The sequence below is a fragment of the Finegoldia magna genome, assembly GCF_002243175.1.
Lineage (GTDB): Bacteria > Bacillota > Clostridia > Tissierellales > Peptoniphilaceae > Finegoldia > Finegoldia magna_J.
The window spans coordinates 115,343-173,013 of record NZ_NDYF01000013.1 but is presented as its reverse complement, the minus strand read 5'-3'; the positions used below and the strand labels follow the sequence as shown (position 1 = coordinate 173,013).

The 57,671-nt window shown below is 33.5% G+C and carries 58 protein-coding genes and 2 pseudogenes (2 of these 60 running past the window's edge); 54 read left to right on the top strand and 6 right to left on the bottom strand.

Going from position 1 to position 57,671, the window contains the following annotated elements; genetic code table 11:
• The 15 genes from B9N53_RS05985 to B9N53_RS05915 all read left to right on the top strand — a co-directional run.
• On the top strand, nucleotides 1-782 hold the 3' portion of the coding sequence (locus B9N53_RS05985) for a 1-phosphofructokinase family hexose kinase (RefSeq protein WP_094204126.1). It extends 133 nt beyond the left edge of the window; 782 of the gene's 915 nt are visible here — the last part of the coding sequence; the start codon falls outside the window, past its left edge; it ends in the stop codon at nucleotides 780-782.
• Nucleotides 783-1,329: 547 nt separating this feature from the next.
• Nucleotides 1,330-2,325 carry an ABC transporter ATP-binding protein gene (locus tag B9N53_RS05980; RefSeq protein ID WP_094204125.1) on the top strand — a complete coding sequence of 332 codons (996 nt, stop codon included), beginning with the start codon at nucleotides 1,330-1,332 and terminating at the stop codon, nucleotides 2,323-2,325.
• A gap of 9 nt (nucleotides 2,326-2,334) precedes the next feature.
• Nucleotides 2,335-3,273, top strand: coding sequence for an ATP-binding cassette domain-containing protein (locus tag B9N53_RS05975; RefSeq protein WP_094204124.1), 939 nt, complete (start codon nucleotides 2,335-2,337; stop codon nucleotides 3,271-3,273).
• 1 nt (nucleotide 3,274) lies between these two features.
• Nucleotides 3,275-4,243 carry an ABC transporter permease gene (locus B9N53_RS05970; RefSeq protein ID WP_094204123.1) on the top strand — a complete coding sequence of 323 codons (969 nt, stop codon included), beginning with the start codon at nucleotides 3,275-3,277 and terminating at the stop codon, nucleotides 4,241-4,243.
• A 9-nt stretch (nucleotides 4,244-4,252) separates the two neighbouring features.
• Nucleotides 4,253-5,173, top strand: a complete 921-nt coding sequence (locus B9N53_RS05965) for an ABC transporter permease (protein WP_094204122.1) — start codon at nucleotides 4,253-4,255, stop codon at nucleotides 5,171-5,173.
• 11 nt (nucleotides 5,174-5,184) lie between these two features.
• Nucleotides 5,185-7,038 (top strand): oligopeptide ABC transporter substrate-binding protein, encoded by a 1,854-nt coding sequence (locus B9N53_RS05960; RefSeq protein ID WP_242432421.1) that lies wholly within the window; start codon nucleotides 5,185-5,187, stop codon nucleotides 7,036-7,038.
• 136 nt (nucleotides 7,039-7,174) lie between these two features.
• Entirely contained in the window at nucleotides 7,175-8,131 is a 957-nt protein-coding gene (locus B9N53_RS05955) for an SH3 domain-containing protein (protein ID WP_094204120.1), read from the top strand.
• 42 nt (nucleotides 8,132-8,173) lie between these two features.
• Entirely contained in the window at nucleotides 8,174-9,217 is a 1,044-nt protein-coding gene (locus B9N53_RS05950; protein WP_094204119.1) for a DNA polymerase IV, read from the top strand.
• A gap of 68 nt (nucleotides 9,218-9,285) precedes the next feature.
• Nucleotides 9,286-9,600: a PadR family transcriptional regulator gene (locus B9N53_RS05945; protein ID WP_002835632.1), complete on the top strand. Its 315-nt coding sequence runs from the start codon at nucleotides 9,286-9,288 to the stop codon at nucleotides 9,598-9,600.
• Nucleotides 9,601-10,635 carry a DUF4097 family beta strand repeat-containing protein gene (locus B9N53_RS05940; RefSeq protein WP_094204118.1) on the top strand — a complete coding sequence of 345 codons (1,035 nt, stop codon included), beginning with the start codon at nucleotides 9,601-9,603 and terminating at the stop codon, nucleotides 10,633-10,635.
• Nucleotides 10,636-10,765: 130 nt separating this feature from the next.
• Complete coding sequence (locus B9N53_RS05935; RefSeq protein ID WP_094204117.1) at nucleotides 10,766-11,887, top strand: THUMP domain-containing class I SAM-dependent RNA methyltransferase; 1,122 nt, start codon at nucleotides 10,766-10,768, stop codon at nucleotides 11,885-11,887.
• 12 nt (nucleotides 11,888-11,899) lie between these two features.
• The gene (locus B9N53_RS05930; protein WP_094204116.1) at nucleotides 11,900-13,006 is read left to right on the top strand and encodes a PP2C family protein-serine/threonine phosphatase; all 1,107 of its coding nucleotides are present in this window, start codon (nucleotides 11,900-11,902) and stop codon (nucleotides 13,004-13,006) included.
• A gap of 8 nt (nucleotides 13,007-13,014) precedes the next feature.
• Nucleotides 13,015-14,292, top strand: coding sequence for a glucose-6-phosphate isomerase (locus B9N53_RS05925; protein WP_094204115.1), 1,278 nt, complete (start codon nucleotides 13,015-13,017; stop codon nucleotides 14,290-14,292).
• Between the two features lies 1 nt (nucleotide 14,293).
• The gene (locus B9N53_RS05920) at nucleotides 14,294-14,803 is read left to right on the top strand and encodes a hypothetical protein (RefSeq protein ID WP_094204114.1); all 510 of its coding nucleotides are present in this window, start codon (nucleotides 14,294-14,296) and stop codon (nucleotides 14,801-14,803) included.
• A 16-nt stretch (nucleotides 14,804-14,819) separates the two neighbouring features.
• Nucleotides 14,820-16,271 carry a helicase HerA-like domain-containing protein gene (locus B9N53_RS05915; RefSeq protein ID WP_094204113.1) on the top strand — a complete coding sequence of 484 codons (1,452 nt, stop codon included), beginning with the start codon at nucleotides 14,820-14,822 and terminating at the stop codon, nucleotides 16,269-16,271.
• A 45-nt stretch (nucleotides 16,272-16,316) separates the two neighbouring features.
• Here B9N53_RS05915 and B9N53_RS05910 read toward each other — a convergent pair whose 3' ends face one another.
• Nucleotides 16,317-17,021: a class I SAM-dependent methyltransferase gene (locus tag B9N53_RS05910; RefSeq protein WP_094204112.1), complete on the bottom strand. Its 705-nt coding sequence runs from the start codon at nucleotides 17,019-17,021 to the stop codon at nucleotides 16,317-16,319.
• Between the two features lie 113 nt (nucleotides 17,022-17,134).
• Between B9N53_RS05910 and B9N53_RS05905 the strand changes: the two genes are divergently transcribed.
• The 30 genes from B9N53_RS05905 to B9N53_RS09345 all read left to right on the top strand — a co-directional run bounded on the left by B9N53_RS05905 (nucleotide 17,135) and on the right by B9N53_RS09345 (nucleotide 44,249).
• On the top strand, nucleotides 17,135-18,115 hold the full coding sequence (locus B9N53_RS05905; RefSeq protein ID WP_094204111.1) for a C39 family peptidase: 981 nt from the start codon (nucleotides 17,135-17,137) through the stop codon (nucleotides 18,113-18,115).
• Nucleotides 18,116-18,820 (top strand): TrmH family RNA methyltransferase, encoded by a 705-nt coding sequence (locus B9N53_RS05900; RefSeq protein WP_094204110.1) that lies wholly within the window; start codon nucleotides 18,116-18,118, stop codon nucleotides 18,818-18,820. It abuts the gene before it with no gap.
• Nucleotides 18,820-19,515, top strand: a complete 696-nt coding sequence (locus B9N53_RS05895; protein ID WP_094204109.1) for an HAD family hydrolase — start codon at nucleotides 18,820-18,822, stop codon at nucleotides 19,513-19,515. Before B9N53_RS05900 ends, B9N53_RS05895 begins: the two co-directional genes overlap by 1 nt.
• On the top strand, nucleotides 19,487-20,107 hold the full coding sequence (locus tag B9N53_RS05890) for an epoxyqueuosine reductase QueH (protein WP_094204108.1): 621 nt from the start codon (nucleotides 19,487-19,489) through the stop codon (nucleotides 20,105-20,107). Before B9N53_RS05895 ends, B9N53_RS05890 begins: the two co-directional genes overlap by 29 nt.
• A 121-nt stretch (nucleotides 20,108-20,228) precedes the next feature.
• Entirely contained in the window at nucleotides 20,229-20,981 is a 753-nt protein-coding gene (gene fdhD, locus B9N53_RS05885) for a formate dehydrogenase accessory sulfurtransferase FdhD (protein WP_094204107.1), read from the top strand.
• Nucleotides 20,982-20,983: 2 nt separating this feature from the next.
• Nucleotides 20,984-21,619, top strand: a complete 636-nt coding sequence (locus B9N53_RS05880) for a formate/nitrite transporter family protein (RefSeq protein ID WP_094204106.1) — start codon at nucleotides 20,984-20,986, stop codon at nucleotides 21,617-21,619.
• Nucleotides 21,620-21,629: 10 nt separating this feature from the next.
• Nucleotides 21,630-22,811 (top strand): molybdopterin molybdotransferase MoeA, encoded by a 1,182-nt coding sequence (locus B9N53_RS05875; RefSeq protein WP_094204105.1) that lies wholly within the window; start codon nucleotides 21,630-21,632, stop codon nucleotides 22,809-22,811.
• Nucleotides 22,808-23,815, top strand: coding sequence for a molybdopterin-guanine dinucleotide biosynthesis protein B (gene mobB, locus B9N53_RS05870; protein ID WP_094204104.1), 1,008 nt, complete (start codon nucleotides 22,808-22,810; stop codon nucleotides 23,813-23,815). Before B9N53_RS05875 ends, mobB begins: the two co-directional genes overlap by 4 nt.
• 9 nt (nucleotides 23,816-23,824) lie before the next feature.
• The gene (locus B9N53_RS05865; RefSeq protein WP_094204103.1) at nucleotides 23,825-24,280 is read left to right on the top strand and encodes an 8-oxo-dGTP diphosphatase; all 456 of its coding nucleotides are present in this window, start codon (nucleotides 23,825-23,827) and stop codon (nucleotides 24,278-24,280) included.
• A complete protein-coding gene (locus B9N53_RS05860) occupies nucleotides 24,280-25,188 on the top strand; it encodes a DMT family transporter (protein ID WP_094204102.1) in 909 nt (302 codons plus the stop codon). The genes B9N53_RS05865 and B9N53_RS05860 overlap by 1 nt, the downstream gene beginning before the upstream one ends.
• On the top strand, nucleotides 25,181-25,921 hold the full coding sequence (locus B9N53_RS05855) for an NAD-dependent protein deacylase (protein ID WP_094204101.1): 741 nt from the start codon (nucleotides 25,181-25,183) through the stop codon (nucleotides 25,919-25,921). Before B9N53_RS05860 ends, B9N53_RS05855 begins: the two co-directional genes overlap by 8 nt.
• Nucleotides 25,911-26,309, top strand: a complete 399-nt coding sequence (locus B9N53_RS05850) for a hypothetical protein (RefSeq protein WP_094204100.1) — start codon at nucleotides 25,911-25,913, stop codon at nucleotides 26,307-26,309. The genes B9N53_RS05855 and B9N53_RS05850 overlap by 11 nt, the downstream gene beginning before the upstream one ends.
• A 219-nt stretch (nucleotides 26,310-26,528) precedes the next feature.
• Nucleotides 26,529-27,683, top strand: a complete 1,155-nt coding sequence (locus B9N53_RS05845) for a TlpA family protein disulfide reductase (protein ID WP_094204099.1) — start codon at nucleotides 26,529-26,531, stop codon at nucleotides 27,681-27,683.
• A gap of 14 nt (nucleotides 27,684-27,697) precedes the next feature.
• On the top strand, nucleotides 27,698-27,850 hold the full coding sequence (locus B9N53_RS09260) for a CD1871A family CXXC motif-containing protein (protein ID WP_094204098.1): 153 nt from the start codon (nucleotides 27,698-27,700) through the stop codon (nucleotides 27,848-27,850).
• The gene (locus B9N53_RS05835) at nucleotides 27,843-28,739 is read left to right on the top strand and encodes a 4Fe-4S binding protein (protein ID WP_094204248.1); all 897 of its coding nucleotides are present in this window, start codon (nucleotides 27,843-27,845) and stop codon (nucleotides 28,737-28,739) included. The genes B9N53_RS09260 and B9N53_RS05835 overlap by 8 nt, the downstream gene beginning before the upstream one ends.
• Before the next feature lie 101 nt (nucleotides 28,740-28,840).
• Nucleotides 28,841-29,611, top strand: a complete 771-nt coding sequence (locus B9N53_RS05830) for a rhodanese-like domain-containing protein (protein WP_094204097.1) — start codon at nucleotides 28,841-28,843, stop codon at nucleotides 29,609-29,611.
• Between the two features lie 54 nt (nucleotides 29,612-29,665).
• The gene (locus tag B9N53_RS05825) at nucleotides 29,666-31,147 is read left to right on the top strand and encodes a TIGR04282 family arsenosugar biosynthesis glycosyltransferase (protein WP_094204096.1); all 1,482 of its coding nucleotides are present in this window, start codon (nucleotides 29,666-29,668) and stop codon (nucleotides 31,145-31,147) included.
• Nucleotides 31,119-31,781, top strand: a complete 663-nt coding sequence (locus B9N53_RS05820; protein WP_094204095.1) for a TIGR04283 family arsenosugar biosynthesis glycosyltransferase — start codon at nucleotides 31,119-31,121, stop codon at nucleotides 31,779-31,781. Before B9N53_RS05825 ends, B9N53_RS05820 begins: the two co-directional genes overlap by 29 nt.
• On the top strand, nucleotides 31,756-32,703 hold the full coding sequence (locus B9N53_RS05815; RefSeq protein ID WP_094204094.1) for a (Fe-S)-binding protein: 948 nt from the start codon (nucleotides 31,756-31,758) through the stop codon (nucleotides 32,701-32,703). The genes B9N53_RS05820 and B9N53_RS05815 overlap by 26 nt, the downstream gene beginning before the upstream one ends.
• The gene (gene arsS / locus B9N53_RS05810) at nucleotides 32,700-33,620 is read left to right on the top strand and encodes an arsenosugar biosynthesis radical SAM (seleno)protein ArsS (RefSeq protein WP_094204093.1); all 921 of its coding nucleotides are present in this window, start codon (nucleotides 32,700-32,702) and stop codon (nucleotides 33,618-33,620) included. Before B9N53_RS05815 ends, arsS begins: the two co-directional genes overlap by 4 nt.
• The gene (locus B9N53_RS05805) at nucleotides 33,613-34,053 is read left to right on the top strand and encodes a C-GCAxxG-C-C family protein (protein ID WP_094204092.1); all 441 of its coding nucleotides are present in this window, start codon (nucleotides 33,613-33,615) and stop codon (nucleotides 34,051-34,053) included. The genes arsS and B9N53_RS05805 overlap by 8 nt, the downstream gene beginning before the upstream one ends.
• Before the next feature lie 295 nt (nucleotides 34,054-34,348).
• Nucleotides 34,349-35,893: an NAD(P)/FAD-dependent oxidoreductase gene (locus B9N53_RS05800; RefSeq protein WP_094204091.1), complete on the top strand. Its 1,545-nt coding sequence runs from the start codon at nucleotides 34,349-34,351 to the stop codon at nucleotides 35,891-35,893.
• A gap of 71 nt (nucleotides 35,894-35,964) precedes the next feature.
• Complete coding sequence (locus B9N53_RS05795) at nucleotides 35,965-36,918, top strand: 1-phosphofructokinase family hexose kinase (RefSeq protein WP_094204090.1); 954 nt, start codon at nucleotides 35,965-35,967, stop codon at nucleotides 36,916-36,918.
• Between the two features lie 188 nt (nucleotides 36,919-37,106).
• Nucleotides 37,107-38,558 carry an IMP dehydrogenase gene (guaB, locus tag B9N53_RS05790; RefSeq protein WP_094204089.1) on the top strand — a complete coding sequence of 484 codons (1,452 nt, stop codon included), beginning with the start codon at nucleotides 37,107-37,109 and terminating at the stop codon, nucleotides 38,556-38,558.
• A 9-nt stretch (nucleotides 38,559-38,567) separates the two neighbouring features.
• On the top strand, nucleotides 38,568-39,041 hold the full coding sequence (purE, locus tag B9N53_RS05785) for a 5-(carboxyamino)imidazole ribonucleotide mutase (protein ID WP_094204088.1): 474 nt from the start codon (nucleotides 38,568-38,570) through the stop codon (nucleotides 39,039-39,041).
• The gene (purM, locus tag B9N53_RS05780; protein WP_094204087.1) at nucleotides 39,041-40,066 is read left to right on the top strand and encodes a phosphoribosylformylglycinamidine cyclo-ligase; all 1,026 of its coding nucleotides are present in this window, start codon (nucleotides 39,041-39,043) and stop codon (nucleotides 40,064-40,066) included. The genes purE and purM overlap by 1 nt, the downstream gene beginning before the upstream one ends.
• 244 nt (nucleotides 40,067-40,310) lie before the next feature.
• The gene (locus B9N53_RS05775; RefSeq protein WP_094204086.1) at nucleotides 40,311-41,906 is read left to right on the top strand and encodes an ABC-F family ATP-binding cassette domain-containing protein; all 1,596 of its coding nucleotides are present in this window, start codon (nucleotides 40,311-40,313) and stop codon (nucleotides 41,904-41,906) included.
• An 8-nt stretch (nucleotides 41,907-41,914) separates the two neighbouring features.
• Nucleotides 41,915-43,447 (top strand): glutamine-hydrolyzing GMP synthase, encoded by a 1,533-nt coding sequence (guaA, locus tag B9N53_RS05770; protein ID WP_094204085.1) that lies wholly within the window; start codon nucleotides 41,915-41,917, stop codon nucleotides 43,445-43,447.
• Nucleotides 43,448-43,724: 277 nt separating this feature from the next.
• Entirely contained in the window at nucleotides 43,725-43,958 is a 234-nt protein-coding gene (locus B9N53_RS09350) for a helix-turn-helix domain-containing protein (RefSeq protein WP_242432419.1), read from the top strand.
• 18 nt (nucleotides 43,959-43,976) lie between these two features.
• A complete protein-coding gene (locus B9N53_RS09345) occupies nucleotides 43,977-44,249 on the top strand; it encodes a hypothetical protein (protein ID WP_242432418.1) in 273 nt (90 codons plus the stop codon).
• Between the two features lie 398 nt (nucleotides 44,250-44,647).
• Here the strand turns inward: B9N53_RS09345 and B9N53_RS05760 are convergent.
• Nucleotides 44,648-44,979 (bottom strand): annotated as a pseudogene (locus B9N53_RS05760) (transposase).
• 19 nt (nucleotides 44,980-44,998) lie between these two features.
• Between B9N53_RS05760 and B9N53_RS05755 the strand changes: the two are divergent.
• The 5 genes and pseudogenes from B9N53_RS05755 to fusA form a co-directional block, all read left to right on the top strand.
• Nucleotides 44,999-45,379, top strand: a pseudogene (locus B9N53_RS05755) (MobA/MobL family protein); the annotation flags it as partial.
• Between the two features lie 138 nt (nucleotides 45,380-45,517).
• Entirely contained in the window at nucleotides 45,518-46,090 is a 573-nt protein-coding gene (locus tag B9N53_RS05750) for a uracil-DNA glycosylase family protein (protein WP_094204084.1), read from the top strand.
• Nucleotides 46,091-46,156: 66 nt separating this feature from the next.
• Nucleotides 46,157-46,444 (top strand): AraC family ligand binding domain-containing protein, encoded by a 288-nt coding sequence (locus B9N53_RS05745; protein ID WP_094204083.1) that lies wholly within the window; start codon nucleotides 46,157-46,159, stop codon nucleotides 46,442-46,444.
• 378 nt (nucleotides 46,445-46,822) lie between these two features.
• Complete coding sequence (locus B9N53_RS05740; protein ID WP_094204082.1) at nucleotides 46,823-47,014, top strand: hypothetical protein; 192 nt, start codon at nucleotides 46,823-46,825, stop codon at nucleotides 47,012-47,014.
• Nucleotides 47,015-47,392: 378 nt separating this feature from the next.
• Complete coding sequence (gene fusA / locus B9N53_RS05735) at nucleotides 47,393-49,450, top strand: elongation factor G (RefSeq protein WP_094204081.1); 2,058 nt, start codon at nucleotides 47,393-47,395, stop codon at nucleotides 49,448-49,450.
• Between the two features lie 719 nt (nucleotides 49,451-50,169).
• Here fusA and B9N53_RS05730 read toward each other — a convergent pair.
• Nucleotides 50,170-50,835: a Crp/Fnr family transcriptional regulator gene (locus tag B9N53_RS05730; RefSeq protein WP_094204080.1), complete on the bottom strand. Its 666-nt coding sequence runs from the start codon at nucleotides 50,833-50,835 to the stop codon at nucleotides 50,170-50,172.
• Between the two features lie 108 nt (nucleotides 50,836-50,943).
• Between B9N53_RS05730 and cysK the strand changes: the two genes are divergently transcribed.
• From cysK to B9N53_RS05710, 4 genes are all read left to right on the top strand, one after another.
• Nucleotides 50,944-51,840: a cysteine synthase A gene (gene cysK, locus B9N53_RS05725; protein ID WP_094204079.1), complete on the top strand. Its 897-nt coding sequence runs from the start codon at nucleotides 50,944-50,946 to the stop codon at nucleotides 51,838-51,840.
• Nucleotides 51,827-52,351: a serine O-acetyltransferase EpsC gene (epsC, locus tag B9N53_RS05720; protein ID WP_094204078.1), complete on the top strand. Its 525-nt coding sequence runs from the start codon at nucleotides 51,827-51,829 to the stop codon at nucleotides 52,349-52,351. The genes cysK and epsC overlap by 14 nt, the downstream gene beginning before the upstream one ends.
• Nucleotides 52,352-52,444: 93 nt before the next feature.
• A complete protein-coding gene (locus B9N53_RS05715; RefSeq protein ID WP_094204077.1) occupies nucleotides 52,445-53,446 on the top strand; it encodes a hypothetical protein in 1,002 nt (333 codons plus the stop codon).
• A 141-nt stretch (nucleotides 53,447-53,587) separates the two neighbouring features.
• A complete protein-coding gene (locus tag B9N53_RS05710) occupies nucleotides 53,588-54,679 on the top strand; it encodes a glycerol dehydrogenase (RefSeq protein WP_094204076.1) in 1,092 nt (363 codons plus the stop codon).
• A 66-nt stretch (nucleotides 54,680-54,745) separates the two neighbouring features.
• Here B9N53_RS05710 and B9N53_RS05705 read toward each other — a convergent pair whose 3' ends face one another.
• The 3 genes from B9N53_RS05705 to B9N53_RS05695 all read right to left on the bottom strand — a co-directional run.
• The gene (locus tag B9N53_RS05705; RefSeq protein ID WP_094204075.1) at nucleotides 54,746-56,320 is read right to left on the bottom strand and encodes an antibiotic ABC transporter permease; all 1,575 of its coding nucleotides are present in this window, start codon (nucleotides 56,318-56,320) and stop codon (nucleotides 54,746-54,748) included.
• Complete coding sequence (locus tag B9N53_RS05700; RefSeq protein WP_094204074.1) at nucleotides 56,307-57,047, bottom strand: ABC transporter ATP-binding protein; 741 nt, start codon at nucleotides 57,045-57,047, stop codon at nucleotides 56,307-56,309. The genes B9N53_RS05705 and B9N53_RS05700 overlap by 14 nt, the downstream gene beginning before the upstream one ends.
• Nucleotides 57,048-57,338: 291 nt before the next feature.
• On the bottom strand, nucleotides 57,339-57,671 hold the 3' portion of the coding sequence (locus tag B9N53_RS05695) for a DUF3783 domain-containing protein (protein WP_094204073.1). The gene runs 207 nt beyond the window's last position; 333 of the gene's 540 nt are visible here — the last part of the coding sequence; the start codon falls outside the window, past its right edge — the gene reads right to left on this strand; it ends in the stop codon at nucleotides 57,339-57,341.

The window sequence follows — 57,671 nt, the reverse complement described above, 5'->3', positions numbered from 1 at the left end:
TTTTAAAACAACTTGGACTTCCAACGGTTGCAACTGGATTTGCAGGAGGTTTTACGGGAGACTTTGTAGAAGATTGGCTAAGAAGAGAAGATATCAAATCTGAGTTCATAAGAATTGATGATAATACTAGAATTAATATCAAAATCACAGGCTCTTCGAAAACCGTAATCGAATCAAAAGGACCTAGCATTTCTCATCAAGAACTACAGGAATTGTTATACTATCTATCAAGAGTTAAAGAAGGAGATACTGTGTTTTTGTCCACAGCTTTTCCGAAAAATATAACAGAAACTGTAATCGAAAGAATGATTGCAATCTGTAAAGCTAACAAAGCGGAGTTCGTCCTCGATATAGATGAGTATTATTTGGAGAGATTTGCTAACGAAGGATCACTTCTTCAAAACATCAGCGTCAAATGCTTGGAGCATATGTTTAAAACAAAAATAGATTCAGAATCAGATTTGCTTAAATGGAAAAACGAAATATCTGGTTTGAATTCTAAATTTGTGATAGTTCCTTTTGTAGATAATAAAGTATATTTGTTCCAAAAGAATTCAATCTATGCTTTTGACATAGAACAGATGCTAAACCAAAAAAGAGATTTTGTTATTGACTCAATAATCGCGGGATTTATCGCGACATTTATCAGAACTTCAGATTATGAAAAGTCTTTTGAAATGGCAAATGCCTGTGCACTAGCTTCGTTGAAGACCAAGGATTTGCCGAAAAAATTCCAAATAGATGATTGCTTAGAAGATGTTAATATAATAAAAATAGACTAAAATAAAAAAACAAGGTGTTGAATTTAATTCATACCTTGTTTTTTTATGTTGTAATAAATTAAGAAATGGAGATTTAATTGAAAATGAAAAAGTTTTCAATATTTATATATATTTTACCATCTCGATATAACGAATGCAAGTTTTTTGTTACATTTTTTAAAATTTAATAAATTTGTAAATAGGCTCATGATTATCATTACTTTATCATAATAAAGGAAATAAGTCAAGTGATTTTTATGCAAAAACACAATTTGTTTTATTATCGGAACAAATTTAAAAAATGAATAAAAATAATTTGGTTTTATTTTCATAATAAGCGTAAAACGGCGTAGAATCAACAAGATAGCGAAATCACAAATTTTATTTTTGTGAGCAAAAAGTGTAAATTAATCCGAAAAAACATGGAAAAACTGTATTTTATACTGAAATTTTAAATTATAAAATAAATAATAATTGACAAATCCATTTTATGTCACTATAATGAGATAAAGTATTATTTATTAATCATACATAAATCATACTAAAAATAAACTGAAAGGAGAATAAGATGTCTGCTAATAAGAAAATATTGGAAGTTAATAATATGCATACAGCTTTTAGAATAAAAGACGATTATTATGACGCCGTAGACGATGTTTCATTTGAATTGTATGAAAATGAAGTATTAGCTATGGTTGGTGAATCTGGTTGTGGTAAATCTACACTTGCTACTACTATTATGGGTTTACATAATATGAATTACACTCAAATTAGCGGTGAAGTTATATATAACGGCGAAAATATTTTGAATTATACAGAAGCTCAATTCAATGAGTTGAGAGGTGGAGAAATTGGTATGATATTCCAAGATCCGTTGGCATCTCTTAATCCATTAATGAGAATTGGCGAACAAATTGAAGAAGCTTTGTTATATCACACTGATTTGGACAAGAAACAACGTCAAGCAAAAGCTATTGATCTTCTAAAAAAAGTAGGGATTGAAAATGCTGAAGTTATAGCAAGACAATTTCCTCATCAATTATCCGGAGGTATGAGACAAAGAGTAATCATTGCGATTGCTTTGAGTTGCAAACCTAGAGTTTTGATAGCTGATGAGCCAACTACTGCACTTGATGTTACAATTCAAGCACAAATTCTAGATTTACTAAAAGAATTACAAAATCAAATGAATTCAGGAATTATATTGATAACCCATGATTTAGGAGTTGTAGCACAAATCGCTGACAGAGTTTGCGTAATGTATGCAGGTCAAATCGTTGAGATTGCACCTGTGGATGAGTTGTTCAATAATCCACTTCATCCATACACAAGAAGTTTATTAAATTCCATTCCACAAGCAGATAATGAATCTGATCAGTTACATGTTATAGAAGGTATGGTTCCTTCGTTGAAAAATTTACCTAGAAAAGGATGCAGATTTGCACCTCGTATTCCTTGGATAGACGATCATGAACACGAAGAAAATCCAGTACTACACGATGTTGGCAATGGACACATGGTTCGTTGTACTTGCTGGAAGAATTTCCATTTTAAAGACGAATAGGAGGGAAATATGGGATTTTTAGAAGTTAAAAATTTGAAAGTTCATTATCCAATTCGTGGTGGATTTTTTAATACAATTCAAGACTATATCAAAGCTGTAGACGGCGTAGATATGGATATTGAACAAGGAAAAACTTATGGTTTGATTGGAGAGTCAGGATCTGGGAAATCCACTATTGGAAAAGCTATAGTAGGGCTTGAAAAGATTACAGATGGACAAATTTTGTACGAAGGAAAAGATGTTACAAGTAGATCTTACAGAAAAAAGATCAACTACAACCAAGACGTTCAAATGATTTTCCAAGACTCAATGAGTTCACTTGATCCTAAAAAAAGAATTTTGGATATAATTGCTGAACCAATCAGAAATTTTGAAAAACTAACACCAAAAGAAGAAAAAGAAAAGGTGTTTAAATTGTTGGATATAGTTGGACTTAACGAGAGTGCAATCTATAAATATCCATTTGAATTCTCAGGTGGTCAAAGACAAAGAATTGGAGTTGCAAGAGCTGTTGCGTGTAACCCACGATTGATTGTTGCAGACGAACCTGTTAGTGCACTTGACTTATCAGTTCAAGCGCAAGTATTAAACTACATGAAGTTGATTCAACAAGAGTTTAATCTAAGCTACATTTTCATCTCTCACGATTTGGGAGTTGTAAGACACATGTGTGATTACATTTATATCATGCACAACGGCAAATTTGTAGAAACTGGAAATCGTGATGATTTGTACTCCGATCCACAACACATTTACACAAAGAGACTTATCGCAGCGATTCCTCAAATCGAACCAAATAGAAGAAAAGAACTTAGAGATGCTAGACAAGCTATTGAAAAGAAATTTGATGAACAAAAAAATGTCTACTACGATGAAAATGGATCGGTGTACGATTTGACAAAATACAAAGATTCTCATTATGTAGCAGCTAGAAAGGGGGAAATATAATATGACTAAAACAATAATCAGAAGATTTTTAATAATGATTCCTCAATTGATAGTGTTAAGTTTATTTATATTCTTTGTAGCTCAAAAGATGCCAGGTGACCCATTTACAGGGAAAATCACACCAAGTACTGGTAACTCAAAGGTTGAAGAAGAACTTAAAATAAAATCTGGATTTTACGATCCATGGTATGTAAAATACAAAAGATGGGTTGGCAATGCACTTCAAGGAGACTTTGGTGATTCTTATACTCAAAAGCTACCTGTAAAAGACGTTATAGGTCAAAGAGCTAAGAATACATTCTTCTTATCATTGTTCTCATTAATAATAATGTATGCAATTGCAATTCCTCTAGGAATAAACGCAGGTAGGTACAGTGGGTCGGCATTCGATCAGGGGGTTAACTTGTACAACTTCCTGGCACTAGCAACCCCGGGGTTCGTATTTTACTTGATAATGCTTTTAATTTTCGGATATGAGCTTGGATGGTTTCCAACGAGTGGTATCATAAGCCTTGAAGCCTCAGCAAAAGGCGGCATGGCAGCGGTATTAAGTAGATTTTATCATATGCTACTTCCTGCAATATCTTATGCACTACTTACAACTATTGGAACTATTCAATATTTGAGAAATGAAGTTGTAGATGCAAAAAGTCAAGACTACGTAAGAACTGCAAGAGCAAAAGGGGTTCCTATCAAAAAAGTTTACAGTAAACACATTTTTAGAAACTCACTTTTACCAATAGCTGCATTCTTCGGATTCCAAATCACAGGATTGTTAGCAGGTTCTATCATGATTGAAACAATCTTCGGATACCAAGGAATGGGTTCATTATTCGTTGACTGTATCAACCAAAGAGATTATTCAGTTATGACTGCACTTGTTATGATATATGGTTTCTTGACACTTTGTGGTTCATTGTTAAGTGATATTATCATGAGTATAGTGGATCCAAGAATAAGGATAGATTAGGAGGTTTTTATGAAAGAAGTAAAAGTAACAGAAGAAAAGCTTGAAGAATATAAAGACCTTGCAAAAGACAATCCTACTGGATTTAAAGTAATTGTTAATGAATTCAAAAAAGATAAACTAGCAATTGTTTCTTTGGTAATATTGGCAGTTTTGTGGATAGGAATATTCGTTGGAGCAATGTTACTTGATAAAAAGCAAGTAATGATGGTAGATATTATGAACTCATACGCACCACCAGGAGAGGCTGGACATATTTTAGGAACAGACCAAGGTGGTAGAGATTTGTTCGGCCAATTAATTATTGGAGCGAGAAACTCAATTGTAATAGGAATCGCTGTAACAATACTTACATCTGCAATAGGAATAGTTGTAGGTCTATTAATAGGTTATTACGGTGGATGGTTGGACAATATTATAATGAGAATTATAGACTTCATCCAAATTCTTCCAACGATGATGATTATCATAGTTTTCGTAACAATTGTTCCAAAATATTCGATGTTTACATTTGTAATGATATTTACGGTGTTCTACTGGACAGGAATGGCAAGACTTGTCAGATCAAAAGCTCTTGCTGAAAGTAAAAAAGACTATGTAAATGCATCGAAGACAATGGGAACTAGCGATTTGAAGACGATGTTTACAGGAATATTACCAAATATTTCTTCAATATTAATAGTAGATATGACATTAAGTTTCGCCGGTAACATCGGTATTGAAACAGGACTAAGCTTTCTAGGTTTCGGGCTTCCACCATCAGATCCATCACTTGGAACTTTGGTATCATTAGCCAGAAAACCAGAAGTTATTCAAGACAAATTATATGTATGGTTACCCGCATCATTATTGATATTGGTAATGATGTTGTGTATAAATTACATCGGTCAAGCATTAAGAAGGGCTTCCGATGCAAAACAAAGGAAAGGATAAGGGTGAAAATAATGAAAAAGAAATTCAAATCATTATTGGCTATCTTTTTAGTATTGGCATTCGTACTTACTGGATGTGGAAATGCAAAGAAAGATAGCGGAAAATCTTCAGACTCTGGTTCTAAACAAGAATCTAGTACTGGAAAGAAAGTCAATGAAGAAAACAAGGGCAACATAGTCGGAGAAAAAATGGGCGGCGGTGTTGTTGTTGAAAACGAAGGCGAACCAATTAAAGGTGGTACATTCAGAGTAGGTATTCCTACAGACTCACCATTTAAAGGTATATTCAACAACACATTATACGATGACAACTACGACTGGAACATCATTGGACCTACAATGTATGGTTCATCAAACGCTGGAGAAAGCTTGGAATTGAGAGATTCTGGAGCTGAAAAATTCGAATGGGATGAAAAAGCAAAAACTGCTACAATTAAACTTTCAGACTCATTCAAATGGAATGACGGAAAACCAGTTACTGCAAAAGACATTATCATCAACTACCTAATCATTGGTCACAAGGATTATCCTGGTGTACGTTATGATGATGATATGATTAACATAGTTGGTATGGAAGAATATCACGCTGGTAAAACACAAGACATATCTGGTGTTAAAGAAGTAGATGAAAAAACAGTTCAAATCTCATTTAAAGAATGGAAACCAGCAATCAAATGGGGCGCTGGAATCTGGGCTGAACCAAATAGCTATGATCAATTAAAAGATATACCAGTAAAAGATATAATTTCTTCTGACCCTGTTAGAAAGAACCCTAAATCAGCAGGACCTTTCTACATTACAAATGTAGTTCCAGGTCAATCAGTTGAATTTTCAGCTAACGAACACTTCTGGGGTGGAAAACCTAAGATCGATAAAGTTGTAATGGAAGTAGTTCCAAGCTCACAAATCTTAGCTTCATTAAAAGCTGGTAAATACGACTATATCGCAGGTGGAGCACCTTCAGATACATTCAAAGAAATTTCTGAATTAAAAGGATACAAAGTAGCAAGATACCAAGACATGGCTTACACTTACCTAGGATTTAAATTAGGTAAATGGGACAAAGCCAAGGGAGAAGTTGTAGTAGATCCTAACGCTAAAATGGCAGATGTAAACCTACGTAAAGCAATGGGTTATGCAATCGACAACAATGCAGTTGGTGAAAAATTCTACCTAGGATACAGATCACAAGCAACATCAGTTATAATCCCAATCTTCAAGGATTACTTCAACACAGACCTTAAAGGATACAACTTCGATCCAGAAAAAGCTAAAAAATTGTTAGACGAAGCTGGATACAAAGACGTTGACAACGATGGATTCAGAGAAGACAAAAATGGTAAACCATTTGTAATCAAATTTGCTTCAATGGCAGGTGGAGATATCGCTGAACCATTAGCAAAATACTACATGCAATGTTGGGAACAAGTAGGATTGAAAGTTGAATTAACAGGCGGAAGACTAATCGAATTCAACGCATTCTACGACAAACTTAAAAACGACGATCCAGAAATCGACGTATTCCAAGGTGCATGGGGAACAGGTACTAACCCAGACCCATCAGGATTATTCAGTAAGAATGCATCATTCAACTACTACAGATATACTAATCCAGAAATGCAACAAGCATTGGATAAGATAGCTGATGGTAAAACATCTGATGAAGATAGAGCACAAGCTTACAAAGACTTTGCAAAAGTAATGGAAGACAATGTACCATTGATTCCAACACTTTACAGAGAAGCTTTATCTCCAATCAACAAGAGAGTTAAGAAATTTGATTTCAGATATGTTCAAGATATGAACAAAGACGACTTCAGATGGAATGAAATCGAACTTACAGCAGACCAACCAATGAAAGAATAATAGTTTTAAATTAGTGGGGTGTAAATTTGCACTCCACTTTTTTCTGTGTAAAATATGTAAAAATACGTAAAATATAACGTTTTCGTTTATTGACTTATTCTAGCTTATTCATTAGAATATTAGAGAGGTGTAATGAATGAAGCAGAAAAATATTGTTGCTGTAGTTTTGATAACTGTAGCAATATTTGTTGGTGCTTTTGTAGGACTAAATATTTTAAATTCATCAAAGGCAGAAAAATTAGATAAATTGGCTCACCAATGTATAGTAGATGGTAATTACCAAAAAGCTGTAGATTATTACAGTGAATTGTACGATAGAACAAACGATGGATCTTATATAGACAAAAAACGTGAAGCTGTGGAACTATTGTCATCCAAGAATAATTACGATTATGGAGTAAATTATTTAAAGGAAATGAAGTATGTCGACGCGGCAAAAAGTTTTTTGAAAGTAAGCAACAAAGACAATGTAAACTATCAAAAAGCGCAACAAAGATTGCAAGAAAGCACACAAGCGGTGATAATTGCAAGTGATTCATTTGCAGAAGATGACAACTTTGATGCAAGTTTGAATATGTTAAACTCATACGCACGTGTAATGCCACACGAAACCATTGTTATAGACAAAATAAAAGAAGTTGAAAAAGCGAAAAATCAATACAATGAGAAAAAACAAGAAGAAGAAAAACAACGTGCATTGTCTGAGAAAAAGGAAAAAGAAGCCAGAGAAAAAGCTGAAAAACTTGCCAGTGAATCAGCGGAAGAATTAAAGAAAGAAAAAGAAAGCGCAAAACAACCAGATAAACAAGATGAAAGTTATGAAACTGATGATAACAAAAGACTTATCGATTTGTGCATTCGTTTAGTTGGTAAAACTTATTTGGTAACTACAGATAATGCCAAAATCTACGAAGAACCAAGCAATAAATCACAAGTGATTTCTTCAATTCCTATGGGAAGTGAAGTGTACATTTATGAAGCAAAACCAGATTCAGGTCAAAGAGTTTGGTGTCATGCGATAATTAAAAGTGCAGATTCACTAAAATCATACGATGCGTGGATATCATCAAATAACTTAGAAATTAACGATTAAGCTCTCAATAATGAGGGCTTTTTTAGTAGAAAGGGGTGTGTTATGGATTTAAATTTTTTGCATTTTGATTTGGATGCTTTCTTTGCGTCCTGTGAAATTCTGGATAATCCAAAACTAAAACACGTCCCAATGGTTGTAGGTGGAAAAAGTCAGAGGGGGATAATTACTACTGCGAACTACGAAGCAAGAAAATACGGATTACACTCTGCAATGCCAATATTTCAAGCGAAAAAGATTGTGCCAAATCTAGTTATAGTTACCCCTGATTTTGAAAAATACAGAAGAAATAGCGAGAAAGTTTTCAAGGTTTTGTCGACTTTCTCTAATAAAATTCAAAAGATGAGTATAGATGAAGGTTGCATGGATATTTATCATATTAAAATGGACAGATTAGAACTGGCAAATCTAATCCAAGAAAATGTAAGGATAAAAACAGGATTGTCTATCTCTATTGGAATAAGTTACAACATGAGCCTTGCAAAACTTGCGTCAGATTGGAATAAGCCTCATGGAATCAAAATTATAACGCAAGATGATATTCCAGATATCTTGATGGATTTAAACGTTGGAAAAATCCAAGGAATTGGAAGAAAATCTGAGGAAAAACTAAACAATATTGGAATCAAAAAAGTTAGTGATTTGTACGATTTATCCAGAAATAATTTGAGAGAATTGTTCGGGAAGTTTGGCGAAGTAATTTACGATAGAATTCGTGGAATTGACGATAGACAGTTGGATTTGTCCAGAATTAGAAAATCTATCGGGGTGGAATACACTTTTGAACGCGATTTGAGAAATTACAATGAGTTACTGAAAAAAGCAAGTGAGTTCAGTGAAGAATTAGCAGATGATCTTCATAAGAAAAATATTAAAGCAAAAACTATCAGAATTAAAATAAAACTTAGCGATTTTTCCGTGATTACAAAATCGATGACTCTTGATGAATACATTAGTGATGTCAAAGATATTTACAGGATTGTGAAGTATCTTGTGCTTAATACTAAGATAGAAAAGTCTGTCAGACTTTTCGGAATTACTGCGGCAAACCTGAGCGACACGACTTTTGAGCAGTTAAAATTCTTGTAGTAAAAAACTTTGCATAATACCTTGCAATATGTACTACTGTGTATTATAATGTAATCAGGAGGTAAGATATGAACACACAATTAAAAAAAGGGATTTTAGAATTATGTGTCTTATCGGTTATATCTAAACAAGACAGCTACGGATACGAAATTATAGATCAGATAAAAGATAAGATACCAATGAGCGAAGGAACAATTTATCCTATGCTTAGAAGATTGAAAAACGACAAATACTTGGAAGATTACACTGAACAATCAGAATCAGGTCCATCTAGGAAATATTATAAGATAACAGACGAAGGAAAAACATATTTGCACTCACAACTTGAAGATTACAAAAAATTGGTTGAAAGTGTTAAGGCCTTGTTAGAGGAGGGTTTTTAAATGAATAAAGAACAATTTATGGAACTTTTAGATTATTATTTCAGAAATGTCGACGAAACAACTTACAGAGAAATCAAGAATGATTACGAAGAACATTTTAGAATCGGCGTTGAAAATGGAAAAACTGAAGAAGAGATTTCAACTGAATTAGGTAATCCAAGAGAAATATTCAACGAATGTAAAGAAGCTGGAATTATCAGAGAAAACAACTTATTCGGTATGTTTAATTTGAATAGCATCGGCGATTTCTTTAATTCTAAAATTTTCGACCAATCCAAAGACAAAGACTATGATTTGTCACAACAAACATTGGAATTTGACAATGATTTCCACAGAATTGAAGTTAAATCAAATGCGGACATCGATGTGTCAACTCACGAATTGGACAAAATAATCGTAACTTACACTACAACTGACGAAACGCAAAAATTGGACGTAGATTATATGAATCACGTGTTGAAGCTAGGCAAAGTTAAAATGGAAAAATTCCTCCAAAAAAGTTTCATCAAATCAATTTCTATCAAAATCCCACAAGACAGTGATTTGGGATTAAACATCGCTACAGCAAGTGGAGATGTAAATGTAGATGTTATTAGTAACGACGTTACTTGCAACACTTCAAGCGGTGATGTAAATATCACAACACAATCAAACAATGTAAATGTCAACACAGCAAGTGGGGATGTTCAAGTCTTCAAATGCAAAAAAGAAATTTACGTTAATACTGTGAGCGGTGATGTAAAGGTGAATTCCGAAAATCCAGAAATCACAGTGAACACAGTAAGTGGCGATATCGAAATCGATGTGAACGAAAACAAAGATTTGAATGTGAGAGGTGTGTCTAGCGATATTAACATCCACATCAAAGAAAAGAAAGGTTCTATCGAACTTAGAACTGTAAGCGGAGAAATTCAAATCGACAGTTACTACAAAGATAGTTCCAAAAAAATCAGTAAATCTCACGACCAATCATTCTCAAATGATGAAATCGAAATAAGTGCTGCAACAGTTAGTGGAGATATTACTGTAGATTAAATTTCAAATTGACTGCAATGATTTTTCGTTGCAGTTTTTTTATTGTAAATTTGCGGTTAAATATTATAATAACGTAAAAAAAACATTGAAAATATGATAAAATAGAAGGTAATATGGAGGAATAATAATTTTGAAAATAATAGTAACTTGCGCATTCGGTTTGGAGAGCTTAGTCAAAAGACAACTTTTGGATATGGGCTATGAGAATTTGAATGTAAACGACGGAAGAATAATGCTTGAAGGCGATGAAAAAGATATCGCAAAATTAAATATAAATTTGAGATGTGCAGACAGAGTTCTAATCGAATTGGGTAATTTTAAGGCTGTATCATTCGAACAACTTTTTAAGGGCGTTGAAAAAATAAATTGGTTGGATATTTTAGAAGCGGATTCTAATTTTATTGTAGAAGGCAGAAGTTACAAATCAAAATTATTTTCTATTAAAGACTGTCAATCGATTACAGAAAAGGCGATTATTAAATCTCTTCAGAAAGAATACAAGGTGGATTGGTTCTCAAAATCCAAGGGGAGATTTAGGATTGAAGTTAGTCTGGTAAAAGATATTTGTTCGATAACTTTGGATACCTCGGGAGATGGACTTCACAAAAGAGGTTACAGACAGGACTCAGTTCTTGCCCCTATAAGAGAAAACTTAGCAGCAGGAATTATCGATTTATCATTTGCTAATAGCGACAGACCTCTTGTGGACTTGTTTTGCGGCAGTGGAACTTTTGCAATAGAAGCTGCAAGAAAATTCAGAAATATTGCACCTGGAATTGATAGGAAATTCGATTTTATTAATTCTAATGATAAATTCAACGATGCCTACAAACAAGAGCGTACCAAAGCCTTGGAGAGCATTGATTACGATAAGAAGATAGATATTTTCGCTAGTGATGTAGACGGCTCAGCGATTGAAAAAGCAATAGCAAATGCTGAAAATGCTGGAGTCAGAGAGGATATTAGATTCGTGACGAGGGATTTCAGAAATGTTGTGTTGAATGATAATTACTTCGTTCTAATATCTAACCCACCTTATGGAAAAAGGCTTGGCGAAAGACAAGAAGCCGAGAAGATTTATAAGGATTTGGGAATTAAAATGGCGAAATTCAAGACTGCCTCACAATATATAATCACAGATTGCGAAGAGTTTGAGAAATTTTACGGCAAAAAAGCATCTAAAAATAGAAAGATGTACAACGGAAATATGAAGTGTTATTTGTATCAATATTTTGGTCCGAGACCTAAATAGGAGGAGATATCCTTGGAGAAGAAATCAAATGAAGATGTTAGTGATTTCAAAGGATCTGATTACGAAGTTCTAAATTCTATGAAGGATTTAGTTAGAGTAATAGATAAAGATGGGGTAATAATATTTGCCAATACTAGCATGATAAAATCTATGCCTATCAATCCAATAGGAGTGAATTGCTATTTGGATTATAGTGAAGATTTCCCAAAATGTTTGGCAGATAGGAAATACCGTTTGAACAGCACTATCAAAGAAAAAAGAAAAATAAATGGCGTGGATTATTCCATAACTTCTTCTCCAGTTATGGATAAAGATGGAGAAGTGGTAAGCACTGTCGAGGTTTTCAGAGATATTTCAAAAGAGGTCAAAACTCAGATTGATTTGATTAATGCGAACAAGGACATCAAGGATGAAATCAAATTCGCCAAGCACATTCAAAGCAAAACTTTGCCTAGTAAGGGTGAGCATGTTGGTTTGGATTTGGATTACAGCTATATTTCATCTAGGGATTTGTCTGGAGATATCATCGATTGCATAGACATTGACGAAAGATTTGTAGGAATTTACATCGCAGATGTTGTGGGCCATGGGATTGCGGCATCTATTCTGACGATGTTTATCAGACAGACAATGAGGTATTTGGTAAGTAGAATTACAGATTCTAGACCGAAAAGAGTGCTGAAGGATTTGAATACCACATTTACTGAACTTAATTTATCGGTAGACAAATATTTTACGATTTTTTATGGATTATACGATAGAAAACTCAAAATATTTTCATATGCAAATGCTGGTCACAATGGTATTCCATTTTTGATTTCCAATGACAAATTAGAAGAATTAAAAGTTACAGGTCATCCTATCTCTCCAATGTTTGAAGGAGTTGGGTTTGATCAAAGAGATATATTGGTCTCCAGTGGTGATGAATTAATTATGTACACTGATGGGATAACTGAAACTAGAGGATTTGACAACGAATTTTACGGCGAAGAAAGACTAAAAAGAGATTTAATGAAAGTTCCAGATAGAAGAATTGAATACGTGCTAAGCGAATTGAATTCTTTTAGATTTTTGGAACAGGATGACGATATTGTTCTAGTGAGTTTGAAGGTTCTATAGGAGGAAATATGTTCAAGCTAGATTTTTCAAATACGACAAGTCATAATTCTGTGGATACTTTGAGAACAGAATCCGTAAATGCTTTAGAAAAGCTTTTAAATAAATCCTGTGAAGGTAAGGAATTCACAGGATGGATTGATTTGCCTAAAAATTACGACAGAGAAGAATTCGAGAGAATTAAAAAATGTGCGAAGAAGATAAGAGAAAGCTCTGATTGTTTAGTTGTCATTGGAATCGGTGGAAGTTATATGGGAGCTAAGGCAATTGATTATGCGATGAGCGATTATTTTGAGAAATCGGGCATCGAAATCATCTACGCTGGTTTCCAATTGTCTTCTACGTATTTGGCTGAACTTTTGGATTATTTGAAAGACAAGGATTTTTGTGTAAATGTAATTAGCAAATCGGGAACTACTACAGAACCTGCAATCGCTTTTAGATTTATAAAGGAATTAATGGATGAAAAATACACAAAAGAAGAACAAAAGAGCAGAATTTTCGCCACTACTGATAAACAAAAAGGTGCATTGAAAGAATTGTCTGATATCAATGGTTATGAAACTTTTGTAGTGCCAGATGACATCGGTGGAAGATTTTCCGTTCTAACTTCTGTTGGATTGTTGCCACTTTGCGTAAAAGGATTGGACATTGATCAATTGATGGTGGGTGCAGCAAATGCAATGGAAGATTTTACAAAACTTGACTATGAGTCAAATTTTGCACTGCAATACGCTTCATTCAGAAATAACATGTATCGCAATGGAAAAGACATCGAAATACTTATTAATTACGAAATGAGATTGAAATATTTTTCTGAATGGTTCAAGCAATTATTCGCAGAATCGGAAGGAAAAAACAATAAGGGAATATTCCCAATGATGTGTAATTTCACGACGGATTTGCATTCAGTAGGTCAAATGATTCAAGATGGACAAAAAAATGTATTTGAAACTGTGATTTCAGTAGAAAATCCACGCAAAGATTTGTATATAAAATCTGATGCTGATAATTTGGATAATCTGAATTATTTGAGTGGAAAATCAGTGGATTATGTGAATAAGATGGCTATGCAAGGAACGCTTAATGCGCACTTGTCGTCAAATGTTGAAAGTGTCGTCGTGAAAATTGATGAGATTAATGAAGAAAATCTAGGATATATGATTTATTTCTTTGAAATGAGTGTAGCAATTTCAGCACTTGTTTTAGGAGTGAATCCTTTTAATCAACCAGGAGTTGAAGAATACAAGAAGCAAATGTTTAAACTATTAGAAAAGCCGGGTTATTAATATGAAAGAGAATTTAAAGAAAATAGTTTTGTACGAGAAAAGCTACGAAATTTCGAAAATTATATTGATTTTATTGACATCTGTTTTATTTTTGAAATGTGCGAAGGTTGACCATGTTTTTGTCAAATCGTTTTTTGTAACTGTGTTTTCATTCGTGCCAATAATAGGAGCGGGAGTGTATTTTGTTCCAGCAATCATTCTTAATTTATTAGAATCAAATACACTCAATTTGGCGATTTACGTGTGGTTGTTATTGGTAGTAATATGTATTGACAGAATACTCTACAGTGTTTTTTATGATTTGCCGTTTGATTACAGCCCGATATCTTATGTGATTATGGGAATGATTTTATATTTGATATTTGGGAAATACATATTGTTGGTGTTCGCACTTTCAGTGTGTGCAGTTACAGTGTACAACAACTACAACAAGTATAAGAAAACAAAAGTTTTTTACAAAAAAGCAACGTTGAATTTTATTGATTTGAAACAAATTATACAAGAGAAATAGAAATACGGAGGAAATAGTGGAAAAATTATTGATTGCAAGAGGAAACGAAGATATCGAACTTCTTTCAAATAAAGTAAATCAACATGGGCTTATCGTAGGAGCAACTGGAAGCGGAAAGACAGTTACATTAAAAGTGTTGTGCGAATATTTCTCAGATTTGGGAGTGCCAACTATTTTGTCAGACGTTAAGGGAGATTTGTCAAACTTAGCATCGGTTGGTGAAATGAACGATAATCTTAAATCTAGACTATATGAAATGAATATCACTGATTTTAATTTCAAAAACTATCCTGTAAATTTGTGGGATGTTTACGGAGAAAATGGCCTTCCATTGAGAGTTTCAGTTTCTGAAATGGGTCCAATTTTGTTGTCGCAGATTTTGGATTTGAACGATACACAAGCTGGAATTTTGAATATTGCATTCAGGGTTTCAGATGAGGAAGGACTATTGTTGTTGGACATAAAAGATTTGCGTTCTATGCTTAATCATTTGTCTGATAAAAGGGAAGTTTATTCCAAAAAATACGGAAATATCACAACTCAAAGTATCAGCGCAATCATGAGAAAATTATTGTACATCGAAGATATGGGTGCAGATAAATTCTTGGGAGAGCCAAGCTTGGATATAAAAGATTTGATGAAGACGGATTCTGATGGACGCGGATTTGTGAATATTATTTCTGCGGCAAAACTTATCAACGACAAAAACTTGTATTCTATGTTTTTGTTGTGGCTATTGTCAGAACTTTTCGAATCGCTACCTGAAGTTGGCAATCCAGAAATCCCTAAACTTGTGTTCTTCTTTGACGAAGCACATTTGTTATTCGACAATGCAAACAAAATGATAATGGATAAAATCGAACAAGTTGTAAGACTTATTCGTTCAAAAGGCGTGGGAATATTCTTCATCACACAAAATCCACTGGACATTCCAGATTCTATTTCTTCACAATTAGGAAATAGAATTGTGCATCAATTGAGAGCTTTCTCTCCAAAAGAATTGAAGGCAGTGCAAAAAGTTTCTGAAACTTTCAGAGCAAACGCCGATATGAATGTAAAAGATGAAATTGTAAACTTACGAACTGGTGAAGCGTTGATTTCATTCTTGGACGAAAAGGGAGCACCAAGTATAACTAAAAAAGGATTGGTACTTCCACCACATTCATCGTTTACGCCACTTTCTCAATCGGACGTAGATTATATCGTGAAAAACTCTGATTTGCATCAAAAATATTCGCAATCAATCGACAGAGAATCTGCTTATGAAATACTGCAAACAAAATTGCAAAATCAAATCAAAGAAGAGCCAGAAAAACAAACTAAGAAATCCACAAAACAAGAAAAATCTCCGATAGAAGATTTCGCAACTAAAAGCATCAACTCAATGCTTGGTAGTTTTACAAGACAAATCGGTAGAGATATCGCGCGTGGAATTTTCGGATCAATCAAAAAGAGCATAAAATTTTAAAGAACCTCCCAGACGGGAGGTTCTTTAATGCCGGTAAATTTTGTTTTATTTTTTTTCGGCGCTGATTACTAATGGTCTGGAGTTTTCCTTATCAAACTCTGCTTTATTAAATCCGCCGTATATTTTTATATTCTCAAAACCATTTTGTTCTAAAAGTTTTACTAATTCATCTGATGTTATTGGAAATAAATTGACGTCGTTTTCGATGGATTTATCAGCGGCTGTCATCACTGTGTTAAATCGTATAAAATCACCATTTCTGAAATATTTTCGTACAAATTCAACTTTTTCGTTTTTGATAGTTGGAAGATCTCCCAAGTAATCATCATCTACTTGTAAAAATGGATGGAAGTTAATGATTTGAAGTACGAGATTTCCGTTTGGATTTAATTTGTCATAGCATTTTTTCAAAAATTCATTTATTTTTTCTGTAGAATCCAAGTGTACCAGAGAATTTCCGATGCAGTAAATCAAACCGAAATTATCCTCCAATTTGTCGATATCTAACATATTCATACATTTAGCATCGATTTTGTTTTCATTAATTGCCTTGTCGACAAACTTTTCTTCCAAATCAATCCCCATCACATCATACCCATCATCTTGAAGCCTTTTAGCAACTTTTCCAGTGGCACACGCAACATCCAAGATTTTGCCGTGAGCACGTTCTTCTAAGAAGCTAATTTGTTTGTCATTTGGTTGAAAAATATCTTCGTAATTATCTGAAATTGAATCGTAAAATTTACTCATATCATCACCTCTAATGTATATATACCCAAAAGAATGTTACAATTTTATAAAGTTGTCATAATTTTGTAATAATTTCAAATCGTGTGATATAATTAGATAAATGAGGTGAAAACTTGATACGTAATAATCACGATAGATTTCTAGAAGAAAAAAGAAGACGCGCAGTAAAACGAAGGATTGTGTTTTCAGTATTTCTTTTAGTAATTCTATTTTCAATCATAAAAGTAAAAAATGATAGACAAGAGCATTCAGCTGAACAAAAACAAACTGAGATAGCTCAGGAGCAAAAAACTTCCGAACAACAAAATTCCAAACCAGAAGAACCAGTGGAAAAAGAAAAAACTGATGAGGAAGTTTTTGATGAAATCAAAAAGAATGAAAATATTTACCAAAATACATTTAAGAGAAATGAATTGTTGCACAATTTAGAAGTTTACGCAAAGTACAATCCTAATGCAAAAATAGTGATGAAAAATGCTGACGACATTCATCCTTCTCTTTTAAAACTTGCCGGTAACAACTACACTGCTGTGAATTTCGTGGCGAAAACAATTGATTCTACAATTAAAAACGACTATTCATATCCAGAAAACGCAAATAGTTCAAACGTACCATTGTATTTGCAATGGGACAAGAGATGGGGTTATGAAAAATATGGCTACGGAATTATTGGATTTACAGGATGTGGCCCTACAAGTTGCGCAATGGCGATGTCGTATTTGAAGAACGATCCTTCAATCACTCCAGCAAAAATAGCTGAAGAGAGTGATCGCAACGGATATTCTTCATCAGAAGGAACAAGCTGGGGATTTTATCCTTATATCGCAAGAAAATACGGGCTGAAAGCTGTTCAAATGGATGCGAATTATAATATTATCAAAGAAAATCTAAAAAAAGGAAATCCAATTCTAATTTCTGTAAGACCTGGAGATTTCACACAAACGGGACATGTCATGGTGATTTCGGGAATGGATGCAAATGGCAATATTATACTGAACGATCCAAACAGTTTTACTAATTCGCAAAAATCATGGAAATACGATAGATTACAACCACAAATCAAAGCAATGTGGGTGTTTAGTAATGGAGTATAAATGAAAAAATACACAAAATACAAAAAAGATCTTGAATATTCTTATACAATGGGACCTTTTCCAACTTATGAACTTATTGAAAATAAGGCTGATATTGTTGAGGAGGTCTTAATTTCTGAGGATTTCAATGACACAGAAAAACTGATAAATATATTGAATGATAAGAAAATTCCTTATACGATTTCAAGTAAACAAATAAACAAAATTTCATTAAAAGATAAAGAATACGTGATTGGAGTTTTCAAAAAGGAAAAATCAAAATTACAAGAAAAAAACCACATAATTTTGGACGGAATAGACAACATGGGAAACTTAGGTACTATTATGAGAAGTATGCTTGCATTTGGATATAAGGATTTGGTTTTGATATCAAATACGTGTGATGTTTACAATCCTAAAGTTGTCCGTGCCAGTATGGGAGCTTTTTTCAAATTAAATATCCAAAGATTTGATAATCTACAAGATTACAAGAAAAATTTCCCAGAAAATAAGATTTATTCATTTTTGCTAGATGAAAGTTCAGATGAACTTGGCGATGTGAAGTTCGAACAACCATTTAGCTTGGCGTTTGGAAATGAAGGGGCAGGGCTTCCAAAAGAATACTACAATGAAAATAAGATTTTCATCAATCAATCTAAGGATGTGGATTCCTTGAATTTACCGATAGCTTGTTCCATTGCAATGTATCAATCGAGGGTGATTTAATGAAGAGAGTATTTGTATTTGATTTGGACGGAACGTTGATAGATTCTATTGAAATGATAAATAATTGTTTCAATCATACTACACAAAAATTCGGGCTTAAACCTGTAGAAAAGGAAAAATTTAATTATTTTCTTGGAGATGGACCTAAAATTTTGGTGGAAAAATCTCTCAATTATTTAATAGAGCGCGATAATTTGGATGAAGCAAAAATTCATTCTCAATTTAATAAAATTTACGATAACTACATTGAATATTACAATGGATATGATGACAAGAAAACACAATTGTATCCACATATAAGAGAAAGTTTGGATAAATTAAAAGAAATGGGCGCACTTGTTTGCGTATGCACGAATAAAACTCTTCCAGCAGCGGAGAAAATTTTGAACAATTTATTTCCACAAGGCTATTTTGATTATGTGTCCGCATTGGAAGATGAAACCAAAAGAAAGCCTAATCCATTTTTGCTAGAAAAAATCGTGGAAGATTTGGATATTAAAAAAGAAGAGATTGTATATTTTGGAGACACGGATACAGATATTGAGACGTGTAAAAATGCGAGTGTAACAAGTGTCGGTGTTGAATGGGGATTTAGAGAAAGAGAAGAACTTGTAGAATCGGGAGCAGATTTTGTGATTTCTGATCAAAGAAGGATAGTTGATTTTTATGGAGAATTACCAAAAAATATTGGATAAAACAATTGAAAATCTAAATGGAGGAGAAACACTTCTTCTTCACAGTTGTTGTGGTCCTTGTTCTAGTTATGTTTTGGAATATTTGTCACAGTATTTTAAGATAACTATTTTGTTTTACAATCCAAACATTTCTCCACAATCTGAGTTTGACAAGAGAGTTGTGGAGCAGAAAAAAGTCATAGAAAATACAAAAGCAAAATATCCGATAGATATAATTGTTGACAAATACGATCCAGATGAATTTTACGAAAGAGTTGCTCCTTATAAGGATTGGGGAGAGAAATCACAGCGCTGTTATGAGTGCTACGATTTGAGAATTGATAGAACTTTCGACATTGCAGATGAGGTAGGTTTTGATTTTGTAACGACGACGTTATCGGTTAGTCCTCACAAAAACAGCCAATGGATTAATGAAATCGGAGAAAAATTAGAACAAACTCATAAAACTAAATTTTTGCATTCTGATTTCAAAAAGAAAAATGGTTACAAGAGATCAATCGAATTATCGAAGGAATTTGATTTGTATAGACAAGATTACTGCGGATGCGTTTACAGCAAAAAAGAAGCAGAACAACGACATAATAATGATTGATTGAATCGGTGATTTTTATCGCCGATTTTTTTTGTGAGAAATTCTCAAAACAAAATTGATAATGGTGTTAAGTATTTGTATCGGCTAAAGTTGTTTGATATAATAAAATAAAGGAGAGATTATGAAATTTGAAAAAAAAGTAATGCTTAAGAAATATAACGACGGAGTTATAGAAGAAGTTGAAGATGTTATTTTGAGAGAATTTTTGTTGGATATCAATATTAATTCCAAACCAATTGTTAAGCTTTTGTGTATTGAAAAGGATTTACAAGAACTTGTTACGGGATATCTTATAACAGAAAATATTGTAAGGCCAGAAGATATACAAAATGTAGATATTAAAATTGACGGGAATGTTTGTGATGTTACTTTAAAAGATATCGATAACACTCCAAGTCATGTGACTACTGAAAGTGGAGATTATAAAAACGTTCCGTACAATTTTACTAACAGAGATGAGTCGGTCACTCCGATTGATTGGGACGAAGAAACGTTGTTGAAGATTTCCAATTTTAACTTATCGGGATCGCAGTTATTCAAAGAAACTGGCAATGTGCATTCTGTTGTTTTGGCAAAAAATGGAGAAATAATCTGCCAATGTGATGATATTGGAAGATACAATGCTTTCGACAAGGCTGTGGGTACTGCAGTGTTAAATGGAGAAAAACTATCTGATTTAATTGCATTTACCTCTGGAAGAATTCCTTCATCAATTGTTCAAAAATGTGTCAATTCAGGTATTTCTGTTATAGTTTCTAGAAGTGCACCAACGGATATTTCTTTGGAATTAGCTAGCAAATATAACTTGTCCGTAATCGGCTTTTGCAAACAAAGTCGTTTAAATATTTATAAGGATTTTAGAAAGAAGGATTAATTATGAAAAAATTCGCGGATTTTTTGTATGCCATTATGGCAGGGGCATTTATTGCTATGGGTGGAGTTGCGTTTTTGAGCCTAAACAATAAAATAGTCGGGGCATTTATGTTCAGCTTGGGACTTTTTGCTGTGTGTACTTTAAAGTATAATTTATTTACAGGGAAAGTTGGATATCTGTTCTGTAATGATGTAAAAACTTATTTGCCATGGTGCTTAATGGTGTGGGTTGGAAATTTGGTCGGTAGTATTATCGTAGCGGAATTGGTTCGTCTTACGAGAGTCGCTCCTGGACTTATCGAAAAATCCACAAAATTGGTTCAAGTAAAAGCAGATGATACTTTGATTAGTTTGTTTGTTTTGGGAATTTTCTGTAATATTATGGTTGTTCACGCTGTGGATCAATACTTAAACAATCCTCACGAAATTGGAAAATATTTGGGAATTATAATGAGTATTATGGTATTTATTTTGGTCGGATTTGAACACAGTATTGCAGATATGTTTTACATTCAAATGGCGAGAATGTGGAATTCACAAACAATCATCGCTCTAATTGTCATTACTTTGGGTAATGTAGTGGGCGGGATTTTGATTCCAACAATGAGAAATATAAACACAAAATTAAAAAGCGAATAAGGTTTAATGAATGTTATTACAAGTAGAAAAAGCAAAGGAAATTCTTAGAAAAACACAAAAAAAAGCATCTGATATTGAAGAAATTGATATCGATGATGCTTATAATAGAGTTTTGGCGGAGGATGTGCTGGCGAAGTTCAACAATCCTCCTTATCCAAAAAGTGCAATGGATGGATACGCTGTAAGCAGCAAAGATTCTGACAAATTATCGAAGAAGAAAATTATCGGGACGAATTTTGCTGGAGATTGCAACGATTTTGAATACGAAGAAAATACTTGCGTGAGAATTATGACCGGAGCATTTGTACCGAAATGCTACGATGCGATTGTAAAACAAGAAGACTGCGAAGTAGAAGATGGTTTTATTGAAATCAAAAAATCTTACGAACCATTTGATTTTTACATCAAAGAAGGCGAAGATGTGTCCAAAGGGGAGTTGTTAATTCCTAAAGACACTAGGATATCTTCTGTTGATTTATCGATTTTGGCATCAAATGGATATTCAAAAGTTAAGGTTTACAGAAAATTAAAAGTATCGCTATTATCGACAGGCTCAGAATTGTTGTATCCTGGTGATGATTACAAACCGGGAAAAATCTACAGTTCAACAACTTATACATTGAAATCTATTTTGAAAAATTCAGGCGTGGAAGTTGTCGAACAAAAAAACTGCATGGATGATGAAGAATCAATTATAAGAGAAATGAAAAATCTTACACAAAAATCAGATGTTGTGATAACAACTGGTGGAGTTAGTGTTGGTGAGAAGGATTTGATGGAATCTTGTATGGAACAAATCGGAGAAGTTTTGTTTCATAGAATTGCCATGAAGCCTGGAACACCTGTGATGGCATCAAAAGTATCTGATGCTATAGTGTTGTCGTGTTCTGGAAGTCCGTTTGCGGCTTTTTGTAATTTCGAAGTTTTATTTTGGGATTTGTACAATAAATATTATGGATTAAATGTAAAACAATTTGAAAAAGGAAAAGTTGTAAAAGGTTGCATGAAACCATCGAAGCTTCAACGATACGTAAGATGTTTTGTTAAAGATTCTGAGATTACGATTTTTGATAAGCACAAGAATTCTATGCTACAAGATTTGACAAATTGTAACGCCCTTTTACTTCAAAAACAAAACGAAAGCTTGGAAGTAGGTTCAAGCGTGGATTATATATATTTGGGTGAAATATGAGAGTTTCTGTAGGAATATTGGCTGGTGGAAAAAGTGTGAGAATGGGTCAAGATAAGTTTGATTTGAACTTTTACGGTCACACTTTTATAGAAGAATTGATTGACAGGTTCAAAGACTTTGAAGTAATTGTTTCATCTAATACAGCTGACTATTCTCCAATTAAAACCGTGAAGGATACTTATGTTGAAGTGGGACCTTTGAGTGGAATCTTGGAGATTTTGAAAAATTCTACAAATGAATATGTATTTGTAACTTCTTGCGATATGATAAATGTAAAATCTGATTTGGTGGATTTTGCTGCATCTATCGCAAGTTTTTCAGATGAAGCTGTAATTTTTGAAACAGATGAAAGGTGCTATCCTACTTGTGGGATTTTTTCTAAGAAAATAATTCCTATTATCGAAGAAATGCTTGAAAGTAAAGATTATCGTGTGATGAATTTGGTTAAGAAAATCGATGCAAAATTTATCAATTTGAAATATACGATTTTTGAGGATGAATTTGTAAATATTAATTATCCTGAAGAACTGAAGCAAAATGCGACGCCTTTGATTTGTATTTGCGGCAAGAAAAATAGCGGCAAAACTACTTTTATTAAAAATCTTGTTGGAGAATTAAAAAATAGAAACAAAACCTGTTCTGTAGTAAAGCATGACGGTCACGATTTTGAGCTTGATTTCAAAGATACGGACACTTTTTATTATAAAGAGTACGGCGCTTGTCAGACCTTGATTTTTAACGATAAATACTTTAAATTAGATGGTAGGAGTAGAAATATTTATGATTTGATAAAATTATTGGACGATGTCGATTTGATTATTATCGAAGGGATGAAGGATTCCGATTTCATAAAATACGAATGTACTCTTACAGATGATTTAGTGTGTAGCGATGAGAACAAATACGGAATTATCAGCGACAGAATTTTTGAGGGTTACGATAATTTTGATATCAATGATGTTTCGGAATTTGCAGACTACATTATTCGAAAATTTAAAATTTAGAAGGTATTTATGGAAAATATTTTGTGCAATATGATAAAAATCAATCGTGGAAATGAGGTTTTGGTTTTAGATAAAGTAAAAAAATACGGCTGGGAAGGGTTGACTTTTCCAGGTGGTCATGTCGAAAAGGTAGAATCTATTACTGAATCTGTCATCAGAGAAGCGAAGGAAGAAACTAATCTGGATATTGAAAACATAAAATACGTTGGAATGATTAGCTGGTACGACATTGACAACAACGACAGAATTATCGGGTTTTTGTACGAAACTGACGATTTTTCTGGAGAATTGGTAAAGGAAAATGTCGAAGGTACGTTGGAATTTATCGATTACGAAGAATTAAAAAATATGGATGGACATAGCGATTCTATGGATGAAATTTTCGCTATTTACGACGGGAAATATTCTGAAATCGTGCTTTATTACGAAGATAATAAATGCGTAAAAAAGGAGTGTTATAAATAGTGAGAAAAGCTAAAGGAATGATGTTCGCCATAATATCGGCGTTGATATTCGGATTTACACCGATTATGGTCAGGGAAACTCTGAGCAATGGAAGTAACGTAATTATGACTTCTTTTTTGAGGGGATTTTTCGTAATTCCATTTTTGATAATTTCATTAAAAAGCAGAAATGTCAGCCTCAAAGTTACAAAACAAGAACTGAAAAAACTGATTTTGATGTGTAGCATCGGTGGTTGTATCACGATGACAATGCTTTATGCATCCTACCAATACATTTCCGTAGGACTTGCAACTTCAATCCATTTTATTTTTCCTACGATTGTAACAGTGTATTCAGTTATGTTTTTAAACGAAAAGATGACGAAATACAAATTCGTCTCACTTATTGCATCGATAATCGGAGTGATTTTACTAGCGAACAACGTCGGTGGAAGTAGTAATTTTCCGTTGGGAATGTTCTTGGCTGTGGCATCTGGTTGTACTTATTCTTTTTATTTGATTTATATGGATGTGTCGGGGCTAAAAAATATGGACAGCGTCAAAGTTACATTTTACAATTGCGCGATTAACTCAACGATGCTTTTGATATTTGGACTTATTACTGGAGATTTTACGTTGTCTTTATCAAGATACGCGTGGATAATTGCATTCGTGATTTCGATTTTAGTTTCTGTATTTGGCACGTTGTTCATTCAACTTTCCATAGTGAATGCAGGTGTCAGCACGTATACTATTTTTTCGACATTGGAACCAATTACATCTGTAATTTTAGGAATTATTTTATTTAACGAAACTACAGATCCAAGAAGATTGCTTGGCTGTTTTATGATATTTTTGTCGGTGATGATATTGGCAGTTTCAACTAGATTTCAAGAAAGAAGAGCAAAGGGAAGTGTAAATAATGAATGATGTTGAAAGATTAAAACAAATTGTAGAACAAAGTGACAAGATCGTGTTTTTCGGTGGAGCAGGGGTGTCTACTGCATCTGGAATTCCGGATTTTAGATCTGCAACGGGACTTTACAACAAGAAAAACGACAGCGATTTTTCGCCGGAATATATGTTGAGCCACGAATTTTTCGTGACACGTCCCGATTTATTTCAGAATTATGTTTTGGAAAATTTGATTATTGATGGAGTAAAACCAAACAAAGCTCATTTGTCTTTGACGAAATTAGAAAAAGCAAACAAACTTCTTGGCGTTATTACTCAAAATATCGACAGTTTGGACAAAATGGCTGGAACGAAAAATATCGCAGAAATTCACGGAAATTTAAGAGATTATTATTGTGTAAATTGTGGTGCAAAATACGATTTGGATTATTACAAACAAAACAGACCTTGCAAATGTGAAAAATGTGGAGGTGTTGTGCGTCCAGATGTTACATTGTACGGAGAAGTTCCACCACAAAGTGAATTTGCAAAAGCAATCAATTGGATAAATAAAGCAGACACGATGATTGTAGCTGGAAGTTCACTTGTCGTGTATCCTGCAAGTGGTCTTATCAATTATTTTAGAGGAGATAATTTGATACTGATTAATCTGGATCGTACAAGCTACGACAATATGGCAAATATCGTCATTCACGACGATATCGCAAAAACTTTAGAATATGTGACGAGGGATATTGATGAAAGATAAAATCAAAAATTATTTGCAAAAAGTGTACGGAGTGGATTTTTTGTCGAAGACTATGATAGTAGTCGCTCTGATACTTTCTTTGATTAATTTAAAATTTAAAAACAGAGTTATAGAAGTCATTACGATGATTTTGATTGTGTATTTTGGGATTTTCAGAGTTTTTTCTGTAAATAAATATCAAAGAATGGTTGAAAATCAAAAATTCGCGAAGGCTGTAAAACCTATGACAGATTTTTTTGAAAAATATAAAATCAGAGCTTTAAATTCCAAGGACAAGAAGTACATTAAATGTCCAAACTGCAAGAAAGAAATGAAAATTCCAAGAAATAAAGGGAAAATCAAAGTAACTTGCCCTCATTGTGGACATAAATTTGTGAAGAAAAGTTAATTATTTTGAAAAAATAAATATGCTAATAATGTTACAAATCTACTACGGAAAAAGTAGTAGATTTTTTATTGCTATAAATGAGGATTATAGTCTTATCAATTGCGACTTTATTTTTAAACAATAATTTCACGAACATTTCATAAAACTATCGTAATATAATATCAGATCACACGAGACCGTGTTATCTAAAATGAACTTAGATATTTTATGGAGGAAATTATGAGAAAAAATGTTTTAAAAGGAACAACTTTGCTACTAGCTTTGTGTTTTAGCGTTGGAGCAGTTGGATGCCAAAAATCTAGTGGAAATACGGGAAAAGAAACTAAAGTGGTAAGTCCAAAAGAAGCGGGAATGAAGGACGATAAAAAACAAGAAAATGAAAAATTCAAACCTTCTGATTATTCATTAAAACCAAAAGATGAATTTGTATATGAGTTTTTGGGATTGAAGTTCAAGCTTTCAGAACAAGTTAAAAAAGATATGACGGACAAGAAGATAGCGATGCTGGATGAACAAAGCCCTATCGACAAAGAATTGAAATATGCAATGCTTACTTTCGGTAAAATGACTGAAGAGCAAAAAAATGCAGTAGTGGATAAGATGGGTGATGGATACGAAAAGTGGCAAAAAGAACTTGAAAGAGTTGGAACTATTGGAATGTTTGACAAGAACATGTCCGAAGCTGAGATTGCTAAAATCACAAAATGTGACAATCATAAGAAAATCGGAGAATCAAAAGATGGTAAGTTCACTTACTACATAAGCATAAAAGGAAAAATGGATGAGGGCTTTGCAAAAGAATTTGCTAATACTCAGATTGATATTATAGATAAAAAACCACGTCCAGAAAATGGATTTGTTTTATCTGAAAAAACAGATTTGGAAAATACAGAAGCATTTGACAAAAAATCTGTAAAAGGATTGGGTAATTTATCTACAAAAGATATCAATGGCAAGGAATTTTCAAACAAAGATTTTGAAAAATACGATCTTACAATGGTAAATGTGTTTGCAACTTGGTGCAGTGCTTGTGTGAATGAAATTCCTGATTTATCAGAAGTTCAAAAGGAAATGAAGTCCAAAGGCGTAAACATAGTTGGCGTTGTTACAGATACTGTTGATGATAATGGCGTAAACAATGACGCATTACAAAAATCAAAATTAATCCAAGAAAAAACAAAAGCTTCATATCCATTCTTGATGCCTGACAAGACAAACTTTAACGGAAGATTAAACGGTATTCAAGCAATGCCAGAAACTTTCTTCGTAGATAAAAAGGGAAATATCGTTGGAGAAACTTATTCTGGTGCAAAATCAAAAGAAGAATGGAAACAAGTTATAGAAAAAGAATTAGCTAATTTGAAAAACAAATAAAATTGGTGATTCAAATGTACAAAAAATTTATTCATAGCCGAATTTTTCCTATCATGATTTTATTTTTATCTGTTGGCATGATTTATTATGGATATAATAACGGAGAAGTTAAAGTCGTGTTGGATAAGGCTATAAGAATTTGCATGGAGTGTATTGGAATTGGATAAGATAAAAAATTTACTAAAATTTGGAAACAAGAAAAATAAATACAAAATAATGGACCGTTTCAGACATGCTTTCCAATCACTGTGGTTTCTGATTACAAATTCTTATATAGAAGGCTTTAAGACTGGGAAAATTTACGGCGGAAATTTGAAGAAAATCTGTGTTCCGGGCATGAATTGTTATTCGTGCCCTGGAGCAAAAGGAAGTTGTCCGATAGGTTCATTACAGGCTGTAATTGGAAATTCGAACTTCAAGTTTAGCTATTACATAGTCGGATTTTTGTTTTTTATTGGTGCTTTGATGGGAAGATTTGTGTGTGGGTGGTTGTGTCCATTCGGCTTAATTCAGGATTTATTGTACAAAATTCCTTTCTTTAAGAAAATACAAACATTCAAATACGACAAACATTTGAGAAAATTAAAATATTTTATTTTACTAATTTTCGTAATAATTTTGCCGATGTTTGTGGTGGATATTTTGGGACAAGGATCGCCTTATTTTTGCAAATTGATTTGTCCGATAGGAATGCTTGAAGGTGGAATTCCTCTGGTGTTATTGAACAAAAGCATGAGAGGAGCGATTGGATTTTTGTATTATTGGAAGGGAACTATTCTTATACTCACAATTTTACTTTCAATAATGATGTACAGACCTTTCTGTAAATATATTTGTCCTTTGGGTGCGATTTATTCATTTTTCAATCCGATTTCAATTTTCAAATACAGATTGGACAAGAATAAATGTATAAGTTGTGGAAGGTGCAAGAAAGTGTGCCAAATGAACATAGATCCTACGAAAAATTGCAATCACAAAGAATGCATCAGATGCGCAAGATGTAAAAACGCCTGTCCAGTTGATGCTATAAGCTGTGGAATAAGAGATAAAAAATAATACTCAAAATCATTTATAGGAAATTTCAATAAATAAATCTTGGAAATTGTAGAGTCTGTATGATACAATGTTATCGAAAAGATTTTTAGGAGGAATTTATTGTGAAAAAACTTTTATTAACATTAGCTTTAGTATCAGCTTTAACTGTTACTGGATGTTCAAATAATTCAGATAAACCAGCTGACAATAATACTAAAACAGAACAAAATGCTGAAAAACCAGCAGAAAAAACTGAAGAAAAGACAGAAGAAAAAGCAGCCATCAAAGAAATGAAGGGCGCTGATCTTGAAGCAATCGAACAAGATAAGAAGAAAAAAGAAACTGTATTGGTTGTTGACGTTAGAAGCAAAGAAGAATACGACCAAGGTCACGTAAAATGGGCTATCAATATGCCAATCGACACTTTTGAACAAGAAGTTTCTAAGTTAGATGCTTACAAAGATAAAGCTGTAATCACAGTTTGCAACACAGGTAAAAAGAGCCAAAAAGCTGCTGAAATTTTAGTAAATAACGGATTCAAAGACGTTACAAACGCAGAAGGCGTTAAGAAATTTGAATACAAATTAGTTAAATTCGCTAACATTTTACCAGAAGATTTAGTAAAAGCTTCTGAAGACACTAACAACGTAATCGTTGATGTTAGAGATAAAAAAGATTATGATGCAGGTCACATCAAAAATGCTATCAATATTCCATTAGACGAAGCTGATGCAAGATTATCAGAAATTCCTACAGATAAACCAGTTTACACTTATTGCTATTCTGGAAACAAATCTGGTCAATTAGCACAAAAACTAATCGACAGAGGAAACAAAGACGTATTCAACTCTTTAGATGGAACTAAAGAACACGATTACGAATTAGTAAAATAGTTTAAAAAATTTAAGCGGCTCAGAGTATGGGCCGCTTTTTTTACAGGAGATAACATGAACGCAGTAATTTTAATGACAAAAATTCCAAATAAAAATTCTAAAACGAGATTGTCGACAATTTTATCAGAAGATCAAAGAATAAAACTCAGCGGTAATTTGATAGACAATAACTTAAAAATTCTCAAAAATTACAAAGTTTTCTTATCTCTAACGCCAGACGAATTATTTGACGATTACACGAAAAATTCTCCCTATGATTGCACCAAACAAACAGGTGATGATATTGGTCAAAGAATGAACAATTCTATAAAAGAAGTTTTGTCACTTGGTTATTCCAAGGTGGTTTTAATAGGCTCAGATATAATTGATTTTGATGGTGAGATTTTCGAAGAAGCTTTTGACAAATTAGAAAATAACGATGTAGTATTCAGTCCAACTGAAGACGGCGGTTATAGTCTTATTGGAATGAAAAAAGCGCACGACGTGTTGTTTGAAAACAAAAAATATTCTAATCCAAATGTAGAAAACGATTTGGAAAATAGTTTGATAGAAAATGATTTGTCGTATCATAAATTGAGAGAAACTCACGATATCGACACTGACATTGATTTTGTAAAATACATATCCAAATCAGAAAACGTCAAATTACTCGGAAAAGGCGAGTACAATTCGAATTATCTGATCGATGATGATTATTTGATAAGAATTGCGCGTGGATCGCAAATGCATTTGGACAATCAAATCGAATACGAATATAATGCGCTGAAATTTTTAGAAAAATCTAACGTAACTGCGAAGGCTTACGATTTGAAACGTGATAAATTGTCGGGAATTTCTTATCTTACGGAAGAATATTTGATTGGAAGAGATTTGGATTATCATACTGATTTGAAAATTGCAGCGTATTTGCTCTCGCAAATTCATTCATTAGATGTTACAGGACAAGATTTTATAAAAGCAAACAGTCCTTTTAAGATGATGTTCGACGAATTTACGGAGATGTTTTCTCATTATAAAAAATGGGACAAGAAAAACAACACGACCGAAGAAAAAATTTCTGATATGCTAAAATACATCAAAAATTTGGGGCTTGATTCTACACTTGAAAATCCTTGCCTTATAAATACTGAACTCAACAACAAAAACTTCATAATAGGAGAAAAATCTTACGTTATAGATTGGGAAAAGCCTATTATAGGAGAACGTGAACAAGATTTGGCACATTTTTTGGCACCGACGACGACTTTTTGGAAGACTGATGTGATTTTTGACAACGACACAATGGATCATTTCTTAGATGAATACGACAAATTATCAAAAACAAAAGTCGACAGGAAAAAATTCGTGAAGTATTTGCTGTTCACATGCCTCAGGGGAATAACTTGGTGTTCGATGGCATACACGCAATACGTAGATGATAACAGAGATAGTGGATTTGCTTTCGAAAAGATAAAAGCGTATTTATCGGATGGATTTTTGGATAATATATGGGAGTTTATAAAAGCGAATGATTTCAGTAATAGTGCCGGTGTATAATGAGTCTGACAAAATCGACAGATTCATCGATCGTTTGGATGTTTTTGATGATGAGTTCGAAGTGATTTTCAGCGTGAGTGGCGATGACGACACGTTTGAAAAAATCAGAGCCAGAGGATATAATCCAATTAGAAGCATCAAAGGTCGCGGCAATCAAATTATAAATGGAATTGCAAATTCAAAAGGGGAAATAATTCTGATTCTTCACGCGGATACTTTTTTCAAGGAAAATCCAAAAGAAGAAATCAAATCAGTTTTACAAAATTATAAAATGGGTTGTTTCAGTATTTCGTTTGTTCCAAAACAGTTTATAATGCAAATTGTCGCATTTAATTCTAGCAATCGTGTCAGACAAAGAAACATCGCTTTTGGTGATCAGGGGATGTTTTTCACGAGAGAGTTTTACAACGAGATGGGTGGATTTAAAAATATAGATTTAATGGAAGATTACGATTTTTCGATTAGGGTTAAAGAAAAAGGATACAAAATCTTCCTTTCAAAAATGAGGATATATTCTTCATCGCGTAGATTTCAAAAAAATGGTCCTTTTAGGACTATGTGGATGATGCAAAAATGCCAATATATGTATCGCAAGGGGGAAAGCGTAGATGATATCAAACAAAAGTACAAATGATTACTTACAAGAAGTAAAAGACAAGTGTATTGATTGTGGTAAATGCACAAAATGTTGTCCGTTTTTGACTAAATACAAGATTAACTTAAAAGATTTTGCAGACAGACAAGACTTGGCGTTTTCTTGTTTCTTGTGTCAGAAATGTGAGGCAGTGTGTCCAGTTGATTTGGATGGAAAAAAGATTTCACTTATTCATAGAAAAGCAAATCCAAAGTTCGAATCAGTTAAAAAACAAAAAGAAAATTATTTCTTCAAAAACAAATCCGACAGAAAAACAAAAGATTTGTTGTATTTGGGCTGTAATTTCCCAGCGTTTTATCCAGATACTACAAAATATTTAATGGAATTGTTCAACAAAGAAGGATTTGATTATTCAATAGATTGTTGCAATCTTCCAAGTGATTATACGGGATTTGAAAATAATTACATGGAAAGATTTGAAAAAGAACTCAAGGACAAGGAAGTCGAAAGAATTGTGTGCGTGTGTCCAAACTGTTTCCACAAATTCTACAAAAATTTGTCGGTAGAAGTCATCACGATTTTCAAATGGCTTGAAGAAAGAAATATGATTCAAGATATCGACGAGGAAGTAAATGTGTTCTTTCCATGTTCTGACAGATACAATCATATAATATTTGAAGAAATCAAAAATCATATCAAAGGATTTAACAATAAATACATAAGCACAAACTGCTGTGGAGCTGGTGGAATTGCAGGAAAAAGCGAAAAAGAAATCGCAACTCAAATGCAAAACTCCATCAAAAATGAAAAAATGTATACTTATTGTGCGACTTGTTCATCCAAGTTTGTGGCAAATAATGAAGTACACCATTTTGTAAGTAAAATGGTTGGTATAGATGAAAAATGCGATCCAAGCTTTTTTAAAAATGCATTAAAAGGAAAATTTAGGGGGAGAAAATGAGATTCGAAGACAGAATACCTGAAAAATTTAATATAACAGGTGACATTACAACTCTACAATTAAACATTACTGAAAAATGTAATTTGCGTTGTAAACACTGTTACATTATGAAAAACAGCGAAAACTTAGAAATGAGCATGGAAACTATGGAAGATTGCTTGAAGTTTTTGGATAACCACAAGATGAAAACTGTGGATATTACAGGGGGAGAACCAACAACACATCCAGAAATCGTGTGGTTTATGAAGGAATGTTTGAAAAGAGCGGACGAACTTATTATTAGAACGAACGCCACAGATATCGAAAAAAACAAGGAATTAATGGATTTATTTGACAAAGAAAAAATCAAAATCGTAGTATCTCTTCCTTGCTACACACAAGATAACGTAGACAGCCAAAGAGGTGATGGAGTTTACGACAAAGTCATCGCCAATTTGAAAAGACTTAACGAAATGGGATACGGAACTGAAAAAGAATTGGACTTGGTTTACAATCCACTTGGAGGATTTTTGCCACCAGAACAATCAAATCTTCAATCTGATTACGAACGCGAATTGAAAAAGAAAGATGTAGTATTCAACAATTTGTTTACAATTACAAATATGCCTATCGGATATTTCAGAGATTTCCTAATCGAAAAAGGCGAATATGAAGATTACATGAAATTATTGGAAGATAATTACAACGAAGAAACTTGCGAAAATATAATGTGCAGATTCCAAATTTCTGTGGATAGTTTGGGAAATCTTCACGATTGCGACTTCCACTTAGCAGAAAAAGTACCAATGAAAGACTACCAAAACATCAAAGATTTAATCGATGTGAAGGATTTATCCAGAGAAATCGTGTGGAAAGATTACTGCTACGGATGTACTGCAGGAAGTGGCTCAAGTTGTGGAGGTGCATTGGATGAGTAAATTAACTAACGAAGAAATCTGGCAACAATTTACAGAAGGAATTGATTGTGCACAAGTTGTATTGAGATATTTTGCAGATGATTTGGGCGTAGACAAGGAACTTGTTACAAAAATCGCATCACCATTTACAGGTGGAATGTACAAGGGAATGACTTGTGGAGCAGTAACTGGTGCCTACATGGTTTTGGGAATCAAATACGGCCACTCAAAGCCAAATGAAGGTGAAAAGAAAGTCGAACTAGTGAAAAAAATGTTCGAATTCGATACCAAATTCAAAGAAAAACAATCTACGATAATTTGTGAAGAAATATTGGGAGATAATATAGCAGAAAATCTCGAAAAAATCGAACAAGAAAACACAATGCAAAGAAAATGTCCACAAGCTGTGAACGATGCAATAGATATATTAGAGGAAATGTTTGAAGAAAAATAAAAAGAGAGCTGTCTACTTTGGTAGGCAGCTTTTTAAGTGTGGATTTAAAAATCCTAATGCTAAGAATATCATACGGAAAAAATTGGCTTGATTTCAAATCGAAAAAATCCGGCTAAAATCGCACTGTTTGAGCGAAGGCGAGTTTGCGATTTTAGGATTTTGAGATTTAGAAATCTACAATTTTTGTAGTCTAGATATTCGTGCATTAGATTTTTAAAAATCGTTATGTTTTGCCAATAAATATTTCTATTTAAATAATGATATAATACAAGTAGCAAACGAAAGAGAGAAAAATATGATTATTATTAGAAATATAAAATTGAAAAATGACGATGAGAACGAATTGAAGAAAAAAATCTCCAAGATGATTGGAATGAAAAACTTCGATTACGAAATTTACAGAAAATCCATCGATGCTAGAAAGGGAATTTTGTTCAATTATCAAGTTATCGTTGATGTAGATTTGTCCGATAAAAAGATAAAATCAATCAAAAATTGTGAGAAATATTTTGAGGAAGATTTTAGATTAGAAGATGTCGATAATTCAAAAAGCGTCACAGTTGTGGGAAGTGGTCCTGCGGGATTGTTTTGCGCGTATTTGTTAGCGAAAAACGGAGCAAAGGTGAAAGTCATTGAACGAGGAAGCGAAGTATCCAAAAGAGTTGACGATATCAATAAATTCTTGGATACTGGTAAGCTTAACACAAATAGTAACGTGCAATTTGGAGAAGGCGGAGCTGGAACTTTTTCTGACGGCAAATTAACTGCGCGTTCCAAAGACAAAAGAGTCAGAGAAGTTTTGAAGACATTTGTGGACTACGGCGCTCCAAATGAAATTATGTATGATTCGAAGCCACACATCGGAACTGATGAATTGCAAAAAGTAATCGTGAACATGAGAAATGACCTTATCAAAATGGGTTGCGAATTTGAATTCGATACATTAATCGACGATGTCGAAATCGAAAATGAAAAATGTGTGGCAATTAAATCACATAATAGAAAATTTGAATCAGACTGTTACGTTTTGGCTCTTGGAAATAGTTCAAGAGATACTGCGATGATGTTAGCCGATAAAATCAAAATGACGAACAAACCTTTTGCTGTCGGCTTTAGGATTGAACACCCACAAAAAATGATAGATTTTGCACAATATAAATGCGACAGAGAACTTCCAAGTGCGACTTATCAACTTTCTTATTCTGAGGAAAACAAAAGGGGAGTGTATACTTTTTGTATGTGTCCGGGTGGATATGTAATCAATGCTTCCAGTGAAGAAAATGAGTTGTGTGTCAATGGTATGAGTTTTCACAAAAGAGACGGCAAAAACGCAAATAGTGCGATTGTGTGCGGTATAGATGAGAATACTTACGGCCATAATTTATTGGACGGGATTAGATTTCAACAAGAAATCGAACGTAAAGCTTTTGAATTGGGAGGATCCGATTATAATGCACCAGTTCAATTGGTCAAAGATTTTATGAACGATAAAAAATCTGAAAAAATCGGAGAAGTTGAACCGACTGTAAAACCGGGATATGTTTTGAGCAATTTGAACGATATTTATCCAGAACACGTTACAAATTACATCAAAACTGCGATTAAAATGATGGACAAGAAGCTCCACGGTTTTTCAATGGATGATGCGATACTTACAGGAGTTGAAACGAGAACATCATGCGCAGTGAGAATGGACCGTGATGATTTGTTAAGAAGCGAAAATGTTGATAATTTGTACGTGATTGGTGAAGGTAGTGGATATTCTGGGGGAATCGTGTCAAGCGCTATCGACGGACTAAAAGCTGCTGAGGTTATCCTTACATCAAAGTTATCTAAATAATTTAAAAAACTAAATTATTGGGTATATTTAATAAAAGCTAAATTTTTAATTAATTTGAAGAGGGGAATAAAATGATACTTTGTATAACTGCGAATCCTGCTATTGATGTGATTTACGAAATGGATGAGCTGGATACTAATGGAGTAAATATTGTTGATGATGCGTATAAAACGCCTGGAGGCAAAGGGATAAATGTGTCCAAAGTTTTAGATTTGTTGAGGGCAGATTTCATGGTTACAGGCTTTATTGGAGGAAGTAACGGAGATTATGTAATCGACAAGTTGGATGATGTGAATATTAAGCACGATTTTATTTTCACAAATGTCGACACTAGAAACTGCATCAGGGTAATTCACGGCGACAAACAATTTGAAATTTTTGAAAAAACAAACAAAATTGATTCGAGATTTGAAAGAACTTTTATGTCACTTATAAAAGAAATCGGAAAAAATTATAATATATCTGTAATCAGTGGAAGTTTGATGAATGGTTTGTCCGATAATTTCGTCGAAGAAACTATGGATATTTTGCAAGATAACAGCAAGATTATTTTGGATACAAATGGACAAGTGACTAAAAAAGTTTTGGAGAACAATTACAAACCATTTGCTATCAAGCCTAACTTCTACGAATTCAAGGAAATCATTGGTTTATCAGAAGATATTTCATCAGAAGATTTCATTAACAAAGATGCTGACTATTTGAAAAAAATTTTTGCAAACGAATTGTTGAATGATGTTGAAATAGTTTTGGTTACCAATGGGAAATACGGGGCGATTTTAAAATACAAGGATAATTTGTACAGAATTACTGTTCCTCAATACAAAATTCAAAGAACTGTCGGAAGTGGAGATGCTACTGTCGCAGGGATTGCAAAATTCTTGGACGATGGAGAAGGTGTAATGGAAACTGTGTTGAAGGCGTTATCTCTTGGGGTTTTAAATGCGAGAGTGTCAGAAGTTGAAAAGCTGGACGCAGACAAAATAAACGAAGTAGCAGAACAAATAAATGTAGAATTATTATAGAAAATGAACGCGTCAAAAGTTTTTTTGATGCGTTTTTTCTTGCTCAAAAATTTGTATTTCTGATATAATATCTGTAAAGAAATTAGAAAGAATAAATTTGCTTGACTTGTGATCATTTGTATGGTAAATTTATTCTCAACATTAAAAATTTTTAACGAAGTTTTTATTTATTTTATGAGGAGGGTATTATGCAATTTATCGGCGAAGGATTAACATTTGATGACGTACTTTTAGTACCAGGTCCATCAGAAGTGTTACCTAATGAAACTATCTTGAAAACAAGACTAACTAAAAAAATTGAATTGAACATTCCTATGATGTCAGCAGGAATGGACACTGTAACTGAGTCAAAAATGGCTATCGCTATGGCGAGACAAGGCGGGATCGGAATTATTCACAAGAACATGACTATTGAAGAACAAGCAAGAGAAGTAGATAGAGTTAAACGTTCAGAAAATGGAATAATTACTGATCCTTTTTACTTATCTGCAGATGACAAAATCGTTGATGCTTTGAAATTGATGAGTTACTACAGAATTAGCGGTGTACCTATAGTAAATGATGAAATGACTTTGGTCGGAATCCTAACTAATAGAGATGTTAGATTCGTAAAGGATGAACAACTTCCTATCGGAGATGTTATGACTAAAGAAGGATTAATCACAGGTCACGAAAACATATCAATGGATGAAGCCTTGGAAAAAATGATGAATGCCAAGATTGAAAAACTTCCAATTGTAGATGAAAACTTCAAATTAAAAGGTCTTATCACTACAAAAGATGTTGAAAAAACAATTCAATATCCAAATTCAGCCAGAGACTCACAAGGAAGACTATTAGTAGGTGCAGCAGTTGGTATAACTAATGATATGATCGAAAGATGCCAAGCTTTGGTAGATGCAAAAGTTGACGTAGTAACTATTGATACAGCTCACGGTCATTCAAGAGGAGTTTTGAATGCAGTAAGAAAATTAAAAGAAGCTTTCCCAGATCTTCAAATTATCGCAGGTAACGTTGCAACAGCAGATGCTACAAGAGATTTGATAGAAGCTGGAGCAGATTGCGTTAAAGTTGGTATTGGACCTGGATCTATTTGTACGACAAGAGTTGTAACAGGTATCGGTGTTCCTCAAATGACAGCTATAATCGAATGTGCAAAAGAAGCTGACAAACACGGTATTCCAATCATCGCCGATGGTGGTATTAAATATTCAGGAGATATTACAAAAGCATTAGCAGCAGGTGCATCTGTTATCATGGCAGGTAGCTTGTTCGCTGGTACTGAAGAAAGCCCTGGAGAATTAGTTGTATTAGAAGGTAGACAATACAAAGAATACAGAGGTATGGGTTCACTTGGAGCTATGAAAGCTGGAAGTGGCGACAGATATTTCCAAAACAACACTAAAAAATACGTTCCAGAAGGTGTAGAAGGTAGAGTTGCTTACAAAGGATCTGTAGCAGAAGTTGTGTACCAATTAGTTGGTGGACTTCGTTCAGGTATGGGTTATGTAGGAAGCAAAGACTTAGTTGAATTAAAAGAAAAATCAAAATTCGTGAAGATTTCTCCAGCAACACTTGTAGAAAATCATCCACATGATATTACTATTACTAGAGAATCTCCAAACTATACAAAAAAATAGGAGCAAACAATGGATATTAGATTAATAATGGGAAGCAGTTCAGATATTGAAGTTGCAAAAAAAGTTACTAAAATGTTGAAAAAATTCGATCTATCTTACGAAGTATCAGTTATTTCAGCACACAGAGCATTGGATGTTTTAAAAGAAACAGTTGAAAAAGACGACTGCAAAGTTTACATCACAATCGCTGGTAAAGCAGCACACTTGGGTGGAGTAACAGCAGGAATGACAACAAAACCAGTTATAGGAATTCCTGTAAAAGGATCTGCACTTGCTGGAATGGATGCTTTGTATTCAATCGTTCAAATGCCAAAAGGAGTTCCAGTTGCAACTGTAGCAATCGACGGTGGAGAAAACGCAGCTATCTTAGCGGCTCAAATGATTGCATTGTCTGATGAAAAACTAGCTCAAAAATTAAAAGACTACAAAGAAGAAATGAAACAAGCTGTCATTGATTCTGCCAAGGAGTTAGAAGAAATATAATGGGATTAACTTACAAAGATTCTGGTGTAGATAAAGAAAAAGGCTACGAAGAAGTTCAAATCATAAAAGAAATCGTAAAGAAAACTCATGGCAAAGAAGTTCTAACAGGAATTGGTGGATTTGCTGGTTTATTTAAACCAGAAATCTCCGATATGAAAGAACCTGTATTGGTTAGTGGAACTGACGGCGTTGGAACAAAAATCAAATTAGCAATGGAACTAGACAAACACGATACAGTTGGTATTGATTTGGTTGCAATGTGCGTTAATGATGTTTTGTGCCAAGGAGCAAAGCCATTGTTTTTCTTGGATTACATCGCTACAGGAAGCTTGAAACCAGAAAAAATGGCGGATTTGGTTCGTGGTGTAGCGGAAGGTTGCACTCAATCAGAATGTGCATTAATTGGCGGAGAAACTGCTGAAATGCCAGGATTGTACAAAGAAAATGATTATGATTTGGCAGGATTTGCAGTTGGAATTGTCGATCGAGACAAAATAATCGACGGAAGTGGAATCAAAGAAGGAGACGTTGCAATATCTCTATCTTCAAGCGGAGTTCACAGCAATGGATTTTCACTTGTAAGAGCAGCATTGGATATGGCAAATGTGAAATTATCCGACAAATTTGAGGATACTACAGTTGGAGAAAGACTTTTGGTTCCTACGAGAATTTACGAAAAAGAAATCTCAGCTTTATTAAAAGAAGTTCAAATCAAAGGAATTGCTCACATCACAGGTGGTGGATTGTACGAAAACGTGCCTAGAATGTTGCCTGAAAATATAGGAATAGAATTTGACTTAAAAGAATCAGAGATTGATCCTGTGTTCAAAGCTATTCAAGAATGGGGAAATGTCGAAACAAAAGAAATGTTCTCCACATTTAATATGGGAATTGGAATGGTAGTTGTAGTAGATGCAAAAGATGTGGATAAATCTCTTGAAATATTACAAAAAATTGATCCAAAAGCAAAAAAATGCGGAGTTTGCATGCAAACAGAAACAAAAGTTGCGATTAATCTGGACTAATTTTTGAATAAATTAATTTTTTAAGTAAGTATATACTTTAGAATTTCGATACAGAAAATTTAAGAAACTAAGTAAAAATACTTTTGTAAAAGGATTGACCAATATATAAATTTATAAAATCAACAACCATTTATTTTTCAAAATTAAATGGTTGTTTTTGAATTGAAAAATGTATTCAAATATTGTGATATCAAGACTTGATAATACTTTTATGGTATAATATGTGAGTATTGGAGGGATTTAGATGTTAACAGTTAACAATTTAAGTGTCATATTCCCCGATAAAAAATTATTTGAGGATGTTAACCTAATTTTTAATCCAGGTAACTGTTACGGAGTTATTGGTGCGAATGGTGCTGGGAAATCTACATTCCTCAAAATTTTATCCGGAGAAAAAGAGCCTACAAAAGGCAATGTCACGATAGATAAGAACACAAGATTATCAAAACTTAACCAAGATCACTACGCTTTTGAAGAAAACAGCGTAATGGATACAGTTTTGATGGGAAACAAAAAGCTTTACGATATCCAAAAAGAAAAAGATGCTATATACATGAAACCAGATTTCAGCGATGAAGATGGAATGAGAGCAGCGGAATTAGAAGCAGAATTTCAAGAACTTGGAGGATATGAAGCAGAAGCGGAAAGTTCATCTTTGCTGCAAGGTTTGGGAATAACGACACAACAACATTTTATGTTGATGAAAGATTTGAAAGAATCTGACAAGGTAAAGGTGTTATTGGCACAAGCTTTGTTCGGAAATCCAGGAATATTGTTACTAGACGAACCTACAAATGGTTTGGATTTGAAAGCAATATTGTGGCTACAAGATTTTCTGATGGATTTTCCAGGAATTGTAATCATAGTATCTCACGATAGATATTTCTTAAACGAAGTGTGCACTCATATGGTCGATGTCGACTACGGAAAGATTAATATGTTCGTTGGTAACTACGATTTCTGGTATGAATCAAGCCAACTTGCACTTCGAATGCAAAAAGAGCAAAACAAGAAAAAAGAAGACAAAATCAAAGAACTTCAAGATTTCATTCAAAGATTTTCTGCCAATAAATCGAAGTCCAAACAAGCTACAAGTAGGAAGAAACTTTTAGACAAAATCACATTAGATGACATTAAACCATCTAGTAGACGTTATCCATTCGTTGGATTCGAGCTTTCAAGAGAAGTTGGTAATGAAATTTTGAATGTAGAAAACTTGACTGTAGAACAAAATGGCAACAAGCTTATCGATAATTTGAGCTTCAGAGTAAACAAAGGAGATAAGATTGGATTCATCGGAAACGAAATCGCCATCACGAAATTCTTCGAAATAATCAACGGAAACGATGATGATTATACAGGAGAATACAAATGGGGACAAACTATAACTCACACGTATTTTCCAAAAGATAATACTAGGTTCTTCGAAGATTGCGATTTGAATTTGATTGATTGGTTGAGACAATTCAGCGAAGAAAAATCTGAAATTCACATCAGAGGATTTTTGGGAAAGATGCTTTTTTCAGGTGATGAAGCTTTGAAGAAAGCCAACGTTCTTAGCGGGGGCGAAAAAGTCAGAATGATGTTTTCCAAAATGATGGTAACACCAGCCAACGTATTGGTGTTCGACCAACCTACAAACCATTTGGATTTGGAAAGTATCGAAGCTGTAAATAACGGTTTGATTACATTCAAATCAAACATTTTGTTCACATCACTCGATCACCAATTTGTATCTTCTGTTGCAAATAGAATTATTGAAATATTTGATGACGGAACTTATCGTGACGTATCAATGAATTACGAAGACTATATAGAAAAATATTTAACTAATAATTAGGAGTAGAAATGAAACATCAATTAGTTATTGTAGTAGATTTTGGAGGACAATATAATCAACTAATCGCTCGCCGCGTTAGAGATTTGAACGTGTACTGCGAAGTTGTTCCTTACAAAAAAGCATTGGATGTTATCAAAGAAAAACAACCAATCGGGATAATCTTTACAGGTGGACCAAACAGCGTTTACGAAGAAAATTCTCCACAAATTGAAAAAGAAATTTTTGAATTAAATATTCCTATTTTGGGAATGTGCTACGGAATGCAACTTATCTCCAAAGATTTTGGTGGAGTTGTTGAAAAGGCAAAAAATCGTGAATTTGGTAAAACAAACGCCAAAATCTCAAACCAAAGCCCTATTTTAAAAGGAATGAGTGAGGAAAGCATCGTGTGGATGAGCCACACTGATTTCGTATCAGAAAAACCAGAAGGATTTGAAATTATCCAAACGACTGATTCTTGCCCAGTTGCAGCAATCGCAAACGAAGACAAGAAGATTTTTGCAGTGCAATATCACCCAGAAGTTAATCATACAGTTGAAGGTAAAATACTTATCAAAAACTTCCTTTATGAAATCTGTAAAGCAGACGGAGATTGGACTATGGAAAACTTCTTGGAAGAACAAATCCAAAAAATCAGAAAAACTGTTGGCGACAAAAAAGTTTTGTTGGCACTATCAGGTGGGGTGGACAGTTCTGTTTGCGCATCACTTTTGTCCAGAGCAATCGGCAAAAACTTGACATGTGTATTCGTTGACCATGGTTTGATGAGAAAAAATGAAGGCGACGAAGTTGAAGCCGCATTCAAAAACGACGAATTAAACTTCGTAAGAGTAGATGCAAAATACAGATTTTTAGATAAATTAAAAGGCGTATCAGATCCAGAACAAAAGAGAAAAATCATCGGAGAAGAATTCATCAGAGTATTCGAAGATGAAGCGAAAAAAATCGGATCTGTTGATTTCTTAGCACAAGGAACAATCTATCCAGATGTGATAGAATCTGGACAAGGCGATGCATCAGTTATCAAATCTCACCACAACGTTGGTGGACTTCCTGATGTAGTTGATTTCAAAGATTTAATCGAACCACTTCGCGATTTGTTCAAAGACGAAGTAAGAAGATTGGGATTAGAACTAGAAATGCCAGAATATTTGGTATATCGTCAACCATTCCCAGGACCAGGACTTGGAATCAGAGTTATGGGAGAAATCACTGAAGAAAAATTAGAAGTGTTGCGTGAAGCAGACTTTATCTTCAGAGACGAAGTCGCAAAAGCGGGAATCAACAAAGACATCAACCAATACTTCGCAGTAATCACTAACAACAGAACAGTCGGAGTAATGGGAGATTTCAGAACTTACGATTACACATTGGCACTAAGAGCCGTAACAACAACAGACTTCATGACAGCTGATTGGGCAAGAATTCCATACGAAGTATTAGACAAAACTTCAGTAAGAATAATCAACGAAGTAGACCACATCAATAGAATAGTCTACGACATTACAAGTAAACCACCAGCAACAATTGAATGGGAATAAAATATTATTCAAAGGATAAGCTTAACGCTTGTCCTTTTTTACGTGGAAAAATGTTGTTCTAGGAATAAAATAAACTCATTAAAATAATCGCGGTGAATATATATGATATAATATTTTAAAACTTATAATTGTTTATCATTTATATCACGAATACGCAAGTTATATTAACTTAGTGATTAAAGCTGAAAATCATTGGATTTTTACTATGTTAATTTTAGTTTCTTGTGGCAACGGCAAGAATTAATGTATTATTGTGGCATAGAAAGAAGGGATAAAAATGTTGAATGAAAATATCAAATCACTTAGAAAATCAAATGGATTGTCACAAGAACAATTAGCTAATGAAATGCATGTTGTCAGACAGACGGTATCGAAATGGGAGAGAGGCTTGTCCGTTCCCGATTCTGATTCTTTGATAAAATTATCTGAAATTTTACATACATCTGTCAGCGTTCTATTAGGTGAAAATGTAGAAGAAACACAACAAACAGAATTAGATAAAATATCTTAAAAACTAGAAGAAATTAATATGCAATTTTTCGAAAACAAACAAAAGAAAATTACGATTTACAGAAATATATTTATCGTAATCGATGCTTTAATTGTGGTAGTGTTCTTAGCTTTGTTTTTTATGAAAAGCAGCTATTTGCAATGGGACACGACGGACTCAAACACAATGATGATGAAATTCATATTGCAAAGTTTCGAATGGGGATTTGTCAGAGTTGCGCCATTACTTTTTGTGATTTGCTCAATTTGCGCATATATTTTTAATAAGAAATTAAAAACAATGTTAGTGTGATATAATTACCATAATTCCTGCAAAGCAGGTGTGTTCCTAATTTATATAAAGTTATAGAGAATTGGTTAATTTCCAAATACAGGAATGATGTTAAAATAATAACTAATAAACATAAATGGATTTACTATACACTATAGTAAGAGTGGAGTGCATCTAATTCCAATATATATTAAAAGAAAGCTTATCTATTAAATATCAATAAATATTTTTAAGGTGTATCGCATTTGGATGCCAGATGTAAAAAAAGAGAAAGCTTCCACTTCCTCAACATCTGTATATCATAAGTAGACGCTAGGCTGCTCTTCAGCATAACCCTATCATTCTACTTGCAAGTAAACAATAAGCCAAAAACTTAAATATGTAAATAATAGCATGGCAAACAGACCTATGAAAATAGGTCAAAAACAATTAAATATGTGATACTCAAATATTTGGAATATTAGCTTTGTTTCACTTAAAACAGCAAAAATTATGTTGGTTAGCTTTCTCGTAATATTACCAATAGCATTACCATGAGCTTTGCCTCTGTTTCTTAGAGTTTGATAATAATTAGAAAGATCCGGATCCTTAAAAGCAGCAACAATTGCAGCAAGCCAAATAGCACGTCTGAGATAAGGCGAACCTATTTTAGAAATTTTGTTTGAGTAACGACAAACTCACCGGACTGCTTAACAGCAACATCGAGACCAGCATAAGCAACAAGTTTACTAGCTTTTTCAAAACGAGAAATATCACTGATTTCAGAAAAAATGGCAGAAAGTTTTCATTTTTCAGTAAACATAATATCAAGAGGAAAAGGCAAAAGTGCAGTAGAAAGTGCGGCATATATAAGTGAAGAAAAAATAAAAAATGAATGGGATGGAGTAACCTACGACTATACAAGAAAAGAAAAAGTATTAGTAAAAAATATAATATTGCCTGATCACATACCAAAAGAATTTAACGATAGGTCTACCTTATGGAATAAAGTAGAAATGGCAGAAAAAAATTTTAATGCACAACTAAAAAGACACTTCATAATAGGACTACCAAAGGAATTATCTTTAAGTGAAAATAAAAAACTAGTCGAAAAATTTATAAAAGAAAATCTAACATCACAAGGAATGATAGTAGATTATTTAATTCATGATTAGAATCAAGATAAAAATGGGTAATAATCTTATGTAGGTTGAAAGTTTTACTATGCTAAGAATAGATTTTTTACGAAAATTGTTACTTGCCCTAAAGCTTGGTAAGGTTCTAATTCTAATGAAGGTGATGGCAAAATTATGAAAGAAAAACTCATTATTAAAAAATTAAGAGAAGATAGCAGAAATGAAATCTACACAAATAGAGGAATTAACCCAATATTCCAGCTAAATCCAAAATCAAAAATTTTGATAATTGGGCAAGCTCCTGGGGAAAAGGTTGAAGAAACTGGTATTTTATTTAATGATCAGAGTGGGGAAAATCTTGTCAAATGGTTGGGTATATCGGAAGACGTCCTCCATGGTGAAGATTTTTCTATAATTCCAATGGATTTTTATTATCCTGGAAAGGGAAAATCGGGCGACAAGGCTCCTAGATCTTTTATTGCAAAAGAATACCATCCGCTATTATTAAATGAATTGAAGGATATAAAGCTAACCATTTTGATAGGCGCCTATGCTCAAAAGTTTTATTTGAAGGATAAATTTAAGAAAAATTTAACTGAAACAGTAAAATCTTACAAAGAGTTTTTGCCGGAATATTTCCCAATAGTCCACCCAAGTCCTCTAAACAACAGGTGGATAGCAAAAAATCCTTTTTTTAGAGAGGAGGTCTTGCCTGAGTTAAAGAAAATTGTAAAAAAGCTGAGATAAATTGTGTTTGTAAAATTTATTAGATACCATTTTTAATGGTAATGGTCATTAACAAGGAGAGAAAATATGAAAAAAATAAGTGCGAATATTTTAGACGGCAAATTCGAGCATTTGGTGGATGAGGATAATTTACAAATAACCCACCTACAAATCAAAAAGGGCGATGAAATACCTAGTCACAAGTCAGATAAAAGTGTAGTAGTTGTAATTTATAAAGGCAAGGTAGATTTTAAGGGAGAGAACGGAAATCAGATAATAATCCCAGGTGATATAATCACAATGGATCCTAATGAAATCCATGCTCTTAAGGCTCTTGAGGATAGCGATTTGATGGTTATAAAGGTAAGAATTTAAGAAAATATTTAGCTAGGATAGGCAGGTGATTATTTTATCAACCTGCTTTTTATTTTTATATATTTAAGCAAAAATTTTGGACATCATATATAAAAAAAGACTTAGTTTTATTGGAATTACAGAGGTTTTAAGCTTTATAAGGCTAATTATCTTATTTTAAAAAGATATCGTGCTTGAAGATTATTTTATGGAAGTGTAATACGGTATTATTGTTGGATTTTCCAAAAATGAACCTGGAGTTAATTAATATTTAGGAAAGATTGTTGCTAATGGTCTTGTTGGTACCCATATCCATGGTTACGATGGCAAGTATTTTGTCCACACTTACAACAGAATGAGCAGCCTCCACCTAAAACAACAAGAAAAAAAGGATAGAATGTGAAATTATTACAATACAATGCACAATATATTAGATTAACTGATATAAAGGGAAATAGCTATAATGGGTATGCACACTATTGTGCAAAAGATGATTATGAAGTCGAAGAAGATGGGCTAGAGAGGAGAGTTGATGGAGATATTTGGATTTTTTATGAATCAGACATTAAATCAATTGAAATATTAGACTAATTAAGCACACTAATTGATTTATACAGTTAGATCTTAGCTGTGCTTTTTTTGCACACTTAAGTGTGTTGATAGAATGATGTGAGAGGAACAAAAAAACACCTGTTATATAGATGGAAGACATTAGATTTAGCTTTAAGCAAAATAAAATATCTTATTTAAAATATAAATACGAAATTAAGAATTCTTGTAAATTGTTTTATTCTGTGTTAGGAATTTTGTTTTTTGGGTATATATATTTTAATAATATAAGAGAAACGTTGCGGTCATTTTGAAAACGATATTATAGATGTTGTTTGGCAAATTTACTTATCAAATTTGTTTAATAAACTATGTAACAAAAATGCAAATGTTTTCTTATAAATAATAGGAGGCACAATTATGAAATCTTATCCAACAAACAAAATTAGAAATCTTAGCTTGGTTGGGCATAGCGGAAGTGGAAAAACTCAACTCACTGAAGCATGCCTATACTTAACCAATGTGATTAACAGAGTCGGAAAAGTTGAGGACAAAAACACAGTTTCTGACTATTCTAAGCAAGAAATGAAGAGGGGTATTTCTATATCCAGCTCTGTTATTCCAATCGAACACAACGACATAAAAATCAACTTTATAGACACTCCGGGCTATTTTGATTTCGAAAGAGAAGTGTATCAATCACTAAGAGCATCGGAAGCAGCGCTTATTGTTATCGATGCTGTTAATGGTATAGAAGTAGGAACAGAAAAAGTTCTTCGTTATACTCAATCAATAGATCTTCCAAGAATTATTTTCGTAAATAAAATGGAAAAAGAAAATGCTAATTTCAACAAATGCGTTAGTGATTTGCACATTAAATTTGGTAAAAATATTATTCCTTTCACTTTGACTCTTGGAGAAGGCGAAGACTTTAAGGGAGTTATTGATGTTATCGACAAGAAAGCATATGAATACAATGGTTTCGAATTCAAGGAAGTTCCTATTCCGGAAGATAGAGTGGATGAAGTTAATGTCGTATTCGATGAAATTTGTGAAGTTGTCGCTCAAACAGACGACGATTTGATGGAAAAATATTTCAACGGAGAAGAATTTACTCACGAAGAATTCAAAAAAGCTTTGGTATCAGCACTACTTGAAGGTAGCTGTGTACCACTTATAGCAGGAAGTGCTCTTACAGGAGTAGGTGTTGATGTTTTATTAGAAATTATCGAAAAATACATGCCAACACCTGACGATGAAAGAGCAAAATACGGATTCAGACATGCAGACGACAAACAACGTAAGTTCTCAGTTGACGAACCAATGAGTGCAGTTGTATTTAAGACAATTGTGGATCCTTTTGTTGGAAAGATTTCAATTTTCAAGGTTATATCAGGTAAAATAACCAAAGATACTTTAATATATAATTCAAGCAAGGAAGTTGACGAAAAAATTGGTGATTTGTTCTTCTTACGTGGCAAGGAACAAATAAAAACCGCTGAAGTTCACGCTGGTGACATCGGTGCAATTAGCAAATTGGTTGAAACAGAAACAGGAGATACTATTTCTGATAAGAGTGACCCAACTGTTTACAAACGTTTGAAATTAAAACCTGCAACATTATTCTTTGCAATTCAACCAAAATCAAAATCAGATGACGATAAAATTTCTAGTGCATTAAATAAATTGCAAACTGAAGATTTGTCATTTGTATCTGAAAGAAATAATGAAACTAAGCAATTATTAATCGGTGGACGAGGCAATGTTCAACTTCAAGTAATGATGGACAGATTAAAAGATGAATACCAAGTAGAAACGGAAGTTGTTCCATTGAGAATTGCATATCGTGAAACTATCAAATCAAAATCAGACGTCGAAGGAAAACACAAGAAACAATCTGGTGGTGCTGGACAATTTGCGGATGTATTTATTAGATTTGAACCATTGACAGATTCAGAAGAAAACTTCGTATTTGAAGAAGAAGTATTCGGTGGAGCTGTTCCTAAGAATTTCTTCCCAGCAGTTGAAAAAGGCTTGGAAGAATCTTTGGAAAAGGGACCTTTGGCAGGATATCCTGTAGTTGGCGTCAAAGCGATTCTTTACGATGGAAAATATCACCCTGTAGATTCAAATGAAATGGCATTCAAGATCGCAGCTCAAATCGCATTTAAAAAAGGAATTGAAGAAGCTAAACCAATTTTATTAGAACCTATTATGAAAGTTACAATCAAAATCCCTGAAGAATACATGGGAGATGTAATGGGAGATATGAACAAACGCCGTGGTAAAATTTTAGGAATGGAATCTGATGAAGATGGTAACCAAGTAGTAATCGCAGAAGCTCCTCACAAAGAATTATTCGAATATTCAATAGATTTGAGATCAATGACTCAAGCAAGGGGAGAATTTGAAATGGAATTTGTGAGATATGAAGAAGTCCCTTCTAATGTTACAGAAGAAATAATTAAAGAACAATAAAATTAGAGATGCCCTTATCGTTTGATAGGGGCATTTTTTCGTGACAAAAAGCTTGCTGACGTACGAGCAAAGTTTGTGCTAAGAGATTTCGTCAGATGGACAGGCTTGCTAGGATACGAGCAAACATCTCGCTATCGAATATCTCGCTTACGAAAATAAATAAATTCTAAGCTCGTTAGCCTAAAATTGTGAACTCGTGCTACGCACTCAAACAGCACAATTTTTTAACGACTAACTTCGCTTGAATTTATGATTATTTTCTCCAGAGGATATTCTTAAGCTTTGATTGTTTGCCGAAGTGCTTAGAGTTTTCGCGTCAATGGGAGACTTGCTTACATACGAGTTTTTGCTGAGAGATTTCGTCAGATGGGTAGGACTTACTGGGATACGAGCAAACATCTCGCTATCGAATATCTCGCTTACGAAAATAAATAAATTCTAAGTTTGTTAGCCTAAAATTGTGAACTCGTGCTGCGCACTCAAACAGCACAATTTTTTAACGGCTAACTTCACTTGAATTTATGATTATTTTCTCCAGAGGATATTCTTAAGCTTCGATTGTTTGCATGAGTGCTGAGAGTTTCGCGTGGTTGAGAAGCTTGCCTACATACGAATTTTTGCTAGGAAATTTCGTCAGATGGGAAGTACTTGCTGGGATACAAGCAAACATCTCGCTTGTGAAAATCTGGCTTAATCAGATTCAGTAAGACTAGAACTGACTAGATTACGTAGAAGTATTCTTCGTTGAAGTTTTTGTAAAGTGAGAAGTGGTTTTTGTTGTAGTCTAGTAGTCCTTCTTTTTTCATTTCCATTAGTTCCTTTGATAGTGCGCTTCTGTCGACGTTTAGGTAATCAGCGAGTTCTTGTCTATTAAATGGTATGTCGAATTCGTTGGTTTCTTTTTGTAGTGCGACTGAACTTAGGTAGACGGATAGTTTTTGGCGAATTTTTTTGAAGGATGATTGGCAAAGTTTTTGTGAGAGTGAGTAGTTGTCGTTCGATAATATGAGGAGCAGATTTTTGATTAATTTGTCGTTGTAGTTGTTGTGATTTGTGAAGATTTGGTTTGTATTTATGAACAGGATTTCACAGTCTTCACTTGCGACAACGTCTATGATTAATTTTTCGCCACTGATTGCGTAGGATTCTGCGATTATTTGGAATTTGTTTCTGTTTGAAAGTATCATTCTACTTCCCCAATAATTTGTGATTTCTAATCTAACTTTTCCTTTGAGTATTAGTCCAAATGTATCTGTTGTGTTTCCTGATTTAAATATGTATTGGTGTTTTTTGTAGGATTTTTGGTAAATAAAATTTGAGTTTAATAGTTGATTTATTTCTTGTTTTGAAAAGTTTTTGAATAGTTCTGATTTTAATATTTCCATATCTACCTCTTATGTTGTTTTAACAACGTACTTTTTTATTAAATTATATTAAACTATAGACATAAAATCAATTGTGGTTTATGATATATGGAAACAAAGGAGAGAAAAATGAAAAATATTTTAGATACTATTGGAGATACAAGACTTGTTAGATTGAAAAACATAGGAAATGGAAACATTTATGTTAAGGTTGAAAAGGAAAATGCAACTGGTTCAATCAAGGACAGAGCAGCTCTTGAAATGATTAGAGGAGCTATTGATGATGGCTCATTAAAACCAGGAATGAAGATTGTTGAACCAACAAGTGGTAATACTGGTATTGCTATTGCAATGATTGGTCAAAATCTTGGATACGATGTTACAATTGTGATGCCAGAATCGATGTCTATCGAAAGACGCAAATTGATGCAAGCTTATGGTGCTACAATTATTTTGACTGGCGAAGGTGGTATGCAAACAGCTGTTGATAAGGCGAAGGAGTTGGAAGCTACTGGCGAATATTTTATGCCAAATCAATTTGCAAATCCTTACAACACTTTGGCTCACGAAAAATACACAGGTCCTGAAATTTATTCTGAATTGCCAGAAGTTAAAGGATTTATAGCTGGTGTAGGAACAGGTGGAACTGTTAGTGGTGTTGGTCATTTCTTAAAGGAAAAGAATGAAAATGTAGCTGTGTGGGCAATTGAACCAGAAGAATCAGCGTTGTTGAGCACTGGAAAGGCTGGTGGACACAAAATCCAAGGAATTGGAGCAAACTTTGTTCCAGAAATTTTGGATAGGGATATGTTAGATGAAGTAATCACTGTAAAGGGTGACGATGCTTTGGACATGGCAAGAAGACTTGCAAAAGAAGAAGGACTTTTGGTGGGAATTTCTTCGGGCGCAAATGTATTTGGCGCATTAAAAATGTTAGAGAAAGTTGATGGTCCAATAGTTACTGTTCTTCCAGACACTGGAGAAAGGTACTTGTCGACTGCGTTATTTGAAAATGAGGCTAATTAAAAGATTATCTGAATACGGTGATTTTATTTTACAAGAAGATCCTGCATGTCGCACGAAATTCGAAGCGTTATTCATGTATCCAATCGTGAGGGCGTTGATTTATCACAGAATTGCAAATTATTTTTACAGAAAAAAACACACAACTCTTGCGAGGTTTTTCTCACAAAGAGCGAGGCGCAAAACAGGAATTGAAATTCATCCAGGAGCGACAATCGGCAAGAATCTGTTTATAGATCATGCAATGGCAGTTGTAATTGGAGAGACTGCGATTATAGGAGATAATTGTCACTTTTATCATAACGTAACGCTTGGTGGTACTGGCAACGAAAAGGAGCACCAACGTCACCCGATTGTAGGTGATAATGTCGTAATTGGAACAGGGGCGACTGTATTGGGGCCGATTAGAATTGGAGATGGCGCGAAAATCGGCGCAGGTGCAGTGGTTTTGAGTGATGTTCCAAGTGATTGCACAGCTGTTGGAATGCCTGCAACAATAGTAAGACACCATTAATATTGAGCACAAATCTCTTTGGCAAATTTATTTGCTGAGGAGATTTTTTTGTTTTGTGATAAAATGGATGTATAAGCTAGCAGGAGGAATTTTATGAAGAAGAAAATATTTGCAATTGTAATGATGCTTTTAATGTTGTGCTCATGTAGCATTGGAAAAAGAGAAGTGTATTTGTATGGAGAAGATCACGATATAAAACCTATTTATAATGAAGAGTTAAACATTTTGAGAGATTACTACAAAAAAGGTGGTAGGAATTATTTTTTGGAGGATTCTCATTATGGTGCACAATATCTTAATTTGTGGATGAAATCAGATAATGATGAGTATTTGAACAAAATGTATGATGTTATTAAAAAATACGGAAACTATGATTATGATTACGATATCGAATATTTCAAGACAATAAAAAAAGAAATGAATGATATTAAATTCTACGGTGTAGATGTGGGACATTCATACGATATTATAGGCAAGGATTATCTTAAATTAGCAAAAGAAAAAGGCGATAAAAAAGATATTGAACTTACTGAGAAGGCTATAGAACAAGGCAAGAATTTCTATGACAAGGAAAAAGTTGATGACTTAAAAGCCAGTGAGTACAGAGACAAAATGATGGCAGAAAATTTTATGGATACATATAACAAGACAAAAGGAGATGTTATTGGATTTTTTGGATTGGCACATATAGATGGAATAGGTTATGTTAATGATAATATGACGAAGATTATACAAGATAAAATTAAAAATCTTCACACAGTTAATTTGTTGAAAAGTAAAAATCTCAAACCAATCTCAACAGAAAAAATCACATATAATGGAAGAGAATTTGAAGCAGATTATTATGGAATTATAAGCCACAAGTACTCCACATATCCTCACGAAAAATTATACCGAATTAAAGATGCGGAATATTTCAAAGATTTCACGACAACAGTTTACAATCAATCATTTCTGTATAATTTCAGCTTTGAAAAAGGAGACATCATATTAACTAGACAATACAACGATAAAGATCAAGAAGATGTAGTTGTAAGAGTTAGAAGTGATGGAACAGAAAAACTTTTCTTAGTAGACTACATTCAACCAAAATAATTAAAAAATGAACAGCAATGAACGAAAAAAGTTTGTTGCTGTTTTTGTTTTATCTATTTGGGTATAAATATTTTAGAGGTTATTTGGACATAAATGTTAAATAAATAACCTTATTTATCAAAATTACGAAAGGAGAATTAAATGTTAAAATTAATTAGAACACCTCAAAAATACGTTCAAGGCAAAGACGCTTTGAATGAATTTGGGAAATACGCAAAAGATTATGGAAACAGGTTTTTGTTCGTATCTTCAAAAAGAGGATTGAACGATTGTAAGGAAAAAATCGAAAAAAGTTTTGAAGGAACTGACGCTTTCAGAAAATATGAAATTTTCTCCGGAATTTCTTCTAATGGAGAAATAGAGAGAATGAGAAAAATCGTCGTCGATGAAAAAATCGATGCAGTGGTTGGAATCGGTGGAGGATCTGCTATTGATACTGCAAAGGCTACGGCATTTTATGAAAATAAACCAGTTTTGGTAGTTCCTACAGTTGTAGCGACTGATGCTCCATGTACTGGACTTTCAGTTATTTACAATGACGATCACACATTTGACAGATATATTTTCTATCCAGATAATCCTAACATGGTAATCGTGGATACGACAATAATTGCCAACGCTCCTGTGAGATTTTTGGTTGCAGGAATGGGCGATGCTTTGGGAACTTACTACGAAGCAAGAAGTTGCAAAAAAGTTGATGCACCTTCACTTGAAAATGGTGGAATTAGTGAATCAGCGATGGCACTTTGCAAATTGTGCAATGAAATTTTGTTTGAACATGGAGAAATTGCCAAGAAATCTGTGGATAATCATTTGTTGAATGAATCTGTAGAAAAAGTTATTGAAGCAGCAACTTATCTAAGTGGTGTTGGTGCTGATAATGGTGGACTTGCAGCGGCACATTCTATCTACAACGGATTTACTGAAATAGAAGGTGTGTCTGCAATGCACGGAGAAATCGTAGCTTTTGGTACAATCGTGCAATTGTTGATGGAATCAGCTCCAAAAGATGAATTGATGAAGGTAATGGATTTCTGCTACAAAGTTGGGCTTCCAATCACTTTGAAAGATATGAATATAAAAGCTGAAAATATAATGGTAGGTTGCGAAAAAGCCTGTGTTGAAGGAGAAACTATTCACAACGTAGTTGGAGAAATCACTCCGGAAAAATTAAGAGATTTCGTATTAACAGCTGATGTATTGGGAACAAGATACTACGAAGAGCACAAATAAATTTACACATTAATAGCATATTAAAAAATCATCCTAAGTTTATTGACTAGGATGATTTTTGTGTGTCTATTTTATTTTTCTCCAAAAACCGATTTGATTGTAAAGCTCAATTCCTACTACTATTAATGCCCATGGAATTAATATTCCCATGAGAATCCATTTAATAGGGGCTGATTGAATGCTAAACAATACAAATGAGAATATTGCTATTGTCAAAAATGAAAGTCCCATCATTTTAATAACGTAGGCGAATTTGGATTGTCTGTTCATTATGTCTGAAATGCTCGACCAATTTACGTATTTGTGTTTGTAATCTCCAGCGACTTTGAATCTACAAAATACGAATATAGATATTAAATTCAACACAATTGCAAGTATCATGAAATAAACTTTTACTCTAAAGAATATGGAAAATCCTAATATTGCAAGGGCAGATAACACGCCCATTATTGTAAATGAGAATTTTACTTTTTCATTCAAATAAGTTTTCTTACTCATTGGTAGACTCATCAAATAATCGTGATTTTGTCCGTCTAATGAAACTATTATCGATTGTAGGTTCATAGGAAATAGTCCAATGAACACACTGTACATAAATGAAATGCTAAGAGCAATAGCAAGTGATTGCAAATCGGAAATATTTGTCCCGATTTCACTTCGCATACTAGGCGCGCTAGTAAATGTCATCAATATTGGAAACATTACTGGGAATAAAATGCACGATGTGATAGTTGTAGCATCACTCAAAAGCATTTTGTTGTATTTGAACATTTCCTTGCCGATATTGCTTGGCTCTTTGTCAACTTTAGTTCTCTTAACAGAATTTTTTCTGTTTTGAATATCGCTCATGTGTTCGTACAAGTTCTTCGATGCAAATTCTAGAATCGCTTTTCCTAAAATCACTTCAATAACTGCCAATACAGCTATGAAAATAATCGCCGATAATGGATTGTGAAGTAATCCTGAAATAGGGCCAAGTCCCGTAGTGTTTTTCATGATGTTTGAATTTTGAATAAAAATTACAAACACTATGGCAACGACTTGAATGAAAATATTAAGTCCAACCATTATTTGCGTGTTGAATTTGTACAAGGCAGATGTTCTCACCAAAAGCTCCGCAACGACAATATTCAAAATTATTGTAAAAACGAATAAAACTACGAAATTCAAAATTCCGAACAAAATTGCCAAGAATATATTGAATTTGAAATCAATGAAAAACTTTATCGACAACAACAAAATCGGACTTAGAACTGTCAACGAACTCAACATTGTCAAGAAAGTTTTGGAAACGAACATTTCCTTCTGACTGATTGGAAAATAGGACATCTTCAACGAATCCTTGTTTTCATAAAACAGATTGAATACGCTGATGAAGTTTTGCAAAGTTCCCAAAATTACCAAGTAAAACACGAATAAATCAAACATCTTAGGTGCCTTGCTATAATCAAACACAAATCCGAACATAATTCCGTAAATTACAAGCATCATCACAGCGGACATTATATATTGTCTGATAATTTTCTTGTAAATACTTTTGTTCTCAGCAGGCTTGGTCTTCTGTCTGATTTGACCTGTGAGCATAGGATTTATATTCAATAAGTCGATTTTCATCAATTCTTTTAATTTAGTTTTGTTCATTTGGAACCTCATCGTGTGATTTTATCATTTCAAGATAAATTTCTTCCAAAGATTGATTTGGATGCAAGTCTTTTAGTTCTTGAACCGTACCTAAGAATATAAGTTTTCCTTTTTGCAAAATTCCAATTCTGTCGCAAAGTTTTTCTGCAATTTCCAAAATATGAGTAGAGAACAAAACAGTATTTCCTTTGTTGGCGTGTTCTCTCATCATTTCCTTTAAATTGTACGAGCTTTGTGGGTCAAGTCCTGTCAACGGTTCGTCCAATACCCACACATCTGGATCAGATAACAGAGCAGCTATTACGAAAACTTTTTGTCTCATACCATGTGAAAAAGATTCAATAGGTTGGAAGAATTCTGTCAAATCAAATTTTTCGGAAAGCATCTTGCAAGTAGCGTTGAATTTGTTTTCTTCAATTTCATAAATTGTTCCGACAAATCTCCAAAATTCGTAAGGAGTCATCTTCAAAAACATATCTGGACTGTCAGACACATATCCGATTTTCTTCTTAGCTTCCATTGGATTATCTCTTACATCAATATCGTCAACTTTGATAGTCCCTTCTTCAGGTTTTATAACACCAACTAAGGATTTTATCGTAGTTGATTTACCGGCTCCGTTATGTCCAATAAGACCGAAGATTTCGCCGCTATTAATTGTAAGATTCAAATTGTCCAAAGCAATTTTTCTGTCGTATTTTTTTGTCACATTCTCAAAAGTAATCATACATACCTCCTCTTGTATCATACTGTATCATAATCGTAGCACACTATAGATATCATGTCAAATAAAAAAGAATTAGCTATTGCTAATTCTAATACGTAAACAACCCTAATACACGAATATCTGGACTACAAAAATTGTTGATTTCTAAATCTCAAAATCCTAAAATCGAAAACTCACTTATGTTCAAACAGTTCGATTTTACGGATTTTTTCGAATTGAAATCAAAGCAATTTTCTCCGTATGATATTCTTAGCATGAGGGTTTGTTACTTTGACTATGAGTTAAATAAATCTAGCCAATTCTTTCTATAACTGATTTTAAATGGTTGAATCTTCTGATAAGCTCATCCTTTTCAAATTCTTTCGGTTGCATGTATTCAGTGACTTCGTTGATAGTTTCATAAAGTTCATCATCGTCATTTTCTTTGTACAATTGAATAGCTTGGGATCTAAGAGAAGCAAGTTCCTTGTAAATCATCATCACCTCGTGCTCTTCTTTGTTTTCCAAAAGAAGTTGTTTAAGTGGCCAATTTATATTGTGTTCTGTTGTCACACATTTGTTCGGAATGTAGACATTCTCACGTTGCATATCCTTCAAAAATCTATTCAAAATTTGGTTGTTGAA

What these genes read in the sequence shown, in the direction of transcription:
- fdhD (WP_094204107.1), top strand. Translation starts at nt 20,229, where the DNA reads ATGAAATTTGAAAAAAAAGTAATGCTTAAGAAATATAACGACGGAGTT.
- B9N53_RS05705 (WP_094204075.1), bottom strand. Translation starts at nt 56,320, where the DNA reads ATGAACAAAACTAAATTAAAAGAATTGATGAAAATCGACTTATTGAAT.
- B9N53_RS05750 (WP_094204084.1), top strand. Translation starts at nt 45,518, where the DNA reads ATGAAAGAAAAACTCATTATTAAAAAATTAAGAGAAGATAGCAGAAAT.
- B9N53_RS05980 (WP_094204125.1), top strand. Translation starts at nt 1,330, where the DNA reads ATGTCTGCTAATAAGAAAATATTGGAAGTTAATAATATGCATACAGCT.
- B9N53_RS05825 (WP_094204096.1), top strand. Translation starts at nt 29,666, where the DNA reads ATGAACGCAGTAATTTTAATGACAAAAATTCCAAATAAAAATTCTAAA.
- B9N53_RS05925 (WP_094204115.1), top strand. Translation starts at nt 13,015, where the DNA reads ATGTTCAAGCTAGATTTTTCAAATACGACAAGTCATAATTCTGTGGAT.
- B9N53_RS05855 (WP_094204101.1), top strand. Translation starts at nt 25,181, where the DNA reads ATGAATGATGTTGAAAGATTAAAACAAATTGTAGAACAAAGTGACAAG.
- B9N53_RS05945 (WP_002835632.1), top strand. Translation starts at nt 9,286, where the DNA reads ATGAACACACAATTAAAAAAAGGGATTTTAGAATTATGTGTCTTATCG.
- arsS (WP_094204093.1), top strand. Translation starts at nt 32,700, where the DNA reads ATGAGATTCGAAGACAGAATACCTGAAAAATTTAATATAACAGGTGAC.
- B9N53_RS05920 (WP_094204114.1), top strand. Translation starts at nt 14,294, where the DNA reads ATGAAAGAGAATTTAAAGAAAATAGTTTTGTACGAGAAAAGCTACGAA.
- B9N53_RS05895 (WP_094204109.1), top strand. Translation starts at nt 18,820, where the DNA reads ATGAAGAGAGTATTTGTATTTGATTTGGACGGAACGTTGATAGATTCT.
- B9N53_RS05815 (WP_094204094.1), top strand. Translation starts at nt 31,756, where the DNA reads ATGATATCAAACAAAAGTACAAATGATTACTTACAAGAAGTAAAAGAC.
- purE (WP_094204088.1), top strand. Translation starts at nt 38,568, where the DNA reads ATGGATATTAGATTAATAATGGGAAGCAGTTCAGATATTGAAGTTGCA.
- B9N53_RS05965 (WP_094204122.1), top strand. Translation starts at nt 4,253, where the DNA reads ATGAAAGAAGTAAAAGTAACAGAAGAAAAGCTTGAAGAATATAAAGAC.
- B9N53_RS05745 (WP_094204083.1), top strand. Translation starts at nt 46,157, where the DNA reads ATGAAAAAAATAAGTGCGAATATTTTAGACGGCAAATTCGAGCATTTG.
- B9N53_RS09260 (WP_094204098.1), top strand. Translation starts at nt 27,698, where the DNA reads ATGTACAAAAAATTTATTCATAGCCGAATTTTTCCTATCATGATTTTA.
- B9N53_RS05910 (WP_094204112.1), bottom strand. Translation starts at nt 17,021, where the DNA reads ATGAGTAAATTTTACGATTCAATTTCAGATAATTACGAAGATATTTTT.
- B9N53_RS05890 (WP_094204108.1), top strand. Translation starts at nt 19,487, where the DNA reads ATGGAGAATTACCAAAAAATATTGGATAAAACAATTGAAAATCTAAAT.
- B9N53_RS05875 (WP_094204105.1), top strand. Translation starts at nt 21,630, where the DNA reads ATGTTATTACAAGTAGAAAAAGCAAAGGAAATTCTTAGAAAAACACAA.
- guaB (WP_094204089.1), top strand. Translation starts at nt 37,107, where the DNA reads ATGCAATTTATCGGCGAAGGATTAACATTTGATGACGTACTTTTAGTA.
- B9N53_RS05730 (WP_094204080.1), bottom strand. Translation starts at nt 50,835, where the DNA reads ATGGAAATATTAAAATCAGAACTATTCAAAAACTTTTCAAAACAAGAA.
- B9N53_RS05900 (WP_094204110.1), top strand. Translation starts at nt 18,116, where the DNA reads ATGAAAAAATACACAAAATACAAAAAAGATCTTGAATATTCTTATACA.
- B9N53_RS05710 (WP_094204076.1), top strand. Translation starts at nt 53,588, where the DNA reads ATGTTAAAATTAATTAGAACACCTCAAAAATACGTTCAAGGCAAAGAC.
- guaA (WP_094204085.1), top strand. Translation starts at nt 41,915, where the DNA reads ATGAAACATCAATTAGTTATTGTAGTAGATTTTGGAGGACAATATAAT.
- B9N53_RS05805 (WP_094204092.1), top strand. Translation starts at nt 33,613, where the DNA reads ATGAGTAAATTAACTAACGAAGAAATCTGGCAACAATTTACAGAAGGA.
- B9N53_RS05700 (WP_094204074.1), bottom strand. Translation starts at nt 57,047, where the DNA reads ATGATTACTTTTGAGAATGTGACAAAAAAATACGACAGAAAAATTGCT.
- B9N53_RS05775 (WP_094204086.1), top strand. Translation starts at nt 40,311, where the DNA reads ATGTTAACAGTTAACAATTTAAGTGTCATATTCCCCGATAAAAAATTA.
- B9N53_RS05955 (WP_094204120.1), top strand. Translation starts at nt 7,175, where the DNA reads ATGAAGCAGAAAAATATTGTTGCTGTAGTTTTGATAACTGTAGCAATA.
- B9N53_RS05975 (WP_094204124.1), top strand. Translation starts at nt 2,335, where the DNA reads ATGGGATTTTTAGAAGTTAAAAATTTGAAAGTTCATTATCCAATTCGT.
- B9N53_RS09345 (WP_242432418.1), top strand. Translation starts at nt 43,977, where the DNA reads ATGCAATTTTTCGAAAACAAACAAAAGAAAATTACGATTTACAGAAAT.
- B9N53_RS05865 (WP_094204103.1), top strand. Translation starts at nt 23,825, where the DNA reads ATGGAAAATATTTTGTGCAATATGATAAAAATCAATCGTGGAAATGAG.
- mobB (WP_094204104.1), top strand. Translation starts at nt 22,808, where the DNA reads ATGAGAGTTTCTGTAGGAATATTGGCTGGTGGAAAAAGTGTGAGAATG.
- B9N53_RS05715 (WP_094204077.1), top strand. Translation starts at nt 52,445, where the DNA reads ATGAAGAAGAAAATATTTGCAATTGTAATGATGCTTTTAATGTTGTGC.
- fusA (WP_094204081.1), top strand. Translation starts at nt 47,393, where the DNA reads ATGAAATCTTATCCAACAAACAAAATTAGAAATCTTAGCTTGGTTGGG.
- B9N53_RS05800 (WP_094204091.1), top strand. Translation starts at nt 34,349, where the DNA reads ATGATTATTATTAGAAATATAAAATTGAAAAATGACGATGAGAACGAA.
- epsC (WP_094204078.1), top strand. Translation starts at nt 51,827, where the DNA reads ATGAGGCTAATTAAAAGATTATCTGAATACGGTGATTTTATTTTACAA.
- B9N53_RS05820 (WP_094204095.1), top strand. Translation starts at nt 31,119, where the DNA reads ATGATTTCAGTAATAGTGCCGGTGTATAATGAGTCTGACAAAATCGAC.
- B9N53_RS05845 (WP_094204099.1), top strand. Translation starts at nt 26,529, where the DNA reads ATGAGAAAAAATGTTTTAAAAGGAACAACTTTGCTACTAGCTTTGTGT.
- cysK (WP_094204079.1), top strand. Translation starts at nt 50,944, where the DNA reads ATGAAAAATATTTTAGATACTATTGGAGATACAAGACTTGTTAGATTG.
- B9N53_RS05960 (WP_242432421.1), top strand. Translation starts at nt 5,185, where the DNA reads ATGAAAAAGAAATTCAAATCATTATTGGCTATCTTTTTAGTATTGGCA.
- B9N53_RS05970 (WP_094204123.1), top strand. Translation starts at nt 3,275, where the DNA reads ATGACTAAAACAATAATCAGAAGATTTTTAATAATGATTCCTCAATTG.
- B9N53_RS05940 (WP_094204118.1), top strand. Translation starts at nt 9,601, where the DNA reads ATGAATAAAGAACAATTTATGGAACTTTTAGATTATTATTTCAGAAAT.
- B9N53_RS05850 (WP_094204100.1), top strand. Translation starts at nt 25,911, where the DNA reads ATGAAAGATAAAATCAAAAATTATTTGCAAAAAGTGTACGGAGTGGAT.
- B9N53_RS05795 (WP_094204090.1), top strand. Translation starts at nt 35,965, where the DNA reads ATGATACTTTGTATAACTGCGAATCCTGCTATTGATGTGATTTACGAA.
- B9N53_RS09350 (WP_242432419.1), top strand. Translation starts at nt 43,725, where the DNA reads ATGTTGAATGAAAATATCAAATCACTTAGAAAATCAAATGGATTGTCA.
- B9N53_RS05950 (WP_094204119.1), top strand. Translation starts at nt 8,174, where the DNA reads ATGGATTTAAATTTTTTGCATTTTGATTTGGATGCTTTCTTTGCGTCC.
- B9N53_RS05880 (WP_094204106.1), top strand. Translation starts at nt 20,984, where the DNA reads ATGAAAAAATTCGCGGATTTTTTGTATGCCATTATGGCAGGGGCATTT.
- purM (WP_094204087.1), top strand. Translation starts at nt 39,041, where the DNA reads ATGGGATTAACTTACAAAGATTCTGGTGTAGATAAAGAAAAAGGCTAC.